Here is a 57,671-nt window from a genome sequence, read left to right as displayed (position 1 = left end):
AGACCCAATCAATAAACGCAGAATCTCTAGTACAGGTCGAGGTCGGCATCGTTGCCACGCTTGAAGCGAGATTGACGGAACTTCTGACAGAGCGACGCACCCTCCCAGCCACGATACCCGAGAATTCTCCTCTGTTGCTGGTATTGGATCGGCAGATCAGAGCGACCGAAGAGCAGATCGCAGCACAGAGACTGCGAATCGGATCCGGTAGCAACGAAAACAGCGATGAGGGCAATATCGCAAACGTGGCCAATATATTCATTGAACTCTCTACAAATCAGGAATTTGCCAGCGAAGCTTACGCTGTAGCTCTTGAATCACTCGAAGCTGCCAAGGCAGATGCACGGCAACAAGAGCGTTACTTGGCAAGCTACATTCCCCCGGAACTGCCAGATGCCTCTAGGCATCCAAAACCGCTGCTCTACACAATTATTGCTGGATTGTGGATTTTCTTCAGCTGGTTGGTCATCACCTTCCTGTGGCGCACTATCCGCGATCACATTGCCTGATCGGGTTGCTACTTATCATGGCAGAGCTCAAACTCCAAAGCGCGGATGCGAACCTGATTAGAGATCTTCAGGATCGCCAGTCTTTCTGGCCAGCATTCGTCGAAACACTAAGGGTCACCAAAGCGATGGTGCAGCGCGAGGCAATCACGCGCTATGGAAGTTCCCGGCTTGGCTACTTGTTGGCCTTTGTCGAGCCAACACTTTATTTTCTGGCGTTCATTCTTTTGCGTACCTTCATCAGGGATAAGGTGCCGTTCGGTGAAAGCGCGGTTCTCTTTCTCATTTCGGGTTTCATCACGGTGCGTGTCTTCATAATGGTTTCGCGCCGCATCATGTTCTCAATCACTGCGAACCGGACATTGATGGTTTTTCCTTCTGTCACGCCGTTGACCGCGATGACGGCGCGCGCGGCAATCGAGACATTCACTATGAGTACGATCCTGGTAGTCTTTTACTTTTTCATAATCATTGGAAGCGAAAGCACGCGGATCAACGACCTAGTAGAGATCACGTTCGCTGCGCTGGCCCTATTTGTGCTGACCATTGGAGTTGGGTTTTTGAATGCGGTCATCGTGTCATTGTTCCCAAGTTACCGCATGATCTACTCGATCATGAGCCTGCCGCTGTTGATCACCTCTGGTGTCTTCTATGTGCCCGCCCTCTTGCCAATCGAACTTGCAAACATCATCGCGTGGAATCCTGTTTTGCATTGCGTCGAGTGGTTCAGGGTGGCGATATATATTGACTATGTCGCCACACTCGACAAATCATATCCCGTTCAACTGGGACTTATCTGTGGTGGGATCGGTATTATCTTCAGTCGCGCCTTCCGTGTCCGCATTCTAGACTGATCCATGATCGTATTTGACAAACTGACAAAGCGTTATCCACTTCAGGGTGGAGGTCACGTCACCATACTTGAAGAGTTTTCTGGGATCGTGCCGGAAGGGGTGAATATTGGGATTCTTGGCCGGAACGGCGCTGGAAAGTCAACGATGATGCGGTTGATCGCCGGGAGTGAGCAGCCGACCTCCGGGAGCATCTATCGCGATGGCCGGATCTCTTGGCCGCTTGGCTTCTCTGGGGGGCTACATCCGGCTCTGACCGGTCGGCAAAACATGCGCTTCATCGCCGATCTGTACGATCAAGATCTAGGCGACATCGTCACATTTGTAGAAGACTTTGCGGAAATTGGGCGGTTTATTGATCAACCCGTCGGCAGCTATTCGTCAGGTATGCGCGCGCGACTGTCTTTCGGGATTTCTATGGCGCTAGAGTTTGACTACTATCTGATTGATGAAGTCATCGGTGTTGGGGACGCTTCGTTCCGGCAAAAATGTGATGATGTTCTCACGCTCAGGCGACAGACAACGTCGATATTTCTTGTATCTCATTCTGCTCGGCTTTTGCGACAGTTCTGCGATATTGGTGGGGTCATCCAAAACGGGAAGCTCACCTTTTACGAAACATTGGAGGAAGCGATCGAGGTGCACGCCTTCAATCAGAAAGTTGTTGCAATAGATGCATGATGCGCGCCGGCAACGTCAAACAGAGCTTGTGCTTGGTACTGCTCAATTGGGTATGGCCTATGGCGTGACCAACAAGACCGGTAAACTGGGTCAAGCAGACGCCGTGGACCTGCTTGCACTTGCGCGCAAACAAGGCATCCAATCAGTCGACACTGCGCGGGCCTATGGGACAAGTGAAGATGTGATTGGCTGCTACCAAAGTGCGGTCGAGCTGGATGAAAGGTTCCAGGTACTCACAAAACTAGACCCGGGCATAAGCAAAAAAACTACCGCCATCGAAGTTGCAAAAGCGACCCAACTGTCACTGGATCAATCACGTAAGGCCTTGGGGGCCAAACGCCTCTCATGCGTCATGCTACACCGACCGGACCAGATTCTTGGTAAAACAAATATCGTGCGCGATGTATTGCAAGAGCAGCAGCGTGAAGGTCGCATTGGCAAGATCGGTGTTTCTGTATCGGAACCATCTGAACTCTTAGCTGTTTTACGTCTTCCCGAAATTCAGCATGTCCAGTTCCCATTCAACTTTCTTGACCACCGCTTTGAAAACCCAAGCATTACGGCGCTGATTCATGAAAGGAAAGACGTCACCGTTCACGTGCGCTCAGTTTTCCTTCAAGGTCTTTTGGTAGCGCGGCGAGAGAATGTACGATACGAACGTTTGGGAACAGAAGGGATTGTTTTACGAGAATTTCTAGAGACGCTTGAGGGCCTCTTTGAGAAGATCAGTGCAGTTGAGATCGCGCTGAATTACGTAAGGTGCATGGACTGGATTGATGGGATCGTTGTCGGCACTGCCTCTCGATCAGAACTTATGCAGATAGCTGCGGCACATGCTGCACCGGTCAACGAGCAGATGGTTCTTACTATTCGAGCGCATCGACCGAAGCTAAGTGCGCATGTTCTAAATCCAGCAAATTGGCCAAGAGATTGGACATAACAACCGCTCAACAGGAACGATCGTTTGGGTCGGGTAAGACCGTTGTTCTGACAGGAGCAGCAGGATTACTAGGATCTGCAATGTCGAAACACCTGATCTCAATGGGCTATCACGTCGTGGGTGTTGGTCGCGATCAGGACAAACTTGACGCGCTTAAGCTTAGCTTGCCGAATGACAAACAGTCGTTTTTCCATCCTGCTGGCAATATCGATATTCGTGCATCAGAAAGTGTTGCTCATCTTTTGGGGAGACTGAGCATCAAGCGCCTGAGCGGGTTGATCAATAACGCGGCAATTGGCAAAACCGGGTCCTTTCGCATGTCCCGAAAGGATGACTTTGTGTTTTCCTTGGATATGCACGTGGCAAGCCTCGCGGACGTCACCCACCAGTGCTTGCCATATCTTGAGGCAAACGCCGCACTTGGCCATGAAACAGCAATCGTCAACATATCATCCATGTATGGCACGGTCAGTCCAGACCCGCGCATCTACGGATCAGAGGCTACACGCAACCCTCCGGCCTACGGTGCGAGCAAGGCGGCAGTTAACCAATTGACGCGCTACCTAGCATGCGAACTTGGGCCTTTAGGTATCAGAACAAACGCGCTTGCCCCCGGTCCTTTCCCAGCAGCAACAAACTCTAAAGAATTTGTGGAAATACTTGCGGCCAGGGTCCCCCTCGGCCGGGTTGGGAGGCCAGAGGAAGTCGCAAGAGCTGTTCACTTTCTTCTTTCGCCGGACAGCAGCTTTATCAATGGGGCAACCTTACCCGTCGATGGGGGGTGGACAGCGTGGTAAGCCGGGGCTTTTGAAGCGTCCGCTACCGGAGTGTGGCCACCTTAGCCGCAAGGGCGGCAACGACTTCTGAGCGGTGCCCGTAATGCCGCTCGGTATGGTGAAGAATATTAGGTTGCCAAAGGTCAGATTGCGTCTTTTTGTCAACGCGCCATGCCTCGCTGATGCCGGGAATGACGTCGAACGACCAGATGTTCGGGGCCCCCACTGCTGCGGCAAGATCGCGTTGCGTGACAGGTGGGACGATGTTGGCATCGGCCTTGCACATAATTGCGCCTAGCAAGGCAAGGTCATCTCTGAAATTCTCTTTCTTTGGGCGCAAAATGCGCACCCCGTATCTCTCTTCAATCTCTGATCGCTCCGCATCAGAGGAATTTGGATGTGTATCAAGGAAACGCACACCGCGGTTGCGCAAGATTGGCCCAAGCTCCGCGATTTGTAGAAAAGCATCTGATGGGCGGTTTGGGCTGAAATAGCTACCCCGCCACGAAATCGTAACGAGCGGTCCTTCACCCTCGAGGCCAGCTAGCACTTCTTCGGCGCGACTCTGCGCATCAGGGGTAAGGTCCAGCCGGGCGTACTGGGGTTTTACACCTGACAAAATGTTAGGTAAAACCTTGTGAAGGACAACATCATCCGCAAAGAGCACCTGATCAAACCGCTCAATGGTGTTAGCCCGGATGTAGATGCCAAGCCGCCGCGCCATTTCAACCGATCCCGCCTGAAGCCTCGGCAGATTGATCTGCGATATCTGATCCGCCCTCAGTTTCGATCCAGCGATTGGGTTTTCGATGAATTCGCCTTCAGGGAAATTCTGCACAAAGGTATTGCGCATTCGCGCATCCCCCAAGAAACCTATGGTCGCACCCTCTTGCGACAAATGCCTCCCGACAACTTGCAGTGTTCTTAGCTCATCGCCAGGACCGCCTCGGGGCAAAAGCAACACCCGCTGACCTTTGAGCGCCATACCGTTCCATGGCGAAACCTCTGACGGCAGAAGCTGATGTAAACCAGACACCAAACGCCTGAAGGCTGCGTGAGCATCTGACACCTGGCCAGCGGCGGCGCACAGTCTAAAGTGGTGCCAATTGCTCCTTAAATCGTCCCTTAAACTATTTGCGCGCCGCTCTTTGCAGGCCTTGCCTACATACTCTTGTGCTTTTTTGTACTGCTTCTTGTGCTCGGCCAGCCGAGCGTGAAGCTCCAGTACCCTATGATCCTTGGCTGAAATCAGGGAAGCACGCGCTGCATAATTTTCGGCGTCTGCTTTTGCCGCCAGCTTCAGCGCCAGCTCCGCTGCAGCCAGAACAAAATTCAGTCGTGAAGGATCAATTGCCAAAGCCCTTTCCAACTCTGTTTTCGCCGAACCATAGTTTTCCGTGTGCTGATAAAGCCTGAGACGAACCTGCGCGATCCGCAGTCGATCAGCCTTACTTGCTTCGGCATAGTCCAGCAACCGCGCCACCTCGGCATACCTTTGCCGGGATATCATGTGATTGGCGGCGTTGATTTTTGCAGTTGCTGAAGTGGCAGCATGGCGCGAAAGTACGTCACCAATCAAATCGTCGGCGGAAGCGGCACTAGCAAGCAAGGTTAGCCGCGCGACAAGAACGGTAGAGGCTTCATCGATCTCAAACCCTGCAAAAGCTGCTTTCAGTGCCCCCATCAGGTCACCTTCCTCCGCCAACAGATAGCTCAGCAACAGCAAAGCTCGTGTAGACCTTACGAACTGAGGATGCTGCAGATAGCGAATTCCAGCTTTGCTACCGCCGGTCATGCGCATAGCCTGCGCCCATTTCAACAAGACTTCCGCATTGTTAGAGCCACGCTCAACAAGCTCGGTAAGATGAACGTGTGCTTGGTCAAACTCACCTGCAAGGACATAGAGCCCGGCGAACACTGCCTGAGCACTTGGTGACAGGTGGGGATTCCGATCATGACATTTCTGCAGATAGGCAAGTGCGTCTGATCGCGAACTAGTGAGCAGAAGCAGCCTTGTGACATGCACGCAAACGTGCGGTCGGTATTTGACCTCGTCTGATAGTTGCCGATACCATTCAAGCGCTTCGCCAACATGACCTGTCGTATGGAGACAGGAAATGATGATACCCTGTTGCGCATCCTCAAATGATCGACAGTCTCGCAGCACTCTCAACCCATCGTCGGTCGCGCCCGCGGAAAGGTAAAGTCGCGCGCAGATAATCGATGAGTGGGTATCTGACTTTGGCGACGCGTGTTCGATCTTTCTGGCAAGTGCGATGGCTGCGGCACGGTCACTAGTCATGCCAACAATAAACTGAAAACCACGCTCAATCCCCAACTGCGCGATCTGCCGCGCGGCGACACGCGACAGAGGCGCAAGCAAACCCGTGCGTCCTAACCGAAAAAACCATCTGACGCTCGCTTGTGCGAGCACCTCGCGCAACCGCGTTCGCCAATGTCTAACTGGGGCATTTGGTGGGAGTGCGATAGCAGTCTGCCCGTGCTCTACCTCAAGGTGCTGCAAATATGGCGGTGCCAAATCTCCTGCGTTGTCAGAGATGAAACCGGACTGATGCAAGCGGCTCATCAGTCGTTGAATGACGGCGAAGCTCCGCACGCTCGTCCCTTTGGATTTCAATGCAAGACGCTCAAACAACAACTGTAAATCCACCGCCAGCGATGAATCATGTTCTCGCGCCTTTGAGACCGCAAGAAGGGTCAACTTGTCCTCCGCATTACCGATTGCCCGGTTGATTTCACGAAGCAAGATGCGATGTTGCCTAAACTCCCCCGCTTCGTGTGATACAAAATCTGCAAGGCTGATCGCGCGGCGCATCTTCAAATCATGGAGACCTGTTGCCGAAAATTGCTTCAGCATCGCCATGCCTTCGGCGGTAAAGCTGGATGGTATGGTTAGTTGACCATCAGTTTTGATAACTGCGGCGCGGTAACCACAATGATGAAGATATGCAGCAGTCGGGGCATCATGCGTAATAGTGATGCAGGAAGAAAGCGACACAGTATCAAGAAACGCACGCGTTGCTTCCCCGCTATCTATGGCGAAAAAATGCTCGATCCGTTGGATCGGAACACCGGGGAAACGCAACTCTATCAGTGGTTTCGTATGCGTCCAGTCAGGTGGTGTCGCACAAGTCACATCCAGATAGATGATTTTGTCTACTCTTTCATCCAATCCCGTCATGTTGCGAACGGGATAGCCAAACCAAAGGGTGATGTCCGCGAGGCTTGGGGGTTCTTCAATCAGTTCATCATCTGTTTCCCCTGTGAACTTCTGGACGCGGAACGCTAGCAGTGCTTGATAGTCAGCCATCAGACCCAACGGTGACTTCAAGATCAACCGAACCCGACGTTCCAACGCCGGTCGCTTCGCTACGACGGATCTCATCTGATGGCCATCCAGAAAGACAAACCTGGCATTCGGAATGCGCGCCACTGCTGACAATGCACCAGGCGGAAACGAACTATCGGCTTTTGCTCTGACAAAGATCATCCGGTCCTTACCCCAGACCCGGATTAATACATCTTTGACTACAGCAGTGGCGCCAAACACGACCTTGATCGTCTGACCATCGAAAAGGGCATCCGATGAAGCAGTGAAGGATACAAACTTGTTGGCCTGTAGCTTTCGAACAAGTCTACTGTATCGAAGGCGGCGCATCAGATGCATCGACCCATTCATCAAAGTGATCTCATCAATCGATCCACGAAACCCATCACATGCAAACCGTCGGCTGCCGATGCTTTAGCATTACCAGCTTTTGACTTTCTTCAACTGACGATCTGACGAGCGACGCGGACGGCGCAACAAGCTAACTGAACCATCAGTACTCTCTGGACTTGAACAACCGCGCTTGCGTGAAAAGCTTATGTTTTCGGGAACCTTCCCAACAAGTCGACTGGCGACTGCGAGCGTCGCCATCTGCCGATCCGAAGATGAATAAAAGTTGCCGGGCAGAAGTGAGCGATTCAAAAGAGCAAAACGCAATCCATCGGCCAGCCGCTGATCGACATGGCTATTGTGATCCCAGAAGCGGTCCATATCGTCCTGATGTTTGATGTCAAAGCATAGGCTTCGTCGGGAATAAATCGCTTCCCCCGCCGCGCCCAGCTTCACGCCATGTTGTAATGCCAACAGACCAGAGGTGCTGTTGATCGTCACCATACCGCAACTGGCTTTCGTCAGCGGACCAAGTTGACCATCGTCGATTATGATGAAGCGGTCAGCGATGCCATTCTCTTTTGCCAACCGGAGCAATCTGCGGCGGTCAGCAAAGTGTCCACGATCAAACGGGTGTACCTTGATCACAAGTACATGGTCTTTTGGGGCACATCTGGCAAAAGACTTCAGCGCCGTTTCAGCGATCCGTCGATTGTCCCATCCGCGCGCCGCCGCGACCAGTTGCATGTCATCATCGACTTGAAGCGGTAGAATGTAGAAACGCTTTGCCAGATGAGTCTTAAGACGATGCTCCAGAACCGCATTCTTCTTGCTGTGGAAGAGCTTTCGCATCCAGTTTCGTTGCCATAGGAAGAACTCCCGCACCAACGCCCTTTGTCGATGATACAGATGGCGTTTGAAAACGCTGGCACCGATGGCGCGAAAGACATAGTGGAAAGTCGACAGGAGAACCAAGACGGCGAACCTGCTCTGTGATCCACGCAGTCGTGTTTTTGGTTTCGGCTCTTGCAATAGTTGTTGGTCGGTCAGGTCCCTGATCGGCGAGGATCGATTGTTTCCCATCCATTCAGCTGTCACATAACCTGGACGGATGTATCCTTCTTCTAGCGCCAGTACCGGGATACCAAGTTCTTCTGCCACCATAATAGCAACGCGGTGCTGAAAACGCTCTGACCCCATCAGCAAAACTCTATCAATTCTACGCGTGCGATACAGATCGTGCATAAACGCGGAAAAACGTTCCGCTTCTTCAGTATAGCATACCTTTTCATCGGCAGAGGAGAGGAGGTATTCCGGCAATGTCAAACAGACCTGTACCGTCATGTGCCCATCGTCGCGCAAAGCTCTTGCAACATCCCGAAAGAAGGGCCCGACTGGACCCTGAAGAAGTAAGACCGACATCTTACCGGGTGTGATCAATCGTGTGATGATCCTAACTCCGGTCTAGGTCACGAAAATCCGTTTGGCGGTAGCACACAGAAACTGACATGTTCGGCACCAACACGTTCATGACACAGCCAAGTCGTTGACGGTTGTGATGACTTTTTGAGTCTCTTCTGCGGTCATTGTCGGAAACATCGGCAGGGATATCGCTTGGGCGTAGTGCGCTTCGGCAGCAGGAAACTGGCCAGATGAAAAACCAAGGCCGCGATAATAAGGAAGTTGGTGGACAGGGATGTAGTGGACATTGACGCCGATACCTGCAGCCCTTAGCCCCATAAAGGCGGCACGTCGATCTATATCTCCCAGACCATCTGGCCAATGAACCGTATAAAGATGCCTTGCGGAAACAACGTCGTGGCGACCGGATGGGCGCCCAAGCCCCGTCTCCGAAAAAGCTTCTTCATACAGCGCTGCAATCTCGTTTCTTCGAACAACATAACTGTCCAGCCGCCCCATTTGAGATGTCCCCAGCGCAGCTTGGATATCAGTCATGCGATAATTGAAGCCGAGTTCAATCATTTCATAGTACCAAGGGTCGTCAGCCTGCGCGGCAAGTCGGTCGGGCGAGCGCGTAATTCCATGGGATCGCAGAAGGGCGCATCGCTCCAAAACATCCGTCGAAGCCGACGTGATGATCCCCCCTTCGCCTGTTGTAATCAGTTTAACAGGATGAAAGGAAAAAACGGTCGCGTCGCTATGGCGACAACAGCCAACTTTGTCGGCACCGTAGCTTCCACCGATGGCATGGCTAGCATCCTCGACGACACGAAAGCCAAACTCCTGCGCCAGATCGCCAATCTGAGCCATATCGCAAGACAGCCCGGAAAAGTGAACAGGAACGACAAGATCAGGTAAACTTCCTTGTAGCGCAGCAGCCTCCAGCTTTTCTCGCAAAGCAGGGATACTGATGTTGCGGTCGCTAATATCGATATCGACAAAATCAACATCTGCGCCACAATAAAGGGCGGCATTTGCTGTTGCCGCAAAAGTGTTGGGTACTGTCCAAACCAGGCTGCCCGGACCAATATCGAGCGCCCTGTAAGCGACATGCAGCGCCGCCGTCGCGCTGGTCACAGCAATCGCGCCTGCAGCACCGCAGTATCTACTCACTGTGTCTTCGAACCGTGGGATGGCAGGGCCCTGTGTGACAAAATCCGATCTCAGGGTTTCAACGACCACCTCAATATCGGCTTCAGTGATATCCTGACGTCCGTATGGGATCATTCTGCGGCAAACTCTTTCTCGACGCCAAACGGACGAAAACTAGCATTTTCGGCAGCAAGTTGGTTATACTTTCGCACTTCCTCGACCGACAAAAAGTAGTTGTTGTCATTTGAGCGATACTCGAACTGCGGTTCGACCCGCTTACCTACGCTACCCAACGCGTTAACGGAAAAATCCGTTTCCCTGTCCCAATACTTGATCGTGGGCTCTATCACGAAATGATCTGCAAACTCCAAGGTCAGATGGCTGTCATCACGTGGGCACATCACCTCATGCAGTTTCTCCCCGGGCCGTATGCCGACGAAATCTAGCTCGCAGTTGGGCAACATGGCCTTTGCCAGGTCGGTAAGATAGACTGACGGTATCTTAGGAACGAAGATCTCCCCCCCATGCATCCGCGCGAAATTCTCAAAGACGAAGTCCACACCTTGCTGCAAGGTAATCCAGAAACGCGTCATGTCTTTGTGGGTGATTGGTAGCTTTTTCGCACCTTGATCGATCAAGCTCTGAAAGAAGGGAACGACCGATCCATTTGATCCCACGACGTTGCCATAACGAACGACCGAGAACCGCGGACCCTGCGAGCCCGTCATGTTGTTTGCTGCGACAAAGCATTTATCCGACGCGAGCTTTGACGAACCATAAAGGTTGATCGGGTTGGCAGCCTTGTCGGTTGAAAGCGCTATCACTTTCTCGACGTCACACTTGATTGCGGCGCGAATGACCATCTCTGCGCCTTGAACATTTGTTTTAAGGCACTCAAACGGGTTATATTCCGCCAATGGCACATGCTTCATCGCTGCTGCATGAATGACAAGATCTACACCTGACATCGCGAGGGTCAGCCGGTCGTAGTCCCTGACATCACCAATGAAGAAGCGCAGCCGATCCTCATTTGGAAATCGCTGTTGCAGATTGTAGTGCTTTTGTTCGTCGCGCGAAAAGATAGCAATGCGTCGAGCCTGCGTGCGATTGATAAGCGACTCAATATAGCGAACACCAAACGAACCGGTCCCCCCGGTAATGAGGATTGACTTCCCATCGAACAGGCGGTCGACATCTTGAAGTGGTGTCTCGCGCCCGAAGTCTGTACTGCTGTTCATGAGTGTTTCGCTTCAATCCTGCTTAGGTGAGTTTCTAGATCGCTAGACTGTTTCAGTGATGTGTTAGTGACACTCGGGCGTGTTAGCCTGTTCCAGTGACATTAAAAATAGCAATCATGGCAACCAGTGAAAAAGGTGTCGATCTGTTGCTCTAAGTGGTGGTGCTTCAAACAAAGACGCTCTCCATCGTTTGATGCGGCCGCAAAATCTGTAGTTCGCTCTTGAGGAGCGCAAAGAACTGCGGCGTTCTCTTCTTTTGGCTGAAGAAACACGGTTGATTTCAGCTTTTAGTTTATCACTGGCTAACATATTTTTGCCTTATCACACCAGCGAGGCAATGCCGCAATAGTATGATTGCTGGAAGGCAATCAATAGTGGGCGTTTTTTCGCCAGCCAGCTGAATATTGTCGGAGCAATTGCGCAGGTTTTTTTTCTACTGGTTGACCGAGCACCACTTGACTTGCCAAAGGGCCGCGATGCACGCCTTGCTGACCAGAACTTCGCCCAAATGAAAGTTGGTGCCTTGCGCTGTGTCCTGCATCGGCAGCATCACAAGCCCGGTGCGGTTTTCGAGGACGTCAATCGCGTCGAGTTCCGCGACTAACCCTTCCGCAAAAGCCTTGAGCCGGTCCGCATCAGCCCTGGCCAACGCGCTCAGCAGCGTTTCGTGGGGATAGGCGTCGAGCGATTGCGGATTGGGCATGGTCTAATCCTCTGATCTGGGAATAGTGAATTTGACGCGCGCGGCGGACCAGATGACCTGGCTGAAGGAAATAGGCGTGTCATCGGGCAGCGTATCAACGGCCCGTACGACAATGACCGGCATATCGGGATGCTGGCGCAGTTGCTGTGCCTCATCCGCGCGGGCGGGCCGGGCGTGGATGTGGGGCTGAGCCTGACCGCCATTTCTGCATCCAGTCGCTTGGACTCTTTTTCGGCGGCGCCCTTGCCCCGCTTGCCGGGCGCTGGACGGATCAGTTTGGCAGGCGGGTGGTGATGACAGTCGGCTCACTCGAGGCGGGAATAGTACTGATTTTGCCGTTCTTTTTAATGAGCCCCTACGGATTGTTCGTCGCGATGCTGCTGGCTGAGGCCGCCGCCATGTGCGTACTTTACAACGTCGCTTTTGCCGCTGTCGCGGGCTGGACTTGACGGTTCCCACCCAGCGCTCCATCTCGATCATCACGCTTTTGGTGGCATCGCATCGACCATCTTCTGACCACTGACCTTGTGGTTCTACACCCGCTTCGGGTGGGAGGTGTCATGGGTCATCCTTGGCATCGCGACGCTTATGATCTCTGTCCCCTTGCACCACTGCGGGCTGCGCAGCCCATTGCGCGACCTTGACGCGCCCAAACGGACCGCAAGCATTGACTGGCCAGAGCTGCAGGGCAAGGCGCGTAAGTGCGGCATGTTGTGGATGGTCGTGTCGTTTCTGTTTTCCGGCTGCCTGATCGGCGCGGTCATGACGCTGTGGGTGACGAATGTGCAGGATCTGGGGCATAGTGCTGCACTGGCGGCGATCGCGGGCGCTGTCATCGGCCCGTTCAAGACCGTGGGTCGGTTTCTCGAGATGGTCCTGAGCCGCAACATGTATCCGATGGTCATCTACATCCTGGCAATAGAGCTGATGCTGGCAGGGTTTGTCACGCTGCTGGTCGTAGGCTTCACCATACCGGGCATCATGCTGGCCGCCACCCTTTATGGCATGGGCGACGGGATCAAAACGATTGCACGTGGTACGCTGCCGCTCACGCCATTCGGACAGCGCGGCTATGGCGCGCGACTTGGCTGGATTTCGTTTCCGTCGATGGCGTAAATGCCTCTGCCCTCTTGGTCTTTGCATGGCTCACCGAGGCTTTTGGCGGCTGGTGGAGCTTTTTCGCCATGAACCTTTGCCTGTCTGTTGCAATTGTCACCTATGCCCTGATCCCGGACCCAAGGAGATTATCTCATGACCCCGCTGAAAATCGGAGCCTGCTTGACAGCCCATGAAATTGCCGATCACCGCGACTGGCTGTTCGGGGCGGACCGCGACATCGAGATACAGGAATTCTTCAGCCATGCGGCGCTGACCACCGAATTTGAGGATCGCATCGCGGCAACAAAGGCCGCACTTGACGGTCATCAGGGCCGTGTCGGGATGCATGGGCCCTTTGAAGGGCTGGATATGGACAACAAGGACCCGGAATTGCGCAGCCTGATCACCGCGCGCTTTCTCAAGTCGCTTGAGGCCGCTGACCGCATCGGCGCCCGGCAGATGGTGATGCATTCGCCCTACAACCTTTGGTACGAGAACAACCTGCACAATTACCCCGGTTATGCCGATGGGGTGCTTGAACGGATCCATGCGGTCATGGTGCCGGTGGTGAAAAAGGCCGAAGGGCTTGGCGTGACGCTAGTGATCGAGAATATCTTTGATGTGAAGCGCGGCGGCGCGAGATGATCGACAGCTTCGGATCAGACGCCATCGCAGTCTCTATCGATACCGGTCACGCGCATCTGGCGCGCCGCATGTCGGGTGCGCCGCCGGTAGACTACTTCGTGCGCGATGCCGGGGATCAACTGCGGCATGTGCATCTGCAAGACCTTGACGGCCATGCCGACCGGCACTGGGCACCGGGTGACGGGGAAATCCACTGGCGCGCGGTGTTTGAGGCGCTGGCCGATTGCCAAAGCGCGCCGCATCTGGTGCTGGAGCTGCGCAGCAAATCAGACATCCCGCGCGGTTTTGCCTATCTGGAGGGCCTTGGTGTGGCCTGCTGATCATTACGATCGCTGGAAGCTTAGCTACCTGACATCTCTGTTCTTTTTTCCGGCGTAGCCGCTATAAGCAGAATTGGCGGCCACGATTGCCGACCGACATCAAGCCAGAGAGGGGTTCAACGCATGGCACTGATCAATACCAGTGAACGTTACGGGTCGTTTACCAAGATATTTCACTGGCTGATCGTGGTGATGTTCGCCTGGCAGTATTTCAGCGGCAATGTCATGACCGGGATGGAGCGGGGCGATATCGTCGCGGGGCTCAACCAGAACAACTACTACAACTGGCACAAATCCATCGGTCTTGTGGCGCTAGCCATCGCGATTTTGCGGCTGTTGAATCGCCAGGTCGGCCAGTTGCCCGGTTGGGCACCGACGCTCACAACGGGCGAAAAGACATTCATCCACCGCGCCGAGCAGCTTCTCTATCTCGCGATGTTCGTCATGCCGATCAGCGGGTATTTTTATGTTATGGCAGGAGGCTTTGGGGTGCACCTTTTTGAGGTCTGGCGGATGCCGAACCCGATTGGCAAAGTCGAAAGCATCGCTTTCGTCGCCAAGTGGATACATATCATTTCAGGCTATGTGCTGGCGGCGGCGGTGCTGGGCCATCTGTTCGTGGTATTCCGCCATCAGTTCTTCATGAAGGACGGATTGCTGCGGCGGATGCTGCCGCAGCGCAAATCCTAGTAGCGGATCCGGTGGCAGAGCGTGGTGGGGTCGTTGAGGATGTCGCCGTAATCCGCAGTTAGCTTGTCAAACACAGTTTCGCCCGAGATCAGGGCGTCAAGGCAGGGATCGGTCAGCAGCGACAGTGCTTTGCCAAGACGGCGACGATAAGTCCAACGGGCGGCGTGATTGGCTGGAATGCGGCCCACCTGCGAACTGATGAGTTGCAGCCTGCGTTGATGGAATCGCCCACCAAGGGGTGTTTCGACGCTTTGGGTCCCGTACCAGCTGGCCTCGACAATTTTGGCCTCGATCCCAGCCATGTCGATGGCTGTGGCAAGGCCAGCACTGCTGGCTGAGGCGTGTACAACGATGTCCGCGCCCTCTTCGACTTCCCCCGGCAAAGCGAATGCGCAGCCCAGCGCCTCGGCTAAATCTCGTTTTGCCGGATCAATGTCGGCCAGTGTCACCTCGGTTCCGACAATCCGCGCGGCGAGATACCCCACCAAGGCTCCAACGACCCCGCAGCCGATGACCACAACCCGGTCACCAATGCTGATTCCCGCATCCCAAGTGATATTCAGGGCCGTTTCCATGTTTGCGGCAAGGACAGCACGTGCGGCGGGCACGTCAGTCGGCACGGGCACGGTCGCTTCGTCGGGGATCGCAAAGCGGGTCTGGTGCGGGAACAGGGCAAATACCGTTTCTCCGGCTCTTGGCCCAGTCTCAGTCTCTCCGACGGCGGCGTAGCCATATTTCACTGGAAAGGTGAACGCGCCCTCCTGAAACGGGGCGCGCATGGTGTCGTGCTCGCTGACGGGCACCTGCCCGCGATAGACAAGCCGCTCCGTACCGCGACTGATTCCGGAAAACAGTGTGCGGACCGTAACATGATCGGGTTGGAGGTCAGGGACAACATCCCTGACCTCCACCTGCTCCGGCCCCGTGATCCAAAGGGCTTGCGCCTGCCTCACAACAAATGGCCTGATTTCAGGGCCTTGACTGCCAGATAGTTCTGGTTGTGCACGTTCTGCCCGACGCGCAGCGGCACCTGCTCGGTAATGGTGATGCCGTTCGACGCAAACACACCGACTTTCGCGGGGTTATTCGTCAGCAAGCGGACATTGTGAAAGCCAAGGGTGCGTAACATGCTGGCGCCTACCCGGAAGTCTCGTTCATCATCCTCAAACCCCAGCCGGTGGTTCGCCTCAACCGTGTCAAAGCCCTGCGATTGCAGATCGTAGACCCGCATCTTGTTGGCCAGCCCGATCCCGCGTCCTTCCTGGTTGAGATACAGCAGCACGCCTGACCCTTCAGCGCCCATCTGCGCCAGGGCCACCTGCAATTGCGGGCCGCAATCGCATTTCAAGCTGCCAAGGACATCGCCTGTGAAACAGGCCGAATGCAGGCGCGAAAGGACGGGTTGCGACCGGTCGGGATATCCGATTTCAATCGCGTAATGCTCGGCCCGACCGTTGGGGTCGCGAAAGACATGAAGCTGGGTCGTATCATGCGCCTCAAGCGGCAGAGACGCCGCGGCGACCGGTGCCAGCGCTGGCGCATGGGCCAGATGTTGCAGAGCGACATATGCCTCCAATGGGATCAGTGACAGATCGTGCATTGGGTCACCACCTGCATCAAACAGCAAGGCGGCGGGGAGCAGTTCACCCATTTTGACCAGCTGGACCGCCAGTCGCGGAACAGTATCGTCACCCTGCCGCACAACATGTAGCGGGCCAAGAAGCGCGCCGGGTTTGTCGAATTGCGTGTCGGCCAATCGCGTGTACCAATCAAGCTCCGCGTTTTCAGGCGGCCTGATCCGCACGGGCTGTTCGGCGATGTTTGACGCTGCCGCTGCGGTCATCACGGTTGCGGCGCGGCGCGGCGTGATCACTAGTTCCGGCGTGCCAAAGCGCGCCATCAAAGCGTCGAACCGTGCGGGGTCCAGCGTCTCAATCGCGACGGCCACATATTGCTTTTCGGCATGGCGCAGGAGGCACGGCAGACCCATCCGAAGGTCCCCAGTGGCGCGGGCGACCAGTTCACGGGGTGTGGGTGCAAGTGCGTTTGCGGCTGTTTGGTTAAGCAATGGTCTTGTCCTTTTCAGTCGGCTTCAGGCACCAATCGCGGCCAGATGGCCACGGGCATGCACTTGCGCTTGCGGTTTCAGTTCGCAGTCAAACACGATGTCTGACCCGAGGTTGTAGGCTTGCATCTTGGGTCTGCGCGCGGCGGCGAGTGTGCCGACGGGCGAAGTGGTGAGCGATTGCGGCCCAGACCCGATCAATAGGGGGGCGACGGAGATATGCAGACGGTCGAGCAAATCAGCCTCAAGAAACTGGGCAATCGTGATCCCGCCACCTTCGATCAGGATACGCTTGAAACCGCGTTCCGTGAGGGCAGCGAGGATCGACTTGGGGCAAATCCAGTCGGCCCGGTCGAGTGTGATGACTTCGACACCTTCAGGGCGCTCCTTGTCCACGGCCTGAATGATGATCCGGCGTACCGACGCATCCTGCAGAAGCTTCGCATCGTTCGGAAGCCTCCCATCAGGGTCGATAACCACACGCGCGGGGCTTTCACCATCGGCGAGCCGCACCGTCAGGCGCGGGTCGTCATGGAGCGCTGTCTTCACGCCAATCACTACCGTGTCGGCGATGGCACGCAACCGGTGCAAATGCGCCAACCCATCAGGGCCAGAGACATCCTGCGCATCTCCGGTCTCTGTCGCGACGCGGCCATCAAGCGATTGGCCGATCTGCGCAAAGACAATCGGTGTGTCACAAGGGGCAGTCAAAGCGCCGTAAAGGGCGCTTGCCTGCATCTCTGCTTGGGTCCAGTTGCTCGCCGCGAGTGTCAATTTTCCCGATTTCACAGCACGTATCCTTTTCCAGACTCGTTTGGTTACGTCTACCTGCTGCATTTTATTCTCCCTTTTTTCAGGAAAGTTCTGACACTGACCGTCTCAATGCGGTTTTTGCGGGATCGCAAGCAAGTCCGTATGCCCAATGACGGCATGTGACCGCGCAAGGTCTGCACGACGTTTGGTTACCCAGTCTGGTGCCTGATGACTTCCGCATTCCTGTGCCGCTTCCGCGATACCTGCGATCAGCTGGGCATGCAAATCTGCCTCTGCCGCACCAAGTTGCCAGGGGCTGTCGGCCAACGTCACATCAAAGCCATGTGCGCGCAGGATTTGCGCAGCAAGTTGCCCCGATTGCGGGCCCATCGCCGGGCCAATCCCCTTATCAGTTTGCTGATGTTGATTGAAAGCGTGCGTGATCGTGGCATCGACATCAAGCGCTGGTGACCAGCGCATAGCACCGTCATAGTTCAGTGCCGCGTAAAACGGGATCATCGCCTCTTGCAGGCGCGCGGCAAGCCGGGTCATCCATTCCGTCGGCATCAGATCAAGCAGAGCCGAAGCTGTCACCAGACTGACCTCGTCAAGCGGCAGATCATCGATGTCGCGCAGGTTCATCGTGACACATTCCGATGCCGGATGCCGCGCATGCGCGATATCCAGAAGCGCTGCATCGCCATCAACGAACCGCCAGGTGGCGCGGACATCGCCAAAGGCGCGGGCGGTTGACCCGGTGCCGCTGCCCAGATCCAGCACAACAGCATCCTGCCCTGCGAACGCCGCCGCGCGCGCAAGTAAAGCGTCGTCGCGTGCCGCCAAATCGACAGGTTCCCGCAAGGCCAGCCAGTCAGCCGAAAACCCCATCCTAAATATCCGCCTCGTACCAGCCACGGGCAATGTGGCTTTCCTCAAGCGAGACCTTGATCCGGCGCACGCGTCCGCCGCCGCCCAAGCCGGTGTTCAGCACAGCCTCGCGCAATTGCTGCCAGATATGGTGGCAAAGGAATTCAGTTGTGGTGATCTTGCCTTTGAACTCCGGGATCTCATCCAGATTGGCGTATTTCAACGGGGCGAGGGCCGCTGACAAAGCCTCTGTCGCGAGGCCAATATCCACCACAAGCCCATTTTCATCGAGGTCTTCGGTAAAAAACGCAGCATCCACCACGAAAGTGGCCCCATGCATGCCCTGCGCCGGACCAAAGACAGGCGATGGCAGGGAATGGGCGATCATCATGTGATCGCGGACTTCAACGGCAAACATGGGCCACTCCAACATTTTGATTTGAATTGAACATAGTACGATCTCTTTCCTTCTGTAATTTGCGCGCCATCATTGCACCGACGGCGGATGCGCGTTGATCGGAGATGTTTTCCAAGGGGCCTGATCATGGCGCAGCAAGCCAACTTTTCCTGCATCAGCTGGAACATTCACCGCTGTCGCGGCAATGATGGACGTTTTGATCCGGCCCGGACCCTGCAGGTGCTGGTGGATGAGGTCTGGCAGGACGGCGTTGATGCCCTGATCCTGCAAGAGGCAGACGAGGAATGCCCGCCCCATGCGGGGCTTTTGGATATTGCGAGTGTCGAGGCTGCGACGGGGCTGCGCTACGCCCATGGCGCGGTTGAACAGCGCTGGGCCCCTCGCAGTCATGGTTTTCTCGGTGTGATCATGTTCTTGCGCCCTGATATCGCGGTGCGAAGGATGTCGCTCGTCGATTTGCCCGGTCATTGCCATCGCGGCGCTGTTGTCGCTGATCTGACGCGCGGGCCGAAGCAATTCCGGCTGATCGGCACGCATTTGTCCTTGTGGCAGGGGCTGCGGCTGGCACAGTTGCGCACGATCAGCCAGCATGTCTTCCGGCAAGCGCCACTGCCTGCGATACTTGTCGGCGATTTGAACGAATGGCGTCCATGGGGCGGTCTGGCCCTCTCGCCGCGCCTGTTGGGAAATGCGTTCAAAGGACCAGCCAAGCCAACCTTCCCGATCTCGCGCCCAGTTCTGCCGCTTGACCGCGTGCTTGCCACCGATCCGGCGAAGGTTAAGACGACGTGCGTTCTTGACGGGCCAGGCATTCGCATCACCTCGGACCATCGCCCGCTTTTGGCGGAAGTCGCATTGCCGGGTTGAACCAAGCCGCATCACACGCCTCCGTCCCGGGCGGGCGTCCAACGGTGCAGCCAGACGGGGCTCAGTGGGGTGCCGTCGCTGCCGCGCAAGCTGACGCGGATTTCGGCGGATTGCAGGTCGCCGGGTGAGAACAGGAACGTCATGCGTGTGGCGCTCTGACCCGGCAAAGCAAATGTGCTCTCTCCGGTGATCTCGGCTCCGTCGTTGGTGGAGGCCACAAGCATCGTATCATCAGCAGGCGCAGCCACGTCGATGACATAGCGCCGAAACCCGGGGCGATTGTGTTCGCGCCCGCTGCGCGCTTGCAAGATCGTAGGCAGGTGACCCAGATCCGGCTGATCGCGTGTCCATGTCAAGCGGTAGTCAAAGCGATACTCTTGTCCCGCCATCAAAGCATTCTGCGGACGCCAGAAGGCCACGATGTTGTCCATGAACTCATCCCCCGTGGGCAGTTCCACAAGCATCACGGCCCCCGCACCCCAATCACCTTGCGGTGTGACCTTGGCAGAGGGGCGGTCATGATAACGGGCCTCGGTATCCTGAAAATCCTCGTAACGCCGCGCCGTCTGGTAGAGGCCAAAGGATTTGGGCGACACATCCCCGAAGGCCGAAGTCTCAACGTTGCGCGGGTTGGCGATGGGCCGCCAAAGATGTTCGCCCGCACCATTCCGGATCACCAGCACATCGCTGTCATGCACGCGCGGGCGGAAATCGTCGGACACAGCCGATAGCATCGGACCCTTCAGGTACATCGATGTAAGCGGCGCAATCCCGATATCTGCAATATCCACGCGCGGGAAAATCGTCGTGGAGATCGCCATCTCCGTATTCCGGCCGGGATAAAGCGTCATGTCCAGATGCCCGGTCAGTGAGGGGCTGTCGATCACGCCTTCGACCCGCACCGCGTCGCCCTCTGCTGCATGCATACGAAGATGCACGAAACGCGGGAATTCCTCAGCCTCTGGTCCGCCGGTGCCAACCGCAACCGTGCGGGCGGAAAGGCCGTACACCATCGCTTCGCCAATCGCGCGAAAATAGCTCGCGCCCTGCATCACCAGCACCTCGTCCATGCGGTCAGGTGCATTCAGCGGATAACGCAGGCGCATCCCCGTAAACCCGGCACCGGGGCTGGTTTCGGGGATGTCGTCGAAATAGCGCGGCTCGTAGCTGAAAACCTGCGGGCTGAATGCAATCTCTTGCAGCCCATCGGGTGTCATGCGGTCCACTTTGACCGGGTCGGGAAAGTAAAGACCGGGCGGGAGCAGGTCGACCGCAAACCGATCGCCATGCGGCAGACCGGCAGTCACACCCTCAATCGGGCGGATGCCGCGGAAGGCGTCGTAATCGAGATCGGCGAAAGGTGCCGAAAGCGGGGTGGTGTTGGGCACATAAGGCTCGTCACGCAACGCGCGCGCCGCCTTTAGCAAGGACAGATCGGGGGCGTCCTGCGCCATCACCCGACTTGCTCCAAACGCAATGAATGCGGCAGTGCTTTTGAGAAATGTGCGACGTTTCATGACACTATCCGATCCAGCGATGGTACAAGAACTGGCGCGCTCATCAGCGGCAAATAGACCAATGCCAGCCATGGTGCACCAGCGATACCGCTTGTCAGTGCAAAGGTGAAAATGAGCAAGCCAACGCCACATTCGACCAAACCGGACGGGATGTGCAAACCGGATTGCCGCCCCGACTTCCATCCGCAATCCCGGCCCATCAGGATCGCACAGACGGCCATGGCGTGACGCAACAGGATCAAGGGTGCGATCAGCGCAGAGACGACGAGTTCCGCCAGAGATGCGCGCAAGATCACCCCGCGCCGCGCCCAGGTCCGGGCTTTTGGCAAGAGGTCGATCAGCGCGCAGATCTTTGGAGCCAGCAAGGTCGCCGCCACCAACAGAACCGGTGCAAAACCAGAAACCGAGATCACACCCGCGCTGAGGAAAGCGACGAGGATCAGCCAGATCGGCCCCGCGACATAGCTGAAAATCCCGGTGACAAAGTGAAACCGGCTGAGCCAGTGCAAGCCCGGTTGGCCCAAGAGGCGCAAATGCTGAAGATTACCCTGACACCAGCGCCGGTCGCGGCGGAAGTACTCGCCAAGCGTTTGAGGAGCGTCTTCGGCGCTACCCTGAATGTCAGGGGCGACTTCAATGTCCCAGCCAGCGCGACGCATCCAGGCTGCTTCGACAAAATCATGGCTGAGGATTGCACCACCCAGCGGCGCACCGCCGGGGAGTCGCGGCAAAGGGACAGCCTCATGGAAAGCCGCCACCCGAATGATCGCGTTGTGCCCCCAATAATTCCCAGTATCCCCTGACCAGGCCGCAAAACCGCGTCCGAAATTGCGTGACAAAAGGTGGGACGCGATCCGCTGATGCCTGCCAAAGCGGGTGCGACCGGGGATCAGCGCGATCCCGGCCTGCAGAAGCCCAAGGCTGGGCCTTTGCTCCATCCGCCAGATCATCTCTTTGATGCTGCTTGCAGTCATGCGGCTGTCGGCATCCTTGACGACCATGTAAGCGAAGCGATCCCCATGCGTATTCATCCAGTCAGCGATGTTGCCGGGTTTCTTGTCTGTGTTCACCTGCCTGCGCCGATAGGTGACAAGCCCCGCATCAATGAGGGGCTGCAGCGCCTCCTCTTCCATCCGGATGCGTTCGTCACCGCGCGTATCAGAGAGGACAAAGATCTCCGTTTGGTGAGTAAGAATAGCCTTTGACAAAGCCCGGCCAAAACCTTGCAGATAAGCAGCAACCGGCGCTGGTGCCTCACCGCAAAGTGTGATCAGGATCGCCGTCTTCCCTTGGGGTTGCCACGCTTCGGGTGCTGCGACCGCGCGTTTGGTGGGCACAAAAAGACCCAAGATCGCGGTCGCGGCACCGCCCGAAATCCAGATCGCATTGACCAACGTCAGAACGGATATCAGCAAAGCCGCCACATTCCAGTGATCAACCGAGAGGACGAAGGCCGCGAAAACCGCCAGCGCGATTGCGAGGTTCAGCCCGACAAACGCAAACCGTGGCGAAATACGCAGACGGCGCGAAGCAAACGGTGCTTTAGTGATGTGTTCGACAACCGACACGTTCAAATCCTCTGATCACTCTGTCATTTGCCGGTGCGCCTGAAAGCCTCGCACCGACCGTTAATCACGCAGCTTTGGAAGGCCTCACGCGCCCTTGCCGACCGGTGGCCACATCCGCGTGAACACGCCATCCTTGCGCACAAGGCCATGGAAACATGCCGCCCCGATATGCATCACGACCAGTGCCGTGATCGCGTAAGCTCCGTAGAAATGGACCATCTTCGCCGCCTCAGCCAAAGCTTCCGAGCGCGGCACCAATGTCGGCATCCCCAGCGCATCCAAAGCCTCGATCGGAAAACCACCCGCCCTCACGCGGATGTAGCCTGCCAGCGGCATGACCAAGAGCAACGCATAAAGCCCGAAATGCGCTATGCGCGCCGCGAATTCCTGCATCGAGTCAAGTTCTACTGGAGCCAGGTTCGGCGGGTTCCGCCACCTGTTAAAGAGGCGCACAAAGATCAGGATCAGCAAGAGAACACCGATGTTCTTGTGGCTGATGAACATGGTGTTCTGGACCGGGCGGCTCCACCCGTCCTGTACCATCAGAAAGCCCACAACGATCATGCCAAGGATCAGAACGGCCATGATCCAATGGATCAAACGGGACGTTCCACTGTACTTTTTTGTTGTCGTGGTCATGATTTGCGCTCCTTTTCTTTCCAGCGTCGAGAATAATACGCGGGGGCCATGCGTATTATTCTCGAACACGGACAAAAAAGAGCACGCTATGAAAACGATACGCTCATATTCTGCGAAGGACGCGGGCCTTGCCGGGGAGGTCCATGGCTTCTCATCACCACTTGGCGCCTTCTTCGTGGCCGCTCTTTCGGGCGGCGTGGTGTTGCTGCTGGTCAGTATCCTGATGATTGGGAGCGCGACATCTGCGGTGGTCATTGGCCTCGCCACCTATCTCATGGCGACCGTCCTTGTCGCCCGCAGCCTCGCGGCCGACTTCCCCCATGCGGCACTGGGCCTTTGTAACATCGCTACGCTCGGCCGGTTGGTGATCGTGGGCATCCTTTTAACCGCCTTGCTGCATGGGTTGGCACCAACATGGGCCACCTTTGGCCTGGCCGTGATCGCCTTGTGCCTTGACGGCGTGGATGGCTGGCTTGCACGCAAACAGGGGCTCGTTTCGGATTTCGGTGCCAGATTTGATGTAGAGGTTGATGCGGCGTTTGCACTTGTCCTGGCGATCTTTGCGGCGGTGAACGGTGCGGCGGGGATGTATGTCATGCTCTTGGGTCTGCCTTACTATGTGTTTGGCGCGGCGCGGTTGGCTTGGCCATGGCTGGGTCATGCATTGCCCGACAGCTTCGCGCGGAAAGTGGTCTGTGTCTTTCAGATCGCCGCCCTGATCGCGCTGCAGGTGCCGTTTCTGGCGGATGGACGGCTTGATCTGGTGATCTTGGCTGTTACCGTGGCACTGTTTTGGTCCTTCGGACGCGACATCCTTTGGCTGTGGCGTCACGCACGATGAAGCAGTTGTGGCAACATATGCCGTTGCGGGCCATCTTTCTGGCCGCCCTTTCAGCGGCGATCCTGCATCTGGTGCTGATCCAGCCCAATCACCCCGGTGCCATGGCTTGGGACGCTCTACTGCTTATCCCGCTGGAACTGCCAGCGATTGTCCTTGCGCTGATTGCAATCGGCGCAGGTTCGCTTGGGGTCATTGTCCGGATTGCCGTGGTGACCAGCCTGACTGTGATCGCAACACTGAAATTCGCAGATTTCGTGATGTTCACGAGCCTCAGCCGCGGGTTCAATCCTGTCGCTGACCTGCCCCTTGTCTCATCGCTTTACGATCTGATTGTCGGATCATTCGGACGGCTCGCGGCGCATGCAGCCCTTGTGGGCTTTGTCATCGCGGTCACGGCTCTTGTCGCGGCCTTGTGGTGGGCCTGCCGATTCTGGTCGACGCTCAAGCGCCCCACATTCGTCGCGTCACTGGCCGGGTTCTTGGCGGTCTTGGCCACGGGATTTGTCATCGCGGATGTTGGGCAAAAGATGGGGCGGTGGGCGCTGCCTTACAAACTGCCAGCCACAGCCTTCACCGCGCGGGTTGGGGTTGAGCGGGTTGAGACCGCGCAAAAGACCCTGGCTGACTTGCGCAGCTTCCGCCGCGCCGCGCAAGAGGATCCCTTTGCCGACCAGTCGAACCTTTTCGATCTGGTCGACCGCGATGTCATCGTTGTGTTTGTCGAAAGCTATGGCCGCACCAGCATCGACACGCCGTTCTACGCCGATCTCCATCGTGAGACGCTCCAAGCAGCAGAGGCAGAATTAGAGGGCCTCGGTCTTTCCATGGCCTCGACACTTCTCGAAGCGCCAACGCGGGGCGGGCAAAGCTGGTTGTCACATGCGACATTCGCCAATGGTCTCTGGGTCGACAACCAGACTGCCTATGGCGCAGTGCTCAGCAGCGGGCGGCAGACGCTGTACCATCTGGCTGCACAGGCGGCTTTTCACACCGCTGCCGTGATGCCCCAGATCACCCTGGATTGGCCCGAGGCGCAGTTCATGGGGTTTGATACGATCCTGGCTGCTGAGGATCTGGGCTATGAGGGTCTGGCGCTGAATTGGGTGACGATGCCCGACCAGTTCACCTTTGCCGCGATGGACCGGCTTTTGCCGCAAGAGGCTGATGGGAAACATCTTTTCACGCAAATCGCCCTGGGTTCGTCGCACGCGCCCTGGGTCCCCATTCCGGAACTGATGGACTGGGATGCGCTGGGCGATGGGACGGTCTTCAACGACTTGGTGGAGACCAGCGACCCGCCAAATGTCGTCTGGAAAGACCGTGACAGGGTCCGCGCGCAATACCGATCAGCGGTCGATTATGCCCTGCAGGTCGTGTTCGCCTATGCCGCCCTGCATGCTGAAGACCCGCCCTTGCTGATCGTCATTGGCGATCATCAGGCGGCCGGATTTATCGCTTTGGACGAGCGTCCCCATGTCCCAATGCATGTCATCGGTCCACAACACTTGGTAAATGCTTTGTCTGATAAGGACTTCATTGCTGGCTTAATCCCGCGGGATCAGGCACATATCCGCTCTATGGCTGAAATGCGGGCGCATTTGTTGCAATCGCTGACTTCAGCCCAGCTTGCAGAGGCAGGAAAATGAACCAGATTGCCATGCCCATTCCGCCGATCTTCTGGCGGGTTGGGCAATTTGCACTGACCGCCGCACTGATCGTCCTGCTTTGGACGGCAGCTGATGGTGCTGCGATTGCGCGTACGCTTGGCGGGGCCCATCCCGGCTGGGTGGCGGCAGCTGTGATCACGCTGGTTTTGCAAACTATCCTGTCGGCCTGGCGGTGGAAGGTGACTGCAGGCGCGCTGGGCCAGACGCTGACACTTAGCAAGGCGGTGCGGGAATACTTCCTGTCGCAAGCTGTCAACCAATCCCTGCCGGGCGGTTGTGTCGGCGATGCGGCACGAGCGGTGCGTGCGCGGGCCGAGGTGGGTCTTGCGGTGTCAGGTCTTGCGGTGGGGCTGGAACGGCTTGCCGGGCAGATCATCATGTTCACCGGTCTCACCTGCGCCTTCACGATCACCTATTTCACGGCGGGCGGGCTTGATTGGCCGCCGCGCTATGCGGGGCCGATTGGTCTGGCTATCGGCATCACGGCACTTGTCTTCGTTGCCATTGCCGCGTTGCGCCGTCCGATCCGCGCCATCAAGCCTGCCGTCGCGCAATGGATCGATATGGGCCTGCGCGCACTGGCGTCACGCGACGTTTTGCCTGCCCAAGTCACCCTCGGGATCATGATCGCGACCTGCAATCTGGCCGCGTTTGGCTTTTGCGCATGGGCGGTAGGTGAGCATCTGCAATTGGGCGTGCTGTTGGCGGTTGTTCCGCTCATCTTGTTCACGATGCTGATCCCCTTGACCGTCAGCGGCTGGGGTGCGCGCGAAACAGGTGCTGCGGTTCTGTTGCCTATCGCCGGGGTGCCTGTGGCCGAGGCCGTGGCGGCCAGCGTACTCTTTGGTCTGGCGCTGCTTTTGGCGGTGGCACCGGGCTTCTTGATCATGGTGCGAAAATGACAAAGGGCCGTGTCGCCTTTGCCGTGCCCGGTGATCTGACGACGCTCACCGGTGGCTACATCTATGACCGGCGCGTGATGCAGGAACTGCGCGATCTGGGCTGGCAGGTCGATCACATCGCGCTGCCCGGCGGCTTTCCCGACCCTTCGACGGATGAGATGGCCGAGGCCCTGCGCCTTTTACGCGACCTGCCACCGGATTGCCCGGTGATTGTCGACGGGCTGGCCCTTGGCGCGCTGACACCAGCGGGTGTCCGCGACATCAGAGCGCCAGTTATCGCACTGGTGCACCATCCTTTAGCCAAGGAAAGTGGGCTGTCGCCCGAACGGCAAAAGGCGCTTTTTGACAGTGAACGCGCAAATTTGTCCGGTGTTGCCCACGTCCTCGTTCCCAGCCCGCATACAGCAGAGATCCTGACGACCAAGTACGGCGTTCCGGAGGATCGTATCGCGATTGCCAAGCCCGGCATTGACCAGCCCAAAGGACAGAGCCAACCGGTGACACCGCCGCTTATCCTGTCAGTCGGCATCCAATTGCCGCGCAAGGGGCATGACGTGCTGTTGCGCGCGCTCGGCCAAATCACTGATCTTGACTGGCGGGCAATCATCGTTGGTGCCGCGCTAGACGCTGACTTCTCGGATCATCTGCGCACCTTGCTGCAGTCCGAAAATCTAGCGGACCGCGTCACCCTCGCTGGACAAGTCGCGCAAGAGCCGCTTGCCGCGCTCTACCAGCAGGCCAGCATCTTCGCCCTCGCCACCCGGTATGAGGGCTATGGCATCGTCTTTGACGAAGCACTTGTACACGGCCTGCCGATTGTGACATGCGACGCCGGAGCCGTCGCGGATACGGTGCCAAAAGGTGCCGGGCGTCTTGTGCCACCCGATCAGCCTGACGCATTTGCCGCTGCCTTGCGCGGACTTCTGACCGACGAAAAGGCTCGGGCGGCCTGTGCCGCAACATCAGCGATGATCGGCAAGACCCGCCCGGGCTGGCGCGACACGGCAGTGATTTTTGCGAACGTATTAAAGCAGCACTTTTCAGAACCAAGGCAGGTGAAGGCATGACCCAAACCGTTTCCCGCCCCGCGCAGAGCCAGACAATCGCGCTCTCCCGCTCTTTCGATGTCTATTACCGCGATGCCGAACGCACCCAGCGGATGGACCGGCTGAATGCGCAATTCGTGCAACCAGGCAGCCTGGCATTCGACATCGGTGCTCATATCGGCGACCGCGCAGGCAGTTTCCTGCGGCTTGGCGCATCAGTTGTGGTGGTTGAGCCGCAGCCACGGGCCTTTCGCGCCCTGCGCCTGCTTTATGGCAGAACGGACGAGGTGACCCTGGAATGCGCAGCGGTCGGGGCGGCACCGGGCACGCTTGACCTATTTGTCAATTCCGACAACCCGACCATCACCACCGCTTCACCCGATCTGATCGAAGCCGCGCGCGGCTCCGCCCAGTGGCACGGGCAGGTGTGGGACAGGAAAATCAACGTGCCTGTTACGACGCTTGATCAACTCATCGCGCGCCATGGCGTTCCCGACTTCGTAAAAATCGATGTCGAAGGGTTCGAAGCGGATGTCCTGGAGGGGCTGACGATGCCCTTGCCCACCCTGTCCTTCGAGTTTACGACCATCCAGCGAGACGTTGCCTCAAGGTGCATTGATCGGCTGAATGCGCTGGGCGATTACATGTTCAACTTCAGCTTAGGTGAGGAACATGCACTGATTTATGACGATTGGATTGGCGCAGATACGCTCCATTGCGATCTGATGCGCCTGCCTGCAAGGGCCAATTCCGGCGATATCTTCGTGCGCCGCAAATACTGATGCGTGGCGAAGGCGACAGCAACTGCATTTGCAAGTCGGGTGGCATCGCATAGTCTCGGCTGGGATGAGACGATACGGCAAAAACTCGACACGCGTCATGCAGGGCACGGCCCTTCTGGGCTTTGCGCTGGTTATCGCATGCGTTGCGTTTGTGCTGTTCCCAAGGGTCTTCGCCTTTCACGTTCAGCGCAGTCAGGATGATGGCGCCGCCACACTTCGCCTTGTGTCGGAGGCGATGGACCAAAGCGTCGCACGCTTCTCGCCGCTGCCTTCCTTGATCGCAAGCGATCCCAGCGTGATCGCCCTGCTGGAAGAGAATGCGCCTTCTGGCGTTGTGCCCTTCATGAACGAGAAGCTGCGCAATCTGCAAAGCCAGCTTGGCACCGATGAGATTTACATCATGGACGCGGATGGATTGACCATTGCGGCGAGCAACTATCGCGAGCCGACGTCTTTCGTTGGCCGAAATTTCGTATTTCGCCCATACTTCGAAGACGCAATGTCCGGGCAGGTCGCCATGTTCCACGCGCTTGGGATCACCACGCGCGAGCGTGGGTTCTATTTCGCAGCGCCAGTGCTGGACGGGATTGAGATTCTCGGTGTGCTGGTAGTAAAGGTGCAGGTCAACGCCATTGAAGCAACTTGGGCTGACGCGCCCTTTGAGATCATCGTCGCCGATCCGCTGGGTGTGGCGTTTCTTTCGAGCAGGCCCGCTTACAAGATGCGTGCGCTTGCGCCGCTTTCAGGACCCTTGTTGCAAGAGATTGCGCGAACCCAGCAATTCCCGGTCGAAGCGGTGACACCAATCCCGTTTTCTGCGGATGTTTTGGGTGAAGGGGCCGTGCAGGTCACGCTTGGCGATGACCAAGATGCCTTGGAGTTTCTCTCACAAAGCCAACCGCTGAACCTGCCGGGCTGGCATGCCATTGTGCTTAGCCCGCTGGAGCCTGTTCGCGCGCAAACAGTCCAGACCATTGTCCTGCTTTGCTTGGCCATCGCTGTTGTGGCGCTCAGCGCATTGATCCTGATCCAACGGCGGCTGCGCGCCAATGAGCGCAGGCGCGCAGAACAGACCCAGCGCGACACGTTGGAGGCGCTGGTGCGCGATCGCACGGCCGCCCTTGGTGCCGCGAACCAAAGTCTGGAGCGTGAGATCGAAGAGCGCCGCACGACCGAAGACATCCTGCGCCGGACCCAAAAGGACCTTGTACAGGCCGGCAAGCTTGCAGCACTCGGGCAAATGTCTGCAGCACTGTCACATGAGATCAACCAGCCGCTGGCTGCAGTCAAATCCTATGCGGACAATGCCGCGGCCTATCTGCAACGGGGGCGATTGGAGGAGGTCGGAACGAATGTGGCGCGGATTTCGGATATGACGGACCGGGTGGCGTCCATCTCAAAGCATCTGCGCAACTTTGCCCGGCAACCGGGTGAGACGTTGAGTGCCGTGCCTGTTCTGGACGTCATCGAAGACGCGATTGCGGTGATCGAACCGCGCGCCAGACAGGCTGGCGCGACTATTCGTTTTGATCCACCTGATCGCCAACTTGCCGTGATGGCCGGGCGATTGCGGCTGCAGCAGGTTGTCGTCAATATCGTCAGCAACGCCATTGATGCGACGGAAGAGGCGGCGAGACGGGACGTGATCGTGACCGTTGAAGAGGGGTCCACACATGTCGCGCTCAACATTCGCGATCATGGCACGGGTCTGGATACCGCGAATATGGAGCAGGTTTTTGACGCCTTTTACACGACTAAGCCACCCGGTGCGGGGCTGGGCCTCGGGCTCTCGATTTCGTATAATATTGTCGAGGATTTTGGTGGGAAACTGAGTGCGGTGAACCATCCTGACGGCGGTGCGCTATTCACGATCACTCTCAACCGCGCCGAGATGGTCGCGATGATCGCTGAGTGACCGTGATGGATGTGATCTTTGTCGATGATGAGGAACATCTGCGGCTTGCTGCGGCGCAAAGCTTTGATCTTGATGGTCTGACCTGTACCTGCTTTCCCGGCGCGGATGCGGCGCTAGGTGCGCTTTCACCTGATTATGCCGGTGTTGTGGTGACCGATATCCGCATGCCCGGTAAGGATGGCCTCGCGTTGTTAAAGGCGGTTCGTGAGATGGATGCAGAACTGCCGGTGATCCTGGTCACCGGGCATGGCGATGTCGAACTCGCCGTCGCCGCGATGAAGGATGGTGCCTACGATTTCATAGAAAAACCCTGGGCCGCCGAGCGGCTTTTGACATCCGTCCGGCACGGCCTTGATCACCGGCGGCTTGCGCTGGAGAACCGCGCGCTGAAAGGGCAGATTACATCCGGCGATACGATCCATACGCGCCTGCCGGGCCGCAGCGCGGCGATGCGAGACTTGCGCACGCGCTTGGCCGAAATCGCCCATACGCAGACCGATATCCTGATCACCGGCGATACCGGTACGGGCAAGGAAGTGGCGGCGCGCGCCTTGCACGCCGCCAGTGACCGCGCCGCCCACCCCTTTGTGCATGTCAATTGCGCGGGACTGCCCGAAACGCTGATTGAGAGCGAGCTTTTCGGGTATGAGGCCGGGGCCTATCCTGGCGCGATGCGGGCGCGTATCGGACGGGTTGAACATGCCCATCGCGGCACGCTTTGTCTTGATGAGATCGACGATCTGCCTTTGGGCTTGCAGGCAAAGCTGCTCAATGTCCTCGACAACCGCCATGTCACGCGGCTTGGCGCGAATGAACCCATTCCACTGGATCTGCGCGTCATCACGATCTCCAAGACCCCGCTTGAGACTGCGGTCGCCGCAGGCCGGTTCAGGCCCGATCTGCTTTATCGGCTGAACCCCGTCACCCTCCATATGCCCAGCCTCTCGGAAAGGCGTGAAGACATTCCGGCACTTCTTGCGCATTTCCTGAACCAGGCTGCAACGCGCCATGACAGGCCCATTCCGCATATCGCACCTGAACGGCAAATCGACGTTGCCGGGCGGGCTTGGCCGGGCAATGTGCGCGAGTTGCGCAATTTCGCCGAGCGCCTCGTGCTGGGGATTGGTGAAAGCGACGCCGAGAATGACGTTGGCAATCTGGCGTCAAAGCTGGCGGACTACGAACGCGGGCTGATCGCCTCGGCCATTGCGGCGCATGGTGGCCGGCTGAAAGAGACCTATGAGGCGCTCGGCGTGTCGCGAAAAACGCTTTATGACAAGATGAAGCGCCACGGATTGTCCCGTCCCTTCGGCTCTGACGCCGGTGATGTGTAGAATTCTACACATCCTGTGCGTCCAGAATCACCGTCTTCACCCATTCTTCGACAAAAACCGTTCTCAGCCGATCAGAAAACCGTGCGGCCTCTTGCCCCCGCCGATTGCAGACCCATTATGACGCGCGTCCGACCCATTGGTACGGGCACAACAGTAAAGTCCATTTGGGAGGACACCATGAAATCATTTGTCAGTGCAGCCGTCGCTGTGACGGTCTGCGGCTCTATCGCCTTTGCGGACGGTCACGTGGACCGGACAGGTTGGCCGGAAAGCTTTACCGTTGGTACGGCATCACAGGGCGGCACCTACTTTGCCTATGGCTCTGGCTGGGCCAATCTTGTGGCCGAAGAGCTTGGCCTGACCGGCGGTGGCGAGGTCACAGGCGGCCCAATGCAGAACATGGCGCTGGTCCACACCGGCGAGGCGCAGTTTGGCATGACAACAATGGGACCGGCAGCGGAGTCGCTGCAAGGGACCAACCCGATTGCGCCCGGTCTGCAGATGACCAATGCTTGCGCGATGTTCCCGATGTATCAGACACCGTTTTCGGTTACCGCGCTGTCGTCATCGGGCATCACATCCATCGCGGATATCCCCGATGGTGCGCGGATCGGCTTTGGCCCTGCCGGGTCCACATCTGACACTTATTTCCCACGCATGATGGAAGAGCTTGGCGTGAATTTTGAGCGTCGTAACGGTGGCTGGTCTGATCTTGGCGGCCAGCTTCAGGACGGCCTGCTTGACGTCATCGCCTTTGCCGCCGGTGTTCCAGTGCCTGCGGTCAGCCAGCTTGAAGTGCAAACGGATGTGAACATCATCGAGTTCACGGAAGACGAACAGGCACAGATCCTCGCCGCTTTCCCGGTGGCAGATTTCTCCATTGCGTCAGACACTTACACAACGCTTGAGGCTGATGCACGCTCAGTTTCCATGTGGAACTTTGCGATTGCGAACTGTGACTTGCCCGCGAGCTTTGTCAAAGCAGCCGTTGAGGTTGTGATGTCCGACAATGAGCGGATGGTGAACATCCACCGTGCAGCACGTTCCACACTGCCCGAGAACTGGGACAAGAACGGCGTGCTCATGTGGCATCCCGGTGCAGCTGAATGGTTCACCGAGAATGCAGGTGCGGACATCCCCGCCGACATGATCTTCGGCGGTTAATCTGCCTTATGCCCCGGCGCCAGCACTTGGCGGCGGGGCTAACTTTGCCACGCCCGGCGCGAGAATGATCGGGCGGCGCTTTCAGGGAGGAAAAGCGATGACGGAGGTCAGCCGCACCAACGATACCGTGCTTGCCGAAGGTATCGACGACGAGCCGGTTGAGAGCAACCGCCGTGTGTTCGCGGGGCGAACGCAGATTGCGATTGCGACAGTGGCCACGCTTTATGCGCTTTTTCATATGGCTGCACTGAACGGCGTATCGATTTCCGCACTGACCGGGATCGACATTCCTTTCCTGCCGCAATTTCCGTTGGAAACCTGGAATTTCCGCATCATCCACATTGCAGGCGCCCTGATACTGGGCTTTCTCCTGTTCTCCTCACGTAGCTTTCTCAGCGAAGGCGAGGGTGGCGCTGGCAAGATATTCTCCGGCATTGCAGCACTTCTGGCGGCCAGCGCCGCGCTGAGTATCGTCACGGCCATCGGTTTCGCCAATGAAATCGGATCAGGCGAATTGCCCCAAATGGGCGGGCTGACAACCTGGCCTGCTTTTCAGGGGACCGAGATTTACACAACCGAAATCCGCTGGTTCGGCGTCCCGCTTCTGATCGCGACCTTAGGTGCGATCGTTCTGGGCTGGGTCGAGCGGCGCGAACGGGGCCGTATTGCGGCGTCTGATCTCGTTCTGTCGTTCGCCGCTAGTGCAGTCGCCATCTACCTTGTGGCGATCTATGGGACGGCCGCGCGCAACTCTGTCGGTACGCCTTTCGTGCCAGTTGGAGTGGCCTTCGCCGCGACGGCTGGTAGCGCCATGATCCTCGAACTGACCCGGCGTGTCGCCGGGCTGGCATTGGTGATCATCACGGGCGTCTTTCTGGCCTACACCTTCACCGCGCATCTGTTGCCGGGCATCCTGGCGGTGCAGAACCCCTATAGCTGGCAACGTTTCTTCGGCCATGTCTATTCGGATGCGGGCATCCTGGGGCCAACAACGGCAGTTTCATCGACCTACATCATCCTTTTCATCATCTTTGCGGCTTTCTTGCAGGCCTCGAAGGTTGGTGATTATTTTGTCAACTTCGCCTTTGCTGCAGCGGGCCGCGCACGCGGTGGGCCGGCAAAGGTCGCGATCTTTGCGTCCGGCTTGATGGGCATGATCAACGGGACATCGGCGGGCAACGTGGTCGCCACAGGCTCTTTGACGATCCCGCTTATGAAGAAGGTCGGTTATGACAAGCGGACGTCCGGCGCGATTGAGGCGGCGGCGTCGACAGGCGGGCAGATCATGCCGCCGATCATGGGCGCGGGCGCCTTTATCATGGCCGAGATCACCGGCATCCCCTATCAGGAGATTGCCATTGCCGCGATCATTCCGGCGATCCTCTACTTCGCCTCAATCTACTTCATGGTCGATTTTGAGGCCGCCAAGCTGGGTATGCGTGGCATGCGCGAAGATGAGCTGCCGAACTTCAAGCGGCTCCTCGCACAGGTTTACCTGTTCATTCCGATCATCATCCTGATCGTTGCTTTGTTTGTGGGTTATTCGGTGATCCGAGCGGGCACGCTTGCGACCGTGGCAGCGGCAGTGGTCAGTTGGCTGACGCCTCACCGGATGGGGATCAGATCGATCCTAAAGGCGTTTGAGTTGGCCGGTGTCATGTCGATCCAGATCATCGCGGTCTGTGCCTGTGCGGGCATCATCGTGGGCGTAATCAGCCTCACGGGTGTGGGCGCGCGGTTCTCATCCGTTCTCCTTGACCTCGCGGCGGCGTCACAGCTTCTCGCACTTGTCTTCGCAATGTGTATCGCGATCCTGTTGGGGATGGGGATGCCGACGACGGCGGCCTATGCGGTTGCCGCCTCGGTCGTCGCTCCGGGCCTTGTCCAACTGGGTATCCCGCAACTGACGGCGCATTTCTTTGTCTTCTATTTCGCGGTTGTCTCGGCCATCACGCCGCCTGTGGCCTTGGCGAGTTATGCTGCTGCGGGCATCAGTGGGGCAAACCCGATGGGAACGTCCGTCGCCTCATTTAAGATCGGAATCGCCGCGTTCATCGTGCCGTTCATGTTCTTCTACAACTCTGCCATCCTGATGGACGGCACCACATTCGAAATCATCCGCGCTGGCGTCACAGCAACATTTGGGGTTTTCCTCTTGAGTGCAGGTGTGCAGGGCTGGTTCCTTGGTGCGCGTTCGGTTTGGTATTTGCGGGTCGCGCTGTTTGCGGCGGCGCTTTTCATGATCGAAGGCGGCCTGATCAGCGACCTTGTCGGCCTCGGAACGGCGGCTGCGGTCTTTGCGATCCAGAAGATGTTCCGCCCGAACGCTGAAGGCGTCGCGGTGCCGGTGCGCGGGGCGGATTGAGGCAACAACTTCGGCGCGTGCAGCCCAATGGGCGGGCATTGGCTCATTGATTGATCATCGGGCATCGGCATGAACCGAATTATTTGACTTTGTTCACGGCCATGCAATGATTGAAGGGTATTTGATCAATATGGGGGCCGTGAATTGGGGTCCTTTTGGAAACGCATTGTTGGACCACAGGCCTCCGGTTTGCCGGGGCCGGAATGGTCAGCCGCAACCCCAGAGGAATGGTGGCGGCTTAGGTTGTCGACAGATATCGACACAGCGATATTGCGGTTCCCTGACGAAGGCGCAGGCGACGCAGATGCCCTTCGGGTGCTGCATGCCAGCAAGGCGCGAGCAACGCTCGCCATGCTATTCGATACAGGTTCCGACGAAACGGTCGACAATGATGCGTTCGATCAAAGGCCTGACCCGACACTCTCGGCGATAGCAGCACTCGACGAAAAATTGACTAAGGCGCTGGAGGATAGAGACCGGAGCGGCGACTACATTGACAAACTGCGTGATGATAACAAGGCGTTGAGAACACGCGCGGATGAACGGCGCGACGGTAAAATACTTCTGTCGTTCATCGCGCTTTATGATGATCTGCGGAGCATGCGCGAGCAGTCCGAAGTCAACGATGCACCATCCGACGCACTTCTGGCGCTGGAGCGGCAAACGCTTAGCATCCTGCGGCGTCATGGTGCACAACCGTTTGAACCAGAGCCCGGCGCACCCTTTGATGGCCAGGATGTGCAAGCGATTGATCGCATCGTCACGCAAGAGCCTGCCGCAGACCTTACGGTGGCAAAGGTGCACAAGGCAGGTTTCGCGCATATGGGACGCACACTCAGACAAGCCTCAGTCACTGTTTATGGCTACGAGAAGCCAGTCGAACCGAAGCCGCAGTAAGTCTTCCGAAACAGGAGCAAAACGATGACGCATGACTCAGATATTCCCGTATATGGAATTGATTTGGGCACCACGAACAGCTGCATCGCTATGCTTTCGCCGGGGCGGGGTGAGCCACAGGTCATTGATATCGGATCAGAAAAAATTCTGCCATCGGTGGTGTATTTCAAGGCACCGGAGACCGTGGTGATTGGTAGGATTGCGAAAAACCATGCTGTCGCAGAACCAGACCTTGTCTGTTCTCACATCAAACGGAAGATGGCACTTGAGTCCTCGACGGAGCGGGTTTCGACGTATCATGGCACGGATTACGCGCCCGAGGATATCTCGGCATTGATCTTGCGCAAGCTGGTCGATACCGCTCTAGAAGAGGACGGTCATGAGCCAGGGCAGCGTGCCCGGGTGGTCGTCACGGTTCCCGCCTATTTTGGCACAATCGGCAAGAATGCGACAAAACAGGCCGGTGTTCTCGCGAACCTCGACGTGCTTTACGTCGCACCTGAACCGGTTGCCGCCGCGCTAGCCTATATAGACGGGCGGATGACCGACAATACGTCGACTTTCCTTGTTTATGATCTTGGCGGTGGCACGTTTGATGTAGCGGTGGTGACCGTCGATGGCCAGCGCGCAGAGGTGAAGAAAGCCGATGGTGAGCGGGTTCTGGGCGGTATCAACTGGGATGAGGCAATAGTCGACTGGGCTCGTCAGGAGATTGCGGCGGCGGGCCATGAATTACCAGAAGATGATCCACACCTAAACCAGGACCTCGCGCTCAAAGCCGAGGCGGCAAAGATCGACCTTTCTACCGAAGGGATGGATTCCGTGATGATTACGCTAGACCATGCGGGGCAAACGCATCAGGTCGAACTGACGCGGGACACTTTTGAGAAAACAACCTCTCACCTGCTTGAGACAACAATCGAAAAGACAAAGTCGGTGATCGATGGGGCGAAGTCGGCGGGGGTCGAACAGATTGATCGGGTTGTCTGCGTCGGCGGATCGACCCGCATGCTGGCCGTTAAAGAGGCATTGATGAAAGCAACCGGTCTTCAGGTTGTGATCTTCCAACCTGATCAGGCAATTGCAAAGGGTGCGGCTATCCTTGCCAATCTGATCGAGACACAGAAATTCAATGTTGACATGACCGGCGACACGGATGTCGGCGACAGCGAAGGCCGATTGGTCACCATGCTGACGCCAAAGGGGCTTGGTATTCTTGCCTATAACCCCGCCAAAGACCGCGATGTTGTTGAGTATCTTGTTCCCAAAGAGACAGAGCTGCCTGCCTCTGTCACCAAGATATATGGCACGGATGAAGAGAACCAAACCACAATCCACGTCAAGGTCTATGAAGAACGCGGCGAGCCGTCCCAGGAGGCGTCAGAAAACACACTGTTGCACGAAACTGCAATTACGCTGCCCGGCGGTTTGCGCAAAGGCGCACCGATCCATGTTACCTATTCGGTCGACGATGCAGGGATCCTACACGTGTTCTTGAAGGAACCCGATAGCGGCCAAAACTGGGAGGTTTCGCTCGACAAGTTGGATCAGGCCACTGACGACGACATCTTGCGGCTGAAACCAGCGCGCGAAGCTGTGATCTGAGCTGGTGTCTGTTCCTTTTGAACCTCCGGAGATTGCCAGAAACGTCGCCGCGGCGCTGGAGACTGTGGCTGAAAAGGTCGGCCGTGCAGACACCATGCGCCATGTCTGCGACTTTCTTGGGTGTCCTGCGGATGCGCCTTACGATGACTGGGTTGAGCGGTTCAATAAGCGACGCAAAGACGTTCGGAACGCCCGTGAGGGCACTGCAGACGAGGAAGAAAAGCTGGTGCAGTTGCTTGGACCATTCTTCAAACCTAACAAGGCGCGCTGGCGTGGCCTTTTGAACAAGATGGCGCAGCTTGATCTGCAGGGCGATGTGGAATCCTTTGCTCGCCGTGCTCCAAAGCCTCAGCAGATCGCCCGCCGCGCGACCGATGACGCGGCATTCGTGACCGAGATGATTGGTACTCCTGATGCGGATGCTGTAATCCGTGCGCTCTATCGCGAATGCGGTCTTGTCGTGCCGGAGAAACCGGAAACGGCCAAACCACCGCCCGAGAAGTTGTCGGAAGAGGCGCAATCGATTGTCGAGATGTACCAACAGAGTTTGCGCGACAAGGCCCGACAGGAAACGTGGCAAATGCAGGATCCTGATGAGCGCGCGCGTGAAGAGGCAGCGGAGGAAAGACGGCGCTTTCGCGAAATGCTGGAGGCACAATTGCACGAGCGTGAAACACTAAATCGGGAGCAGCACCGCGAACGCTATGATCCCCTGCGCGACATCCAACAAAACCAGAGGTTTGAACCGCCAAGACACCAGATCCCTGAAACGCCGCAGCATCAGCGTATGCCTGAAACGCAAGACCAGACGCAACCTTCCGACCCCGCGCAACCTGAAGACGAGGGCCTGATCCCAAAGCTGATCGACAAGATCGGTGGCTGGCTCGACCAAAAAGTCGATGACACCCTCAATCCTGTCGATGTGTCCGGTCAGTGGCATGCCCCCAATGGCGGTATCTTTGAGTTCCAGCAGTTCGGTCCGGTGGTGTCCGCCCACGGATTTGGCGGAAACTTGCGATACCAGGCGCGTGGGCGCATCTCGGGTTCAAACTTAACAATGCAGGGCGAGGTGAATGGCATCCCTGTTCAGGTCCAGATTATGGTCAGCCCGGACAGGCGACGCATGACCGGTCAGATCCGCAGCGCTTATGGTGACGTGGAAGGTGTAGACCTGCGACGTTGACGCAACAGGTTATGTGACATTTTCCATAACTGGTCGCAACCGCATCAACTGATCATTGGTTACGTCACGGTAGCGGTCGATTTTCATCTCCCAAGTCTTGCCACTTTTCAGGTCCGTAACAAAGACATGGACAATGCCCGCCCCGTCAAGCGAAAGTCGGTACTTCAACGGCGACATATCAGGAAGTGGCGCCGGCAAGCGGAACACGCCGCCGTTCAGCATAAGATTTTCTCTGACGACCGCAGACGGTTCTTGCCGTTCCTCTACCACTTCGACCAGGACCGATGACTGGTTATCCTTGATCGTATAAAACGTCTCTTCCACCTCTGTCGGCAGTTCGGTGTTACGTCCTATGAGGTATTGGACATGCTTTTCGTTGGTGTCGCGATCTTCCAGCACGACCCCGATTGCCTTTGCATTAACCTGCGTGACCAGCCGCCCGCTGCCCGAAGGCACAGCACCGGGGGCGGCGGCGCCCACCGATTGCACACCAGAGGCGACCATCTGTGCATAAAGGGCAGCACCCTTTGCGATGGCAAAGTCTGGTTCATGGCGCTTGAACTCGCAGCCGGTAAGCTCGGGCATTGCTTTCAGTCGCCGCATGATAGCGGGCATGTAGGTTGATCCACCCACCAGCACAACTGTCTGTGGTGCATGCACACCTTTTCCTGCCGCCGCTTGCAGTACCGCCTCTGTCCGAGAGATTGTTTCCTCCAAAAGATGGTCCGTCAGCATTTCAAAGGTGTCGCGGGTCAAATCGGGGGAAATACTCTTGCCACCGTGATGGAAAGCGACGGTTGTGTCATCAATTTCGGTGAGTGCCATCTTGGCCGTTTCAGCAGCCTCGAGCAGGCGGTACTTTTGCGACAGATCATCAAGATTAGGTGCGGCGCCAGGATGCGCATCTTCGAATTGCTGAACAATCCACCGCGCGATTGCGAGATCCCAGTCATGCCCGCCCAAAAGCCTGTCACCATCCGTAGCAATGGTGCGGAACGTGTTTTCACCGATTTCAACAACCGTAGCATCAAAAGTACCACCACCCAGATCATAGACGAGCGCGGTTTGCGGTGCCTGCGCGCGGGCGTCGCCATATGCAATGGCGGCTGCGACAGGCTCATGGACAAGATCAAGTACTTCGACCCCGGCTAGTTTTGCCGCGTTGCGCGTATTATTCTTTCCCATCGATGTAAAATACGCGGGCACCGTGATAACGACCTTGACCTGAGTAGACGGAGAATGCCTTTCGCGTTCGAGGGCATCGTTCACCAGTTTGCGGATCACCAATGCGGAGATTTCTTCGGGGAGATAGCTTTCACCGCCAATCGCAATCCTGGCCGCTTGATCTGTGCTCTCCATGCCAATCCGACGCTTAACATGTTGGGCAACCGCATCTGGCAGCGCTACGGCCAGATTGCGCGCAGCTACACCCACCACCGGTTTGTCACCTTGCCGAAACGCAACCACAGACGGGGTTGTTGATCCGTTTTCCTGATTGGGAACGATCCTTGCACCGTTGGCGTCGGCGATTGCGATGGCACTATTCGTCGTTCCGAGGTCTATTCCAAAGACCGCTGCATCCGTCATTTCCTGCATGATCGCTCCCGGCCCTAATTGCTGAAAAGCTCAACAAACGATGGCACATCTTGGCGGATTCCACCACATTCACTTGCTGGAATTCCCGAAAGCAGCGATAATTGAAACAGATGGCTGCACCCCGAGGGCTATTACGATGGCATGTGATGTCGATGGAGGCGGTGGCGACCTGGGGTTTGACGGTGCAGATATCGCGGTCGTCGGACCGGATGAGGGCGCTGGCCTCGATCTTGTCCAAGACCCGGCGAATGATCTGAACGGTTTGTTCGAATTGTTGCTAGCGCTTGCAGTGATGGACGACGACAGCCTTAAGCCGCGCAAAACCGAGGATGAATTCACCAAGACATCGCAGGTGTCTGAAGACTTGTCGGAATTGCAGATCACCGAAATGCGCCAGGAAGCGATCGATGTCATCCATGAAAACGAGGTGCTGAGCGCTGAGGCGACGCGCACTGCCGAAGCTCTGGTTTCGATCTTTCCCAACGGGCTGTTCGAGCGGCCAATCACAAAGCAGATCGTGGACATGGCGATGGGATTGGCACAGGCAGCCGAGAACCCCGCCACGGCCCCCTTTGTGCAGGATGCGACCGAGAGCTTGGCAAAAGGTGAGGGGCTGAACATCGCTGCGATGACGCAGGAAATTGAGACGTTGATGCATCACGCCGATCTGATCGGGGGGCTGACAGCCGGTGCGCAGATCGACATTCACGGTGCGGATTTGTTGGAACGCGAAGCTGGGCTTGATGCCGCCGATGGCCTGTCGGCGCGGGTTGATGCGTTGCTCGAAAGGGTTGGTGTTGAGGGTGAAGATCTGAGCGTATCGCAGGCCCTTGAAGGCGCGCTGCAGCAGGTCGCGCCGCAATACCGCTCATTGCCAGAGTTGACCGAGGCGATCGAAGAGGCACCCACCTGGGAAAAGGCGGAGCTTATGGCGGAACGCGCGACTGTGATGGCGGCGGCGCGTGATCAGCTTGTCGATGATACCTTTGGTCGGCTGGATGACGCGGCAGATGCGATTATGGCGGCGGGCCCAGATGCCGTCGTCGAAGCGATGGCTTTGCGGCAAGAAGCGATTGACGCGGCCCTTGGCGTGACACTGGGTCAGGAGGCGACCAAGATCATTGGCGCCGAAGTGCGTGCGCTTGCACTCAATCCCGATGCCAGCCCGGGCGAAATGCGTGCTGCAATGCTGCGCGAAGCCGGCATCGCTCCCGAAGTGGCTGAGAACCTGTCGCCCGCTCAGGTCGCGGCCCAATATGCGAAACATGTGGTCGATGGGCTGGCGAAGTTCGATGAATATGCGGGGCAGTATCTCGAACTGGGTGCAGATGCCTTGGTTCTTGCCTTAGGCGGCCCCTTGAAACTCGCGCTGGCCAAGGCGGTGGACTACGTCGTGGGCGAGATCGCCACGGCAGGTTTGCAGGGCGCAGCCCTGGGCCTGATGGGGCTTTTTGACGAGCTAGAGGCGCAGGATGCGTTCTACCTCGCCACCGCAGGGCTGCTGATCGGCATGGCTGTTGTCGGTGGGCGCGGTATGCTCGATGATTTCCGTTCCATCATGAAACAGATGGGCGATATCGTCGAAAATATCAGCGATGCGGCGAAGGGGCTGCGTCCTGTAACCGCTGGTGCTGGCGGTTTCGACATTGATGTGCCCGATAACCGCCCGCTCGCCAGCGTCAGCCACGACAATACGAGCGGGGTCAAACCAGAGGATCTATCGCCGCCGAAGGTGCACCCGGACTCGCAACAATCCGTTGCGCCGCGGCCACGAACAAAACCTCTGACACCGACAGAGAAGCGGCTGGCCTCTGAGCTGGCAGAGTCGCCACTGGTCAAGGAATTATCGGATAAAATGGGCGAGTTGGGCGTGCGGCTTGAGGACCTTGAAATCAACCGCAAGGAACTGACCGATATCCTAAAAGAGGGTGGCCCTGATGCCGAAGCCAAAGCCATCGCCTATCTCGACTCGAAAATTGACGAGGTCCCGCTGCAATGGGTCAACCGCGCGCCGGTTGACCGCCCGCTTGATGACCTCGTCGAAACGATCAGCGATGCCGAACTGGACATGAACCGAAAGTCAACGGAAGCGGTACAGCGGACAAGCCCTGGCTCACCAAAAGTGGAGGCGGACCGGAGTACGCTGCGCACGAACTTGAAAAATGCTGGTATTCAAGTGGGTAAAGACCAGGAAGCACATCATCTGATCCCGCACAGCCTGCGCGACCACGAAATCCTCAACAAACTGCGCAGCCTTGAGGGTGGCTGGGACCACAACAATCCAAGGAACGGCATCGCACTCGACAAAGACCACCATGGCCGTTTTCCGGGCCACACGAACTATAACTGGTATGTGGAATCGCGGCTGGAGATCATGGAGATCGAATTCCGCAATGGTCGCATTGCTGAGGCCGATCTTCAAAGCAAGATGGACGAATTGCTTGCTGAACTGCGTGACAAGGTTACGCCAGATCAGCTTACCCCCGACGGACGCCCGCCCGGCCTCCGCTAAACCCAAGCCACCATATTCAGGCAAAGGAGTATTTTGATGAAAGCCTATTGCGAAACCTGCCTTCACTACCGCGCGGCGCGCAATCTCAGCGATGCGGTCGATATGCCCTACAGCAGGGAATTGGCGCGCGAGATTGAGAGATCCTACGACAATCAGGCGCAGCGAGAGGTGCGTGATGCGCGTGACCGGAACCGCCAAATGCAGGCGGGCAAGCAAACCTGGTCACGCAGACCCTTGGCCAGTGAATATTGCGGTCTGCGCGAGGCGCAGGACATCTACTATATGTGTGATTCAAAGAACGCGGGTAACAGATGCAATGATCATCAAGAGGCGGGGCAAGGCGCACGGGGCGGCCCCTGCCAGACCTGCGCGCATAACGCGCCACCCACCGGGCAGGATTATGACAATCAGGCGCTGCTTGACGCGATTGATCCGTCGCAAAACATGATTAACCGGGTGTGGGACAATGGCGCCCCGGCCAGTCAGGTTACCAGCAACATGGAGGCCATCGTAGGCTCAAACCAGCAACGCCGCGCGTTGGAGATGTCGTTGGCAAATCGGAGCGGTGGAGTCCTGCCCGATCCGCCGCGCTACTATGCACATTGCCAGCATTATTCCCGTCCGGGCGCTTTTGTTCTCGGCCACATGCGCAATCCTGATGGCAACTGTCCGGCCTATAGCGGTGGCGGTTTTCAGGACGACGCCTATCAACAAGTTCTACCGCCAGAGCCGGTCGGTGGCGGTCATGTCCCGCAACCGCGCCGACCCAAATCTGAGACCTTTCGTAAACTTGGCCGTGAGCTTTACAAGGAGTGGCTGAAAAAATGAGCGCCGAGGATCGACTAAAAGTATTTTGTATCGATTGTCGCCACCGGCGCCCTCCCGCCTTCCAGTATGTCGGCGGTGATACCGAGAATTTCGAGATTATTGACGAGGATGACAAATTTGCGGATTGGCAGGCCAAAAAGCTGTTTCCTGCCGAACAATCCCGCGAACAAACAGGGGAACCCTTTCCTGCAATCCCGCAATATTATGAATGGTGCGAGGCATGGAGCGCCAAGACGACTGCAAATGCGCATCCGGATTACAACGGTCGACGTCATCCGGTTTTCGAGATTTGCGCCGTTCGTAACAGAGAACACGATTGTTCCTTTTATGATCCCTTGCCGGGGCGGGAGCATCTTTCATGACACTTGATCGCGAATTCAAGATTAGCGTCAAGGGTGAGGTACATCTTGGCACCGAGTTGCATCTTGATGACCGCCCGCCGGAGATTAGGCAGCGGTATCGTAACAGCGCCGCAATCAACGCACCCGAGACGCCGTCGGCAACTGCGGGACATGGGATGTTGCCCGGTGAGATCAGCGAAGAACACGACTGGAACTATGCGCTTGAAAAGACGGACAAAAAGGTCTCGATCATCGATAACGGCCTCAAGCTGCAATATGCGCTTTTTGGGGGGCCGGGATCGGGCAAGACCAATACGCTTGTCTACCTATTGCGCCAGATCCTTCGTCATGAAACGCGTCATGGACCGGGCGGTAAGGATCGGCCTGACCATCGCTTCGGCGGTGTGATCCTCGACCCCAAGGGTGATCTGGCCAAGATTGCGCCACGCGTTTTCGCCGAAGTCGGTCGCGAGGATGACCTTATCATTATCAACCGCGAGGCGTTGCAGGAGAAAGGCGGCGTCAACCTTTTGCATTGCGGGTTATCACCCACTGAGATCGGGAAGATACTGGTGCTCAGCGCCCTGAGTGCCGGGTTGGGAGCGCGCGAGCCTTACTGGTTTCAGCAGATGTCGCTGACATTCGGGGCAATCCTTGATCTGATGCAACAACTCGACGATGAGCCGCCAACACTGGCGCGGATGATTGATCTGGCCGTCGGGACCGAGATCAAAGGCGGGCAGAGTGTCCCCAAGCTCGAGAAGATCCTCAAACACGCGCAAGTCAACAGCAATCAGAAAACAGCGCAAACAGCACAGGACCTGCTTTTGCGGATCGACCAACTGCGCAGCCACAGCGCTGGTGATCCAAAAAATCGGGCCACGTTGGAGCAGTTCATGCGGCAAGCTTATGACGTCTTTCGGGAATCCGGCAATGCCTGTTACAGCGCAGAGACGCGGCTGGGTGCCACACCGCTTTATGATCAGATCATCGATGACGGTAAGTTTGTACTGGTTAGCCCCGGTTCGGACGAATTGACGCTGACGCGTATACTGCCGGCGCTTGTAAAGCTTATCGTTCAGCGGACGGTGCTTGGCAGGGAAGATCGCTTCAATTCCTACGAGTTAATGAACAATAAGAGACCCGTGCTTTTCATGGCCGATGAGTATCATATGATCGCAACCCAATTGAAAGACGAGCCTGTCGGGGATGCTGAGTACTTCTCAATGGCGCGGCATTTCGGGGGGCTGTGCATCGTTGCTACGCAATCCATTCAACAACTCAAATCATCTGGACTTGGGGATACTTGGGAGTCCGTTCTTGCGGTACTGGCGGCCATCATCTCGATGAAAACAATAGACAAGAGCACGCCCGAGGAAATGCAGGCGCGTGCCGGGACAAAAAGCGTTCTGCGTGAAGTTCAAAATGTCGGTGGCGGTGACGGAATGAATGTAAGCGCCGCGCGTCAGCGGGTGGATGTGCCGCGTTTGCCCAAGGATGCATTCGCATTGCTGAAAAAGGGCGACGCCGTTCTTCTGGGTACGACCACTGGCCACGATGATCCCACGGAAGTGAAATTCGCCAAGGTACCTTACGCCTGGGACCCTCTTTGACTAACGTGAAATAAACGCCCCGGTCGTGAAGATTGATGCCGCCAGCTATGCGGTTGCAAATTCGCGCAACGACGCGCTGTCTTTGGCGCCACCAAAGAACACGTCGTAAAGCACCGGCGCCGCGACCAACGTCAGGATCGAGGCGAAGGCGAGGCCACCCATGATTGTCACCGCCATCGAGACAAAGAAAGCATCGCCGAGCAGGGGGATCATTCCCATGATCGTCGTTGCCGCCGCGAGCAGGACAGGTCGCAAACGCGAGGTGGATGCGGTGACAATCGCCTCGCGCAAGGCGGTGCCTTCGCGGCGGACGATGTCGATCTCTTCCACAAGCACGATGCCGTTCTTGATCAACATGCCTGACAGGCTGAGCAGGCCGAGGAGCGCTGTGAATGTGAAGGGCAACCCCGCGCCCAAAAGCCCGATGGCGGCCCCGTTGACCGACATCGGAACCAACAGCCAAATGATCAGGGGTTGGCGGACGGCATTGAAAAGAAGCACCGTGATCAGCACCATGATCAGAATAGTGACCGGCAATTGTGCACCTAAACTGGCATTGGCGTCGGCAGAGGATTCAAACTCTCCACCCCATTCCATCTTGTAACCAACAGGCAGCGGCATCGCCTCAATCACGCTGCGGACTTCCGCATGGACCTGTGCCGCCGTCATATCTGGCGGGATGCTGGCGCCCACGGTGATCGTTGGCACGCGGTCGAGGCGCCGGATGACGGTGTTCTGAGGTTCCAACGCGAAGCCATCGACAATCTGTTCAATCGGCAGAAGCGATGATCCGTCCTGCGTGCCAAGGACCTGATCCATGATGCCCGCGTCAGAATCTGGCGCGACGCGCACAACGATAGGAATGGCGCGGTCGCCTTCACGATAAGTGCCGACGGTCACACCATCGGTGGCAAAAAGGATCATATCGGCCACGTCATCGCGCGATATCCCCGCCGCCTGACCGCGTTCGGTGACATAGCGCGGACGCAGCACAAGCTCTTGCTCGCGCCAGTCGATCCTTGGCGCAAGGATGTTGGCTGAGGCCTCCGTCATCAACGCGATGGCCTGATCGGACAGGTCGCGCAGCACCTCCGGGTCCCGACCAGAGAACCGCACCTCAATCGGGCTGCCGCCGCCGGGGCCAAAGACCAGCCGTTCGGTGCGGAACTCACCTTCGGGCAGGTTCTGGGCGGCAAAGGCCTCCAATTCGGCCTGCAATGGCGGGATTTGTTCGAGACCTTCGGTGCGGATGATCAGATGACCGTAGGCGGGGTTCGGCGGCTCCGCCCCATAGGTCAACAGAAACCGGGTGGCCCCTTGTCCGACAAATGTCGAGACGGCGACGACATCGTCGTGTTCGGCCAGATATGCCTCCACGATCTCCATCTGGTCTGCGGTGGCGGAAATGGGCGTGCCTTGCTGCATGGTGTAATGCACGAAGAAAAGCGGGGTGTTGGAATTGGGGAAGAACTGCTGTTTCACCATCCCGAAACCGACGTAACAGGCGGCAGTCACACCAATCAGCGCGGCGAGGACCAGCCATCGAATGTGCAGCGCGCCGCGCAACATCGCCGCGTATCCCCGAAAGACAAGACCGCCATAAGGATCGCCGGCGCTCTCGCCGCCCTGCTTGAAGACGTAATGCCCGAGGAGCGGCGTTGCGGTGACTGCGAGCACCCATGAGAGCAGGAGCGAAATGCCAATGACAGCAAACAGCGAGAACATGAACTCACCCGTCGAATCCGGGCTGAGGCCAATGCCAGCAAAAGCCATTATGCCAACGATTGTTGCGCCCAGAAGCGGGATTTGCGTCTTGCCTGCCGCCTCATCCGCCGCATCGCGCGAGGATTTGCCGCGCGCCATGGCGATCTGCATGCCTTCCGCTACCACAATCGCATTATCGACCAGCATGCCCATCGCGATGATCAGCGCGCCGAGCGAGATGCGCTCCATTTCAATCGAGAAGATCGCCATGAAAAGCAGCGTCCCGACGACCGTCAGCAATAGCGTCGCGCCAACGACCAAGGCAGCGCGCGGTCCCATGAAAAGTGCCAGAACCAGAACGACAATGCCGACCGACATGGCGAGGTTGATCAGAAATCCGGTCGAGGATTCATCGACCACCACGTGTTGCTGATAGATCGGGTGCAGCTCCACACCATAGGGGATTTCGGTGGCAAGGGCGGCCAGATGCGCGTCAACGCGGTTGCCGACATCGACGATGTTTTCATTGCTGGCGCCCGAGACGCCGAGGGTAAAGGCGGGCTGCCCGTTGAAACGGATGATCTGTGCGGGGTTATCCTGACGCCCGCGGCTCACCTCCGAAATGTCGATGAGGTTCAGCAACTCGCCACCAATCCCAACGGTGAGTGCCGCAATCTCGCTGACGGAATCAGAGCCTTCGGCAGGCTGGATCTGGGTGCGGGTTTCACCGGCATTGACTGACCCCGCTGGCGTGATCGAATTGGACGTGGCGAGCGCTTGGCCGATGATTTGCGGGTCGATCCCAAGCTGCGCGCTGAGCGCTAGATCGGGTTCAACAAAGATCGCCTCTTCCGGAAGTCCGGCGATATCCACATCCGCCACGCCGTCAACGGTCAGGATTTCGCGCCGCAGGAACGTGGCGAGTTGGTGCCGCTCGGCATCCGTGAAACCTTCGGATGTCACCGCAAAGAAAATGCCATAGACATCGCCAAACCCGTCATCAACAACAGGCGTCGTTGCCTCACTTGGCAACTCCCCCCGGACGTTTTGCAAGCGCTCGCGCAACTCCGTCCAAATCTCAGGAAGATCGTCACCGTTGATCGTATCCTCAACCAGCACATCAATGCGTGAAACGCCGGGCCGGTTGACGGATCTGATCTCGCTCACCTCGGCCATACGCTGAATGGCGGCCTCAAGCGGTTCGGTCACCTCCGTGGCCACCTGCTGGGCAGATGCACCGGGATATTGTGTGATGACAACGGCCTGTTTGATCGTGAAGGCCGGGTCTTCAAGACGTCCAAGGGCACTAAAGCCCCAGATGCCACCGAAAAGGCAGATCAGCATGATGATCCAGGTAAAGATCGGGCGGTCGATGGATGCGCGTGCGATATTCATGATGGGCCCGCCTAGTTCGCGTAACCGGCGAAGCGGCGCACGCTGTCGCCGTCCGCCAGAACCTGCGCCCCGGTGCGCACAATCTCGGTGCCCGGCTCAAGCCCTGATGTGACCATGAACTGGCCGTCGCGGGTGGCTGTCACCTCTACAGCCACCTCGTTTACTGTGCCTCTTTCGTCGTCGGTGGGGATAAATTGCAGGACGCTGGTTGTACCATCATTGCCAATCCGGATCGCGGTCGCTGGCACCAAAAGACGGGGCACCCCTTCGTTCAAAGTCGCAAGCACCACAACTGAACTGCCCGGCAGCACATTGATGCCGTCAGGCCGCTCCATGCCCAGCGTGAGGCGGAATGTCTGTCCGATGGATGATGCCTCCGCATTGAATTCCCGGATTTCCAACGGATAGGTTTCATCGCTGGTTGGAAAGCGCGCGAAAAGCGAGACGGCGGCGTCCTGACCGGCCCGTTGGAACAAAACCTCGGGCACGTCGATATCGATGCGGAGCTCTGACATGTCATGCAGCCGGACGACTGGTGTGCCTGCATTTGTGGTCGTGAAATTTGCAACGTTCCGGCTGGCCACGAGCGCGTCAAAAGGTGCTGTCAGGGTGGCATTTTCCAGTGAATATTCGGCGTTTCGCAGATCAACACGCGCCAGGGCCAGCTGTGTTTCAGCGTCCTGTTTTGAGACTTCGGAAGCTGAATCCCCCAGGTTGTTGAGGCGGGTGAGTAACCGCTCCGCCTGTTCGACCTGCAACACGGCTTGTTGCTGTTGCAGCTCAAAGGGTTCGGTGTCGAGCTTGGCGATCAGGCCGCCCTGAGTTGTCACCTCGCCCTCGGTCGCGGGAAATTCGACAATCTGACCCGAGACCTGGAAGGCCAGATCAACCGTCTGCCGCGCCACAACCTGCCCAAAGAATTGCCGGGTGATCCCGTTGGTGTTGCTCCCCACAACCATGAGCTTGGCGGGGCGCACGATGTCCTCTTGTGCCATGAGTGGGGTGCTAAATGGCAGGGCGGCGACGGCAAGCATTGTGAGAAAGCGAAACATGACCGATCCTTGATGTCTTTTGCATTTCACAAGCACGCTGGTGCCAATGCTTGGATCAACGGCGCAAGACAATGGCCACGGTGCTTTCATGGTCAGTCTTGCAGCATCCGTTGGCGTCCGTCACGCACAAAAGTTAAGCAGGGACGAGGGCTATCCCAGCTGGTCTTAACGCCCCATGATCCGCTTGCGCCGCTCCTGCATCCGTTCGTTGGCTTTGACGGTGCCGTCGTGGAAGGACCCGAACCACTTGTCCCACGGGATCTCAAGACTGCCATAGTTACACTCAAAATACCGGTGATGCATCTGATGATGGAATGTGCCTAGCGCCAGCCGGTTCTTGTCGTTGATCAGAAGCCCCTGAAAGCCGGTATGCGTCGTGATCGCCGTCAGAAAATAGTATTGCAGGTGGAAGAGGATGTGCAGCGGATGCGCCCCCACCATGAGGTGCACAAAAACCGATCCGAGGAAGATGAACTGCTCAACCGGGTGCATCGACATGCCGGACCAGGGACCTACATTGATGTTGCGGTGGTGCAGCGAATGGACGTGTTTGTAGAGAAACGGAAAGTGCAGCGCGCGGTGGATCACGTAGAAATAGAAGCTCTCCCAGATCGGGATCAGCAGGAAGATGGCGACGAACCAGACCGGATTGGCCTCAAACGTGATCAGCCGCACATGGCCGTTTGCAAGCGCCCATAGCATGATCACTTCGAAAGCGGTCCAGATCAGAACGCCGGTGCCCAAGGTCCAGAACATGTTGTCACGCACCTGCCCGCCAAGCGTGAATTGCTTGCCGTTTATCATCAGCGGGCGCGGGTCGAACTTCAGCTTCTGGCCCTGCGCGGAATAGGTGTAAAACCACAGATGCAATGATCCGGCGACCAAAAGGGTCAGGACGATGTTGCGTGCATAAATCTGCGCGATCCAACCGAGCTCAAAGCTTTGCATCACCTCAAGAGGCGGCAGGAACCAAAGGTAGCAAAGAACGGCTATCCCAAGGATGATCAGCTTTTCGGTGATCAGAAACCAGGAATTCCAGACCCATTTGGCCATCTCGACTGGGTTCAGCGGCCAGATGAAAAAGGGCGACGTTTTCAGCGGCACCTCTGGCAGGTGGTTCCATCCTTTGAGTTGCTCTTGAGACATCGCGCCATGCTCCCCTGTGATGGGCAGAGATTGACACATCCTCTTTCCTGCAACAAACAGAATGAAATGATGAATTACATCGGAAAAACAGCTTTACAATGTCAGTTTCCCTGAAAGCCATGCGTTATTTCAACCTCGCCGTCGCGCGGGGCAGCATTGCCGAGGCCGCGGATGAGTTGAATATCGCGGCATCCGCCGTGTCCGCTGCAATTGGGCAGGTTGAGGACGCATTCGGGCTGACGCTGATCACGCGGCAGCGGTCGCGTGGGATCACAGCGAACGCGAACGGTCGACTGATCGCGCAGAAATTCGCGCGTCTGTTGGAGGAGTATCAGTCGATCCTCGCTGATGGGGCAGAACTGAAGGGGTCGCTGAGTGGCGCTTTGCGGGTTGGCTACTACGCACCGGTCGCACCGGCCTTTCTGCCGCGCATCTTCTCTCAGTTCCTTCCTGCTGATAGCGACGCAGTGCTGCATTTGCAGGAATGTAACAACGATACCGCGCAGGATGGTCTGCTGAAGGGCGATTTCGACGTCATCCTGTTTGTCGCCGAAGGCGCGCAGGCTGCGATTGACTTCGACGTGCTGATCAAGGCGCCGCCCTATTGCCTGCTCCACGCTAGCCATCGCTTGGCAGAACGGACCTCCGTCAGCCTTGCGGAAATTGCGCAAGAAAGACTGGTTGTACTGGATCGTCCCGTTGTCGCCGCCTACTACCAGCGTCTGTTCGAGAGCTTCGCGCCCGACATCACCATTGCCGCATTCGCAAATTCTACCGAGATGGTGCGCAGCCTTGTGGGTGCGGGCCATGGCTGTGCGGTGTTGAACATGCAGCCTCTGACCGCAATTTCTTATGGCGGTGAGGGCCTGATCGCCGTGCCGATTTCCGATCCGCTTCCGCCGCTAACACTCGCTATCGCCTATGATCGCACGCGGCCACGACGCATTGTCCAGCATTTCGTCGATTCTTGTCGTGCGCAATTTGCGGAAGATGGGCCGCATCAGTGCGTTGTACCGGGGCAAAGTGCAACAGCCTGAATAGTATGTCAGTCGATGACTTTTTCGTTGGTCGGCTTGCGCCACCCGGAATTTCGTAGGACCACTCCGCCAACTCAAATGTAGGGGTACGATGCGGGCGGCAGATGTAATTGCAAAACGGCTTTATGACGAAGGCTGCCGCTGGGCGTTTGGCCTGCCGGGTGGTGAGGTTCTGACGCTGCTGGATGCGCTGCAAAAGGTCGGCATTCAGTTCGTGCTTTGCCGGCACGAGAATGCCGCCGGGTTCATGGCCGAAGGCACCTATCACCGCACTGGTGCCCCGGCGATACTGTTGGCGACGGTTGGGCCGGGCGCACTCAATGGAATCAACGTGGTCGAAAATGCCCGGCAGGACCGGGTGCCGATGATGGTGCTGACGGGCTGTGTGGACCCCGAGACGGCACAGGTCTACACCCACCAAGTGCTTGATCAGGGGCGCGTTTTCGAGGGCATCACAAAGGCGAGCTTTACCCTGAACACAGGTGCGGCGCATGTGATCATCGACAAGGCCATCGGGATCGCGACAGAAGGACGGCCGGGTCCGGTCCATATTGATGTCCCCATCGCGGTGGCTGAAGCCGAGGCCACGGGTGAAGGCGTGTTGCGACCCAAAGCGCTGCCCATGGCGCCCGCAGGTGATGCGCTGTATGCCGCGCGGGACGCACTGGCGCTGGCAAAGCGCCCCCTGATAATTGCGGGCGTTGACGCCTTGTCGGATCGCGGGGCCGAGGCAGTGTCAGCCGCCGCCGAACGCCTGGGCGCGCCGGTCATCACCACCTACAAGGCCAAGGGGCTTCTGCCAGAGGATCACCCGCTAGCGCTTGGTGGAGCGGGCCTCTCGCCCAAGGCCGATGACGTCCTGCTGCCCTTTGTGAAACAGGCCGATGTGATCCTCGCCATTGGATATGATCCGATTGAAATGCGGATCGGCTGGCTGACCCCATGGGATCCGACAAGTCAGACGGTGATCGACATCACCGCCGAGGCCAATCACCACTACATGCATCAGGCGACCCATAATTTCGTGGGCGATTGCGCGGCCTCGGTCTCGGCCATTTTGCCCGAAACAGCTGGTGAAGGCTGGCCCGAAGCCGAGGTGACGGCGGTCAAGGCAGTGCTCGCCGAGGCCTTCCCATCCGGCGATGTATGGGGGCCCGCACAAGCAATCTCGGTCTGTCAGGAGGTTCTGCCGCCCGGCACATTGGCCACGGCAGATAGTGGTGCCCATCGCATCTTGCTCAGCCAGATGTGGACCTGCGGCTTTCCCCGCGCGCTGACGCAATCATCGGGGTTTTGCACGATGGGATGCGCTGTGCCTCTCGCCATGGGCGCGCAACTGGTCGAACGCGACCGCACAATTGTGTCGTTCAGCGGTGATGCCGGATTTCTGATGGTCGTCGGTGAACTCGCCACGGCGGCAGAGCAGAAACTGCGCACGATATTTGTTGTTTTCGTCGATGCCTCTCTTGCACTGATCGAGCTCAAGCAACGTGGCCGTCAGATGACCAATGTGGGCGTCGACTTTGCGCCAACGGATATGGCCGCGTTGGGCCGTGCCTTCGGCGGCGCTGGATTTACCGCCCGGTCGGCGGATGAACTCCGCGACGCTCTCGCACACGCGCAAGAGATGGAAACGTTCAGTGTGATCGCGGTGGAGATTGATCGGAAGGCCTATGATGGCACATTCTGACGGCCCCGACGATGAAACAACACCCGGTGCGCTGAGCGGAGTCATTGTGCTAGACCTATCGCGTATCTTGGCCGGACCGACGGCCACCCAATTGATGGGGGATCTTAGCGCCACGGTCATCAAGATCGAGAACCCTAAAACCGGTGGCGATGACACGCGCACATGGGGGCCGCCTTATGTCGAAACCAAGGACGGTGAAAGCGACCTGAGCGCCTATTTTATTGCGGCCAACCGCAACAAACACTCCGTCGCCGCCGATCTTTCAACCCCTGAAGGACAGGCGCTGGTCAAAAGCATTGCCGCTGAGGCGCATATCGTTGTCGAGAATTACAAACCCGGCGGGCTCGCCAAATACGGCCTCGACTATCCTGCCTTGCGCGAGATTAATCCGGGCCTTGTCTATTGCTCAATCTCCGGCTTCGGTCAGACCGGTCCTAATCGAGACCGGCCCGGTTATGACCTGATGGCGCAGGGTTTTGGCGGCATGATGTCGCTGACCGGTGACCCCAATGGCCCGCCGATGAAGGTGGGCGTGGGCATCGCCGATGTCATGTGCGGCATGTATGCCGCCGTCGGTATTCTGGCTGCTTTGCGTCACAGCGAGGCGACGGGCGAAGGACAGCACATCGATTTGGCCCTTGTGGATAGTCAAATGGCCTGGCTGATCAATGAAGGCACGAATTATCTGGTCTCAGGCCAATCTCCGGTCAGGCGGGGCAATGGCCACCCCAATATCGTGCCTTACAGCGTGTTTGCATGCACTGACGGGCATATCATTCTGGCTGTAGGTAATGACACGCAGTTTCGGGATTTTTGCGCCGCGATTGGCCGCAATGACCTTGGGCAAGATGCGCGTTTTGCCACAAATCCGCTGCGTATCACGCATCGGGAGGCTATCGAGACGGCCATTTCTGAAACATTTGCGACCATGACACGGGACGAAATCCTCGTTTTGTTACAAAAGGCTGGTGTGCCCTGCGGCCCTATCAACGGCGTCGCAGAGGCGCTGACCAGCGATCAAGCTGTCGCGCGCAATGCTGTCGTGGAGATTCCTGAGCAAAGTACCGCCGCCGGTGTCGTCAAGCTGCTCGGAAATCCGCTGAAACTGTCAAAAACGCCCGTTGTTTACGCAAAATCACCGCCGCGCTTTGGCCAGGACACGGAAAAGCTCGCGGAGCTTCTGGGCCGCAAGCCGCGTTGACCTCATCACGATAGGTTCAGAATTGATCACAACTTTGATGCACCCCACCTCGCGGATCGGCACATCGTATAGGTGTTTTCATGTCCGCGAGAGGCGGGCGTAGCAGAAAGATACCAGTTCATGCTTACAGATACCTGCACTTGTGAGACAAGCCTAAATGACCAAGCCGCCATCGCCGCGTGGAATGGCGTTATTCATGGTGTCCTGTCGCATGGACAAGCCACTGGCGACCATCTGACCCGCCTGATCACGCTTGCGCCCGACTTTGCCATGGGCCACGCAATGAAAGGCCTGGCCTGCCTGATGCTTGGGCGGCGCGAGCTTGTGGCCGCTGCGGCAGGTGCGAACGAAGAGGCAAAGCGCGCTCTAGCACTTGGTGGCGCCACCGAACGCGAAAAGCTGTGGTGCATGGCGCTGGAGGACTGGCTGCAGGGATCGCCGACACGTGCTGTCAGCCGCATGGAAGCCGCGCTTGATCTGAACCCAGCCGATACGATCAGCATGAAACTGTCGCATGGCATTCGCTTCATGCTGGGTGACAATCACGGCATGCTGCAATCGATTGAACGGGTGATCCCCGCACACGGACCCGATCATCCGCTTTATGGCTATGCGTTGGGCTGTCATGCCTTCGCGCTAGAGGAGCGGGGCTACTACGCCCGTGCTGAACATGTCGGTCTGCACGGTCTGGAATTTGCGGCCGATGATGCATGGGGCCTGCATGCTGTGGCACATGTTTACGATATGACGCACCTGACGGCGCAGGGCATCGCGATTATCGATGACAATGCGGATGCCTGGAACCACTGCAACAATTTCCGTTTCCATGTCTGGTGGCACAAGGCGTTGCTGCACCTCGATCAGGGTGACATTGAGACGGTTCTGCATCTTTATGACACCAAGGTGCGCGACGAGAAGACGGATGATTACCGCGATTTTTCGAATGCGAGTTCGCTTCTGATGCGGCTTGAGCTGGAAGGGATCGATATCGGTGATCGATGGATCGAATTGGCGGAGCTGGCTGAAACACGGGCCGATGATGGCTGCCTGACCTTTGCTGACATGCACTACATGCTGGCGCTGATTGGGGATGACCGCCCCGATGCGACCGCACGGATGAACGCGAATGTGGCCAAACATGCTGCGGGCGATGATGACATGGCGGCGGTGATGACCTCACCCGGTATCGCCACATCGGAAGGGCTCACCGCGTTTGGTGCGGCTGATTACCAGCGCGCCTTTGCGCATCTGAAAGCTGCACAACCGCATTTTCAGAAGATGGGCGGCAGCCATGCGCAGCGCGATGTCTTTGAACGCCTGACGATCGAGGCTGGTTTGCGGGCCGGACGTCTGACCGAAACGGGCGCGTTGCTGCAAGCGCGGACAAAGCAGCGCGATGGCCATGAAGACGCATTTGCAGCGCTCCGGATGGCAGAGATTTCAAAGCTGCAATCGCTTTCCGTATCCTCTACAGCAGCCGAGTAAACGATGGCCCTTGCAGAGTCGCCTATGGCTTTGGCACAAACCAAAAGCTTGCCACCGCTCCGGGCGGGAGTGGGTGCACGTGATGTGCGGCTCGACTTCTTTCGGGGGATCGCGATGTTCATCATCCTGATCGCCCATATCCCTAGCAACTGGCTCACCCTTTGGATCCCCGCGCGGTTCGGGTTTTCTGACGCCACCGAGATGTTTGTGTTCTGCTCAGGCATGGCCAGCGCGATTGCCTTTGGCAAAGTCTTTCGCGAACAGGGCCACATGATGGGCAGCGTGCGCGTCGCGTTTCGGGTCTGGCAGGTCTATTGGGCGCATATCGGGCTTTTCTTCGCGGTGGCGGCGGCAATGGTGGTTCTGAACAACCTCGTTCCCGATGGGCGTGATTATGTCGGTCAGCTGAACCTTTATCCGTTTTTCAACAGGCCGCAGGAAAACCTTGTTGGGTTGCTCACACTGACTTACGTGCCCAACTACTTCGATGTTCTGCCGATGTATCTAGTGATCCTGGCGATGATGCCGTTTGTCATCGCCCTTGTCGGTTTCAATCGGTGGGTTGCTGCGGCGGTGCTGATCGCCATCTGGCTTTCCGCATCGGTGTTTGACCTGAACTTCCCTGCGGAGCCGTGGTCAGAGCGGCAATGGTTCTTTAACCCGCTTGGCTGGCAGCTTGTGTTCTTCACCGGATTTGCCCTGATGGCGGGCTGGATCCCCGCGCCGCCGGTCGATTGGCGCCTCTTTGTGGTCGCCGTACTGATCGTCCTTGTCTCGGTCCCCTTCGCCTATTTCCGGGTCTATAATGAGGTCGAGTGGTTCCTCGAATGGCGGCGTGAGTGGCGGTTCCTCTTCACGAAGACCGACTTCGGCATCCTGCGCTACGTTCACTTCCTGTCGCTGGCCTACATCGCCTGGTGCCTTGTCGGACCTAAAGGTGTGCGAATCTTGCCAAGCGAAACGGGCGGCATCTTCGCCCGGATTTGGCAGGTGATC

The 57,671-nt window shown here is 57.5% G+C and carries 50 protein-coding genes (2 of these 50 running past the window's edge); 32 read left to right on the top strand and 18 right to left on the bottom strand.

The window, feature by feature from the left end; all coding sequences use genetic code 11:
* The 5 genes in view from SLH49_RS15765 to SLH49_RS15745 are tightly spaced (at most 3 nt apart) and all read left to right on the top strand, a layout consistent with a single transcriptional unit that may run on beyond the window.
* Positions 1–509 carry the 3' end of a hypothetical protein gene (locus SLH49_RS15765; RefSeq protein WP_320270116.1) on the top strand. 790 nt of this gene lie to the left of the window's left edge, so 509 of the gene's 1,299 nt are visible here — the last part of the coding sequence; its start codon lies off the left edge, out of view; it ends in the stop codon at positions 507–509.
* Complete coding sequence (locus tag SLH49_RS15760; protein ID WP_320270115.1) at positions 443–1,360, top strand: ABC transporter permease; 918 nt, start codon at positions 443–445, stop codon at positions 1,358–1,360. The genes SLH49_RS15765 and SLH49_RS15760 overlap by 67 nt, the downstream gene beginning before the upstream one ends.
* A gap of 3 nt (positions 1,361–1,363) precedes the next feature.
* Positions 1,364–2,038, top strand: coding sequence for an ABC transporter ATP-binding protein (locus SLH49_RS15755; protein ID WP_320270114.1), 675 nt, complete (start codon positions 1,364–1,366; stop codon positions 2,036–2,038).
* Entirely contained in the window at positions 2,031–2,978 is a 948-nt protein-coding gene (locus tag SLH49_RS15750; protein WP_320270113.1) for an aldo/keto reductase, read from the top strand. Before SLH49_RS15755 ends, SLH49_RS15750 begins: the two co-directional genes overlap by 8 nt.
* Positions 2,957–3,775, top strand: coding sequence for an SDR family NAD(P)-dependent oxidoreductase (locus tag SLH49_RS15745; RefSeq protein WP_320270112.1), 819 nt, complete (start codon positions 2,957–2,959; stop codon positions 3,773–3,775). Before SLH49_RS15750 ends, SLH49_RS15745 begins: the two co-directional genes overlap by 22 nt.
* Positions 3,776–3,797: 22 nt before the next feature.
* Here the strand turns inward: SLH49_RS15745 and SLH49_RS15740 are convergent, their stop codons facing one another.
* The 6 genes from SLH49_RS15740 to SLH49_RS15715 form a co-directional block, all read right to left on the bottom strand.
* Positions 3,798–7,442, bottom strand: a complete 3,645-nt coding sequence (locus tag SLH49_RS15740) for a hypothetical protein (RefSeq protein ID WP_320270111.1) — start codon at positions 7,440–7,442, stop codon at positions 3,798–3,800.
* Positions 7,443–7,523: 81 nt separating this feature from the next.
* The gene (locus SLH49_RS15735) at positions 7,524–8,777 is read right to left on the bottom strand and encodes a hypothetical protein (protein ID WP_320270110.1); all 1,254 of its coding nucleotides are present in this window, start codon (positions 8,775–8,777) and stop codon (positions 7,524–7,526) included.
* Between the two features lie 183 nt (positions 8,778–8,960).
* Positions 8,961–10,121: a UDP-4-amino-4,6-dideoxy-N-acetyl-beta-L-altrosamine transaminase gene (gene pseC, locus SLH49_RS15730; protein WP_320270109.1), complete on the bottom strand. Its 1,161-nt coding sequence runs from the start codon at positions 10,119–10,121 to the stop codon at positions 8,961–8,963.
* Positions 10,118–11,224: a UDP-N-acetylglucosamine 4,6-dehydratase (inverting) gene (gene pseB, locus SLH49_RS15725; RefSeq protein ID WP_320270108.1), complete on the bottom strand. Its 1,107-nt coding sequence runs from the start codon at positions 11,222–11,224 to the stop codon at positions 10,118–10,120. Before pseB ends, pseC begins: the two co-directional genes overlap by 4 nt.
* Before the next feature lie 433 nt (positions 11,225–11,657).
* Entirely contained in the window at positions 11,658–11,927 is a 270-nt protein-coding gene (locus tag SLH49_RS15720; protein ID WP_320270107.1) for a phosphonate C-P lyase system protein PhnG, read from the bottom strand.
* Positions 11,928–11,930: 3 nt separating this feature from the next.
* Entirely contained in the window at positions 11,931–12,068 is a 138-nt protein-coding gene (locus SLH49_RS15715) for a hypothetical protein (protein ID WP_320270126.1), read from the bottom strand.
* A gap of 5 nt (positions 12,069–12,073) precedes the next feature.
* Here SLH49_RS15715 and SLH49_RS15710 point away from each other — a divergent pair, with 5 nt between their 5' ends.
* The 5 genes from SLH49_RS15710 to SLH49_RS15690 all read left to right on the top strand — a co-directional run bounded on the left by SLH49_RS15710 (position 12,074) and on the right by SLH49_RS15690 (position 14,680).
* Complete coding sequence (locus SLH49_RS15710) at positions 12,074–12,376, top strand: hypothetical protein (protein ID WP_320270127.1); 303 nt, start codon at positions 12,074–12,076, stop codon at positions 12,374–12,376.
* A 76-nt stretch (positions 12,377–12,452) separates the two neighbouring features.
* A complete protein-coding gene (locus SLH49_RS15705; protein ID WP_320270106.1) occupies positions 12,453–13,043 on the top strand; it encodes a hypothetical protein in 591 nt (196 codons plus the stop codon).
* Between the two features lie 135 nt (positions 13,044–13,178).
* Positions 13,179–13,670, top strand: a complete 492-nt coding sequence (locus tag SLH49_RS15700; RefSeq protein ID WP_320270105.1) for a TIM barrel protein — start codon at positions 13,179–13,181, stop codon at positions 13,668–13,670.
* A complete protein-coding gene (locus SLH49_RS15695) occupies positions 13,667–13,990 on the top strand; it encodes a sugar phosphate isomerase/epimerase family protein (RefSeq protein ID WP_320270104.1) in 324 nt (107 codons plus the stop codon). The genes SLH49_RS15700 and SLH49_RS15695 overlap by 4 nt, the downstream gene beginning before the upstream one ends.
* Before the next feature lie 123 nt (positions 13,991–14,113).
* Positions 14,114–14,680, top strand: coding sequence for a cytochrome b (locus SLH49_RS15690; RefSeq protein ID WP_320270103.1), 567 nt, complete (start codon positions 14,114–14,116; stop codon positions 14,678–14,680).
* Here SLH49_RS15690 and SLH49_RS15685 read toward each other — a convergent pair.
* The 5 genes from SLH49_RS15685 to SLH49_RS15665 form a co-directional block, all read right to left on the bottom strand.
* Complete coding sequence (locus SLH49_RS15685) at positions 14,677–15,633, bottom strand: zinc-binding alcohol dehydrogenase (protein WP_320270102.1); 957 nt, start codon at positions 15,631–15,633, stop codon at positions 14,677–14,679. The genes SLH49_RS15690 and SLH49_RS15685 overlap by 4 nt on opposite strands.
* Positions 15,630–16,670 (bottom strand): GTP cyclohydrolase II, encoded by a 1,041-nt coding sequence (ribA, locus tag SLH49_RS15680; protein ID WP_320270125.1) that lies wholly within the window; start codon positions 16,668–16,670, stop codon positions 15,630–15,632. Before ribA ends, SLH49_RS15685 begins: the two co-directional genes overlap by 4 nt.
* A 102-nt stretch (positions 16,671–16,772) precedes the next feature.
* Entirely contained in the window at positions 16,773–17,534 is a 762-nt protein-coding gene (locus SLH49_RS15675) for a RibD family protein (RefSeq protein WP_320270101.1), read from the bottom strand.
* A 90-nt stretch (positions 17,535–17,624) separates the two neighbouring features.
* Complete coding sequence (locus SLH49_RS15670; protein WP_320270100.1) at positions 17,625–18,386, bottom strand: class I SAM-dependent methyltransferase; 762 nt, start codon at positions 18,384–18,386, stop codon at positions 17,625–17,627.
* A 1-nt stretch (position 18,387) separates the two neighbouring features.
* The gene (locus SLH49_RS15665; protein WP_320270099.1) at positions 18,388–18,783 is read right to left on the bottom strand and encodes a 6-carboxytetrahydropterin synthase; all 396 of its coding nucleotides are present in this window, start codon (positions 18,781–18,783) and stop codon (positions 18,388–18,390) included.
* 126 nt (positions 18,784–18,909) lie between these two features.
* Here SLH49_RS15665 and SLH49_RS15660 point away from each other — a divergent pair, with 126 nt between their 5' ends.
* Complete coding sequence (locus SLH49_RS15660) at positions 18,910–19,650, top strand: endonuclease/exonuclease/phosphatase family protein (RefSeq protein WP_320270098.1); 741 nt, start codon at positions 18,910–18,912, stop codon at positions 19,648–19,650.
* An 11-nt stretch (positions 19,651–19,661) separates the two neighbouring features.
* Here SLH49_RS15660 and SLH49_RS15655 read toward each other — a convergent pair whose 3' ends face one another.
* From SLH49_RS15655 to SLH49_RS15645, 3 genes are all read right to left on the bottom strand, one after another.
* Positions 19,662–21,167, bottom strand: a complete 1,506-nt coding sequence (locus SLH49_RS15655) for a glucan biosynthesis protein G (RefSeq protein ID WP_320270097.1) — start codon at positions 21,165–21,167, stop codon at positions 19,662–19,664.
* Positions 21,164–22,735: a glucans biosynthesis glucosyltransferase MdoH gene (gene mdoH / locus SLH49_RS15650; protein WP_320270096.1), complete on the bottom strand. Its 1,572-nt coding sequence runs from the start codon at positions 22,733–22,735 to the stop codon at positions 21,164–21,166. Before mdoH ends, SLH49_RS15655 begins: the two co-directional genes overlap by 4 nt.
* Positions 22,736–22,819: 84 nt before the next feature.
* Positions 22,820–23,374, bottom strand: a complete 555-nt coding sequence (locus SLH49_RS15645) for a cytochrome b (RefSeq protein WP_320270095.1) — start codon at positions 23,372–23,374, stop codon at positions 22,820–22,822.
* Between the two features lie 88 nt (positions 23,375–23,462).
* Between SLH49_RS15645 and SLH49_RS15640 the strand changes: the two genes are divergently transcribed.
* The 12 genes from SLH49_RS15640 (at position 23,463) to SLH49_RS15585 (ending at position 39,075) form a co-directional block, all read left to right on the top strand.
* Positions 23,463–24,215: a CDP-alcohol phosphatidyltransferase family protein gene (locus SLH49_RS15640; protein WP_320270094.1), complete on the top strand. Its 753-nt coding sequence runs from the start codon at positions 23,463–23,465 to the stop codon at positions 24,213–24,215.
* Entirely contained in the window at positions 24,212–25,861 is a 1,650-nt protein-coding gene (locus SLH49_RS15635) for a sulfatase (protein ID WP_320270093.1), read from the top strand. Before SLH49_RS15640 ends, SLH49_RS15635 begins: the two co-directional genes overlap by 4 nt.
* Positions 25,858–26,784, top strand: a complete 927-nt coding sequence (locus SLH49_RS15630; protein WP_320270092.1) for a lysylphosphatidylglycerol synthase transmembrane domain-containing protein — start codon at positions 25,858–25,860, stop codon at positions 26,782–26,784. The genes SLH49_RS15635 and SLH49_RS15630 overlap by 4 nt, the downstream gene beginning before the upstream one ends.
* A complete protein-coding gene (locus SLH49_RS15625) occupies positions 26,781–27,851 on the top strand; it encodes a glycosyltransferase family 4 protein (RefSeq protein WP_320270091.1) in 1,071 nt (356 codons plus the stop codon). Before SLH49_RS15630 ends, SLH49_RS15625 begins: the two co-directional genes overlap by 4 nt.
* Positions 27,848–28,612 carry an FkbM family methyltransferase gene (locus SLH49_RS15620; protein ID WP_320270090.1) on the top strand — a complete coding sequence of 255 codons (765 nt, stop codon included), beginning with the start codon at positions 27,848–27,850 and terminating at the stop codon, positions 28,610–28,612. Before SLH49_RS15625 ends, SLH49_RS15620 begins: the two co-directional genes overlap by 4 nt.
* A gap of 97 nt (positions 28,613–28,709) precedes the next feature.
* Positions 28,710–30,527, top strand: a complete 1,818-nt coding sequence (locus SLH49_RS15615) for a sensor histidine kinase (protein WP_320270089.1) — start codon at positions 28,710–28,712, stop codon at positions 30,525–30,527.
* A gap of 5 nt (positions 30,528–30,532) precedes the next feature.
* Complete coding sequence (locus tag SLH49_RS15610; protein WP_320270124.1) at positions 30,533–31,861, top strand: sigma-54 dependent transcriptional regulator; 1,329 nt, start codon at positions 30,533–30,535, stop codon at positions 31,859–31,861.
* Positions 31,862–32,038: 177 nt separating this feature from the next.
* Positions 32,039–33,025, top strand: coding sequence for a TAXI family TRAP transporter solute-binding subunit (locus SLH49_RS15605; protein ID WP_320270088.1), 987 nt, complete (start codon positions 32,039–32,041; stop codon positions 33,023–33,025).
* A 97-nt stretch (positions 33,026–33,122) separates the two neighbouring features.
* Positions 33,123–35,390 carry a TRAP transporter fused permease subunit gene (locus SLH49_RS15600; protein WP_320270087.1) on the top strand — a complete coding sequence of 756 codons (2,268 nt, stop codon included), beginning with the start codon at positions 33,123–33,125 and terminating at the stop codon, positions 35,388–35,390.
* Positions 35,391–35,534: 144 nt separating this feature from the next.
* Positions 35,535–36,287 (top strand): nucleotide exchange factor GrpE, encoded by a 753-nt coding sequence (gene grpE / locus SLH49_RS15595; protein ID WP_320270086.1) that lies wholly within the window; start codon positions 35,535–35,537, stop codon positions 36,285–36,287.
* A gap of 24 nt (positions 36,288–36,311) precedes the next feature.
* Positions 36,312–37,892 carry an Hsp70 family protein gene (locus tag SLH49_RS15590; RefSeq protein WP_320270085.1) on the top strand — a complete coding sequence of 527 codons (1,581 nt, stop codon included), beginning with the start codon at positions 36,312–36,314 and terminating at the stop codon, positions 37,890–37,892.
* Positions 37,893–37,896: 4 nt separating this feature from the next.
* On the top strand, positions 37,897–39,075 hold the full coding sequence (locus SLH49_RS15585; RefSeq protein WP_320270084.1) for a hypothetical protein: 1,179 nt from the start codon (positions 37,897–37,899) through the stop codon (positions 39,073–39,075).
* A gap of 9 nt (positions 39,076–39,084) precedes the next feature.
* Here the strand turns inward: SLH49_RS15585 and SLH49_RS15580 are convergent, their stop codons facing one another.
* Positions 39,085–40,671 carry an Hsp70 family protein gene (locus tag SLH49_RS15580; protein ID WP_320270083.1) on the bottom strand — a complete coding sequence of 529 codons (1,587 nt, stop codon included), beginning with the start codon at positions 40,669–40,671 and terminating at the stop codon, positions 39,085–39,087.
* A gap of 136 nt (positions 40,672–40,807) precedes the next feature.
* On the opposite strand from SLH49_RS15580, the gene SLH49_RS15575 reads away from it, so the two are divergent.
* Genes SLH49_RS15575 through SLH49_RS15560 form a run of 4 tightly spaced genes read left to right on the top strand, consistent with a single transcriptional unit; the run spans position 40,808 to position 45,965 of the window.
* The gene (locus SLH49_RS15575) at positions 40,808–43,183 is read left to right on the top strand and encodes an AHH domain-containing protein (RefSeq protein WP_320270082.1); all 2,376 of its coding nucleotides are present in this window, start codon (positions 40,808–40,810) and stop codon (positions 43,181–43,183) included.
* Positions 43,184–43,219: 36 nt separating this feature from the next.
* Positions 43,220–44,011 (top strand): hypothetical protein, encoded by a 792-nt coding sequence (locus tag SLH49_RS15570; RefSeq protein WP_320270081.1) that lies wholly within the window; start codon positions 43,220–43,222, stop codon positions 44,009–44,011.
* A complete protein-coding gene (locus SLH49_RS15565) occupies positions 44,008–44,373 on the top strand; it encodes a hypothetical protein (protein ID WP_320270080.1) in 366 nt (121 codons plus the stop codon). Before SLH49_RS15570 ends, SLH49_RS15565 begins: the two co-directional genes overlap by 4 nt.
* A complete protein-coding gene (locus tag SLH49_RS15560) occupies positions 44,370–45,965 on the top strand; it encodes a type IV secretory system conjugative DNA transfer family protein (protein ID WP_320270079.1) in 1,596 nt (531 codons plus the stop codon). Before SLH49_RS15565 ends, SLH49_RS15560 begins: the two co-directional genes overlap by 4 nt.
* Before the next feature lie 45 nt (positions 45,966–46,010).
* On the opposite strand, the gene SLH49_RS15555 is transcribed toward SLH49_RS15560, so the two are convergent.
* The 3 genes from SLH49_RS15555 to SLH49_RS15545 all read right to left on the bottom strand — a co-directional run bounded on the left by SLH49_RS15555 (position 46,011) and on the right by SLH49_RS15545 (position 51,262).
* A complete protein-coding gene (locus SLH49_RS15555; RefSeq protein WP_320270078.1) occupies positions 46,011–49,064 on the bottom strand; it encodes an efflux RND transporter permease subunit in 3,054 nt (1,017 codons plus the stop codon).
* Between the two features lie 11 nt (positions 49,065–49,075).
* Positions 49,076–50,116: an efflux RND transporter periplasmic adaptor subunit gene (locus SLH49_RS15550; RefSeq protein ID WP_320270077.1), complete on the bottom strand. Its 1,041-nt coding sequence runs from the start codon at positions 50,114–50,116 to the stop codon at positions 49,076–49,078.
* 165 nt (positions 50,117–50,281) lie between these two features.
* A complete protein-coding gene (locus tag SLH49_RS15545; RefSeq protein WP_320270076.1) occupies positions 50,282–51,262 on the bottom strand; it encodes a sterol desaturase family protein in 981 nt (326 codons plus the stop codon).
* Between the two features lie 98 nt (positions 51,263–51,360).
* Between SLH49_RS15545 and SLH49_RS15540 the strand changes: the two genes are divergently transcribed.
* The 5 genes from SLH49_RS15540 to SLH49_RS15520 form a co-directional block, all read left to right on the top strand.
* The gene (locus tag SLH49_RS15540) at positions 51,361–52,299 is read left to right on the top strand and encodes a LysR substrate-binding domain-containing protein (RefSeq protein WP_320270075.1); all 939 of its coding nucleotides are present in this window, start codon (positions 51,361–51,363) and stop codon (positions 52,297–52,299) included.
* A gap of 91 nt (positions 52,300–52,390) precedes the next feature.
* Positions 52,391–53,989 carry a thiamine pyrophosphate-binding protein gene (locus SLH49_RS15535; RefSeq protein ID WP_320270074.1) on the top strand — a complete coding sequence of 533 codons (1,599 nt, stop codon included), beginning with the start codon at positions 52,391–52,393 and terminating at the stop codon, positions 53,987–53,989.
* Positions 53,976–55,190 carry a CoA transferase gene (locus tag SLH49_RS15530; RefSeq protein WP_320270123.1) on the top strand — a complete coding sequence of 405 codons (1,215 nt, stop codon included), beginning with the start codon at positions 53,976–53,978 and terminating at the stop codon, positions 55,188–55,190. The genes SLH49_RS15535 and SLH49_RS15530 overlap by 14 nt, the downstream gene beginning before the upstream one ends.
* Before the next feature lie 120 nt (positions 55,191–55,310).
* A complete protein-coding gene (locus SLH49_RS15525) occupies positions 55,311–56,675 on the top strand; it encodes a tetratricopeptide repeat protein (protein WP_320270073.1) in 1,365 nt (454 codons plus the stop codon).
* Positions 56,676–56,678: 3 nt separating this feature from the next.
* Positions 56,679–57,671 carry the 5' portion of an OpgC domain-containing protein gene (locus SLH49_RS15520; RefSeq protein ID WP_320270072.1) on the top strand. It continues 228 nt past the right edge of the window, so 993 of the gene's 1,221 nt are visible here — the first part of the coding sequence; it begins with the start codon at positions 56,679–56,681; its stop codon lies off the right edge, out of view.

The organism is Cognatiyoonia sp. IB215446 (assembly GCF_033963825.1).
In the GTDB taxonomy this organism is placed as follows: Bacteria; Pseudomonadota; Alphaproteobacteria; order Rhodobacterales; family Rhodobacteraceae; genus Yoonia.
Note: the sequence above shows the minus strand (reverse complement) of the source record. Positions and strands in the feature narration are given on the sequence as shown.

Bases quoted from the DNA above. Each gene is read 5' to 3' on its own strand.
- SLH49_RS15755 (WP_320270114.1), top strand. From the start codon at position 1,364: ATGATCGTATTTGACAAACTGACAAAGCGTTATCCACTTCAGGGTGGA.
- SLH49_RS15750 (WP_320270113.1), top strand. From the start codon at position 2,031: ATGCATGATGCGCGCCGGCAACGTCAAACAGAGCTTGTGCTTGGTACT.
- SLH49_RS15740 (WP_320270111.1), bottom strand. From the start codon at position 7,442: ATGCATCTGATGCGCCGCCTTCGATACAGTAGACTTGTTCGAAAGCTA.
- SLH49_RS15735 (WP_320270110.1), bottom strand. From the start codon at position 8,777: ATGACGGTACAGGTCTGTTTGACATTGCCGGAATACCTCCTCTCCTCT.
- pseC (WP_320270109.1), bottom strand. From the start codon at position 10,121: ATGATCCCATACGGACGTCAGGATATCACTGAAGCCGATATTGAGGTG.
- pseB (WP_320270108.1), bottom strand. From the start codon at position 11,224: ATGAACAGCAGTACAGACTTCGGGCGCGAGACACCACTTCAAGATGTC.
- SLH49_RS15720 (WP_320270107.1), bottom strand. From the start codon at position 11,927: ATGCCCAATCCGCAATCGCTCGACGCCTATCCCCACGAAACGCTGCTG.
- SLH49_RS15700 (WP_320270105.1), top strand. From the start codon at position 13,179: ATGACCCCGCTGAAAATCGGAGCCTGCTTGACAGCCCATGAAATTGCC.
- SLH49_RS15695 (WP_320270104.1), top strand. From the start codon at position 13,667: ATGATCGACAGCTTCGGATCAGACGCCATCGCAGTCTCTATCGATACC.
- SLH49_RS15690 (WP_320270103.1), top strand. From the start codon at position 14,114: ATGGCACTGATCAATACCAGTGAACGTTACGGGTCGTTTACCAAGATA.
- ribA (WP_320270125.1), bottom strand. From the start codon at position 16,670: ATGGGTCTGCCGTGCCTCCTGCGCCATGCCGAAAAGCAATATGTGGCC.
- SLH49_RS15670 (WP_320270100.1), bottom strand. From the start codon at position 18,386: ATGGGGTTTTCGGCTGACTGGCTGGCCTTGCGGGAACCTGTCGATTTG.
- SLH49_RS15665 (WP_320270099.1), bottom strand. From the start codon at position 18,783: ATGTTTGCCGTTGAAGTCCGCGATCACATGATGATCGCCCATTCCCTG.
- SLH49_RS15660 (WP_320270098.1), top strand. From the start codon at position 18,910: ATGGCGCAGCAAGCCAACTTTTCCTGCATCAGCTGGAACATTCACCGC.
- SLH49_RS15655 (WP_320270097.1), bottom strand. From the start codon at position 21,167: ATGAAACGTCGCACATTTCTCAAAAGCACTGCCGCATTCATTGCGTTT.
- SLH49_RS15645 (WP_320270095.1), bottom strand. From the start codon at position 23,374: ATGACCACGACAACAAAAAAGTACAGTGGAACGTCCCGTTTGATCCAT.
- SLH49_RS15640 (WP_320270094.1), top strand. From the start codon at position 23,463: ATGAAAACGATACGCTCATATTCTGCGAAGGACGCGGGCCTTGCCGGG.
- SLH49_RS15635 (WP_320270093.1), top strand. From the start codon at position 24,212: ATGAAGCAGTTGTGGCAACATATGCCGTTGCGGGCCATCTTTCTGGCC.
- SLH49_RS15630 (WP_320270092.1), top strand. From the start codon at position 25,858: ATGAACCAGATTGCCATGCCCATTCCGCCGATCTTCTGGCGGGTTGGG.
- SLH49_RS15625 (WP_320270091.1), top strand. From the start codon at position 26,781: ATGACAAAGGGCCGTGTCGCCTTTGCCGTGCCCGGTGATCTGACGACG.
- SLH49_RS15620 (WP_320270090.1), top strand. From the start codon at position 27,848: ATGACCCAAACCGTTTCCCGCCCCGCGCAGAGCCAGACAATCGCGCTC.
- SLH49_RS15615 (WP_320270089.1), top strand. From the start codon at position 28,710: ATGCAGGGCACGGCCCTTCTGGGCTTTGCGCTGGTTATCGCATGCGTT.
- SLH49_RS15610 (WP_320270124.1), top strand. From the start codon at position 30,533: ATGGATGTGATCTTTGTCGATGATGAGGAACATCTGCGGCTTGCTGCG.
- SLH49_RS15605 (WP_320270088.1), top strand. From the start codon at position 32,039: ATGAAATCATTTGTCAGTGCAGCCGTCGCTGTGACGGTCTGCGGCTCT.
- SLH49_RS15600 (WP_320270087.1), top strand. From the start codon at position 33,123: ATGACGGAGGTCAGCCGCACCAACGATACCGTGCTTGCCGAAGGTATC.
- SLH49_RS15590 (WP_320270085.1), top strand. From the start codon at position 36,312: ATGACGCATGACTCAGATATTCCCGTATATGGAATTGATTTGGGCACC.
- SLH49_RS15580 (WP_320270083.1), bottom strand. From the start codon at position 40,671: ATGCAGGAAATGACGGATGCAGCGGTCTTTGGAATAGACCTCGGAACG.
- SLH49_RS15575 (WP_320270082.1), top strand. From the start codon at position 40,808: ATGGCATGTGATGTCGATGGAGGCGGTGGCGACCTGGGGTTTGACGGT.
- SLH49_RS15570 (WP_320270081.1), top strand. From the start codon at position 43,220: ATGAAAGCCTATTGCGAAACCTGCCTTCACTACCGCGCGGCGCGCAAT.
- SLH49_RS15565 (WP_320270080.1), top strand. From the start codon at position 44,008: ATGAGCGCCGAGGATCGACTAAAAGTATTTTGTATCGATTGTCGCCAC.
- SLH49_RS15560 (WP_320270079.1), top strand. From the start codon at position 44,370: ATGACACTTGATCGCGAATTCAAGATTAGCGTCAAGGGTGAGGTACAT.
- SLH49_RS15555 (WP_320270078.1), bottom strand. From the start codon at position 49,064: ATGAATATCGCACGCGCATCCATCGACCGCCCGATCTTTACCTGGATC.
- SLH49_RS15550 (WP_320270077.1), bottom strand. From the start codon at position 50,116: ATGTTTCGCTTTCTCACAATGCTTGCCGTCGCCGCCCTGCCATTTAGC.
- SLH49_RS15545 (WP_320270076.1), bottom strand. From the start codon at position 51,262: ATGTCTCAAGAGCAACTCAAAGGATGGAACCACCTGCCAGAGGTGCCG.
- SLH49_RS15540 (WP_320270075.1), top strand. From the start codon at position 51,361: ATGTCAGTTTCCCTGAAAGCCATGCGTTATTTCAACCTCGCCGTCGCG.
- SLH49_RS15535 (WP_320270074.1), top strand. From the start codon at position 52,391: ATGCGGGCGGCAGATGTAATTGCAAAACGGCTTTATGACGAAGGCTGC.
- SLH49_RS15530 (WP_320270123.1), top strand. From the start codon at position 53,976: ATGGCACATTCTGACGGCCCCGACGATGAAACAACACCCGGTGCGCTG.
- SLH49_RS15525 (WP_320270073.1), top strand. From the start codon at position 55,311: ATGCTTACAGATACCTGCACTTGTGAGACAAGCCTAAATGACCAAGCC.